This is a genomic window from Pseudomonas fragi, from assembly GCF_002269505.1.
Classification (GTDB): Bacteria; Pseudomonadota; Gammaproteobacteria; order Pseudomonadales; family Pseudomonadaceae; genus Aquipseudomonas; species Aquipseudomonas fragi_D.
This window is the reverse complement of record NZ_NQKQ01000035.1, coordinates 1-45,962: the sequence shown is the minus strand read 5'-3', so window position 1 is coordinate 45,962 and position 45,962 is coordinate 1. Positions and strand designations below refer to the sequence as shown.

The following is a 45,962-nucleotide window of genomic DNA, read 5'->3' as shown; positions in this document are numbered from 1 at the left end:
AGGCGGGAATGCCCAGTTTCGTGATTAGCATGCTCAGAAAAATTAACTGACTGTTGCACTTGTTCCTTGAGACCGCCCATCCCCCATGGCCACGAAGTACGCCTCATCGGTGGCATTCTCCAGCACCAAGGTGAGATTGATATCGTTAGTGGGCCAATAACTGGCATACAGGTCATACACACTGTATTTGGGCCAAGTGGCTTGCTCGATACTGTAATAGTTATGGGCATTCATATCGGCACCGTTGCCGCGACTGTAGCGCAAGCGAATACCCGTATCCAACCGTCGCTCCAGGAAGCGCGCACCAACTGTCAAGGAGCCCCGGTCGGCGGGCATATGCGCAGCGCTGCCCATAATGCCGCCACAGGCGACATTATTATTTCTTTTATCATCATCCAGATATTCAGACTCTCGCACCGGTCTAAAGCCCATCTTCCCATCAGGCCTTACATAACGCTCCAAGTAATTAACAAGCGTTTTTCCGCTTTTTTTTGCGCCACCCAGGTAGTAGTCATTGGCGCAAAAATCGTTGGTGCCAATCATATGGGTATAACTCAAGTTGGTATACATGCGCCCAATATCGTAATTGAGCTGATATTCAAGCCCCCTGAAGCGCGTATCATTCAAGTTATTAACGTATGCCAGATCACCAAAATTACCAATTGCAGACTCCGGCAAGCCAATACCGTATTGCATAAATGTGAAATTTTTGATGCGATTATCAAAGTAAGATACTTTCACGCCCAGCCGATCATTATTAAAAAATAACGACTCTTTGAAGATATTGAAGCCCACTTCCCAGTCTCTGGACTCTTCGGCCTTCAGGTAGGGGTTGGGGAATACCCGCTCTGGAGCATTACCGCCATGCGGTCGCCCTGTCATCAATACTTCGGTCACCGCCGGTGGGCGCCATCCCTTGCCCCAACGTGCATACAACTGAAGCCAGTCCACACCTGGCTTGATCGCAAGACCGAAGGTCGGTGAAAACTGGCCGCTCTCTTCGTCCAGGTCGTAGGTATCCTCGACACGCTTAGCCGGATTCAGATTAACCACCGGCACACCATTTTCATGGCGAATTATTTCTCTACGATAGATCGTCATTCCGGTCTTGCCCTCAAGACGATAACGGTCATAGCGCAAGCCACCATTGAGGGTCAGCCAGTCGTTGTAGTTGTACTCCAGATTACTGAACAGGCTGGCCATGGTGCGTTTGCCTGTCGGATTTGCGCCTTCAACATAGGGCGTGATTGTCTCGCTCAGGGCAGCAACTTTATCGGTCTTGGGCTTGAAGTTGTCCTGGTACATCTCCAAGCCATAATTCCAGGTTAAAAGACCGTAGGAATCGAAGTTGAAGCGTGAGGTGTTCTCGCCTTGCAGCCCCCAGGTATCGGTACGGAAGTAGTCCTTGTACGGGTCGTAGTTGTTCCTTACTTCGCTCGTCTGGTGCCCGGCGTTGGAACGCACCAGTTCCGTGGTGACGTAATACAGCTTGGCCTTGAAATCGATCAGTTCGTTGTCGGGATTAAAGCTGTAGTCCAGCCCGAAGTTGGCGGTGCCCAGATTGTTCTTGCTGTGGCGGACGTAGTCATAGTCCGTCTCGTTGTTGATCGCGTAGGTCCATGAATCATTGCTGTCGCTGTCGGTATTCAGATAGCTCAGTTGTACACGCTGATCATTGGGCAAGTTGAGGCCGAACTTGACCATCTGCGAGCGCGTCACGCTGCCTGCATCCCCCACCTCATTGTTCAGCCAGTTGTTCCAGGCTTCGCGGCGAGTTTTTTTGACGCGGATTTCATCCCCCAGGTTGTCAGCGTTTTGCCGGCCGCTACGGTAGTTGCCGAAGTGTCGTTCACTGTAGGCAAACAAGGCATCGCCAATGTCGTTTCCGATGGCGAATACTCCACCACCGTTGAAATAAGTACCGTTGCCCAATTCACCGATACCGCTACCTGCCCGGATACGTCCGCCGAACTCTTTGCCATCTTTCAAAAAATCACTGGCTTCGATGGTTTTAAAGGTGGCGATCCCCCCGAGTACTGCAGCACCGCCCATGCCCGACTGAGTGCCTTTATCGATTTCAATACTTGAGATCATCTGCGGATCGATCAGCATCACGCCGTTGCGATGCTGGTGACCATTGACGCTGAAGTCCTGGCGCATGCCATCAACGTTCATGTTGACCCGGCCATAGTCCTGAAGACCCCGGATATTGACCGACAAGCCTGGGTCGCGTTGGTCTACTGCGGTGTAGACACCGGGGGTTTCCTCCAGCATGTCGGCTGTGTGACGCGGGGCGCGCTTGTTGATTTGCTCGCTGGTAATCACGGACACCCCTTCAGGCGTCTGGTACACCCAATCCGCAGTATTACCCTCACTGGCCGTCACCGAGGTAGTGCCCAGGGCCAGGGCGCCGTTGTGTTCGCCGCTAACGCGGGTCAGGGTGATCTGCCGTTCGCCAGTAAAGCGGTACTCCACCGGATTGTTGCCCAGCAAGCGCGCCAGACCTTCCTGCACGCCAAGGTCACCGTTCAACGCTACGGAGTTCAGGCCGCGCAGCATCTGGCTGTCAAACAGCACTTGCAGGCCAGCCTGTTCGGCGAAGATCAGCACGGCCTTGTCCAGCGGCTGGGCCGGAATATGGAAGGCGATAAATTCTTGTTGAACGGCGTTGCTGACCTTGTCTGCGGCCTGCACCGGCATTTGCGCCGCCAACAGGGCGACAATCCCGACATGAACAGCAAAGGCTAACCGGCTTGCGGACTGCACCCCTTTGCGCTGAATACCCATCATTTTTATTTTCCCCAGGCTTACGAGCTGCTTTGCGAATGAATCTCAATAGCAAGACGTAACATGGGGGAAAAGTCAGTAAAGGTTTTTGCGATTAATTTGCAAAAGCGCTGGAGGGCCTTGTGGGAGCGGGCTTGCTCACGATAGCAACACTGCAGTCTGCCTGACACACCGCGCCGCCTGCATCGCAGGCAAACCAGCTCCCACAGGATGGGTGGTGGCTCAATACACCAGGCTCACGCCCGCCAGTTCGACGCGCTGCACCTGCAACTCCTGGGTTAGGGTGTGCAGGGCGCTGTCGAGCATTTCGAGGCGGAATACGCCGCTGACCTGTCGACTGGCCAGGGCCGGGTTGGCCAAGATGATCTGGCCGGGGCGATAGCGGTTGAGCTGTTCGATCACATGACCCAATGGCTGACGGTCAAATACCAGCACGCCACGGCGCCAGCTGGTGGCCGCGTTCAAATCAAAACCGGGGAGTTTTTCTACACCCTGCGCTGCGCTGTAGCGGGCGCTCTGGCCCTCCTCCAGGGTTTGCTGCGCCGCGCCTTTGGCCGGGGGCGCCTGCAGGCTGACCTCGACACTGTGTTGCAGCACGCCGACCCAAGCCCGGTCGCGGCTTTCGCGGCCCACCACAAACTGCGTGCCCAGCGCCCGGGTGCGCCCGCCCGCACTTTGCACCACAAAAGGTCGGGTTTCGGCTTCACTCATCGGGGCGACATCAAACACCGCCGAACCCGCCAGCAGGCTGATGCGCCTCTCGCCAGTGTCGTAGTCGATGCTGATGGCACTGGAAGCATCCAACTGCACCGAACTGCCGTCATCGAGCTGAACCGTGCGGATTTCTCCCGCACCTGTGCGGTAGTCGGCCTGCATCTGTATCAGCAACGTCGGGCCGCTAAACCAGCCGACAGCCAGCACCAGCGACAGCACTGCCGCACGCCCGGCCCAGCGCAACGGCCGCCGACGGCGGGTCACTGGCGCGGGTTGGGCTTCTGCTGGTCGCTGGCGATGGGCTACAGGTCGCGGCTCAAGTGCCAAATCTCCCAGCGCTGCCCAGGTCTGCTCGGCAAAGCGCAAGGCCTCTGGATGGCGCTTATCGGCCGCGAGCCACTGCTCCAGCTGCGCCTGCGCCTCCTCGCTCAATGCACCCGCGTGCAGACGCACCGCCCACTCGGCGGCCGCTTCAGTAATGCTCTGCTGTTCGGGGCCTTGGCTCATCAGGTGTGAATCTCTATTTCTCGTTATATATAAGCAGTGACGTCTCGCCGGCTAAAACTCAGTAAGCCGTTCATCTACATATTTGAAAGTTATTTCTAGGGCTCTTGTAGGCGCTGCATGACGTAAGCCAAGGCTTTCGACAGATGCTTCTGTACTGAGCTGTCGGAAATTTCAAGATGGCGGGCAACCTGGGCGTGGGTCATGCCCTCGATGCGGTTGAGACGGAAGATTTCCTGTGTGCGTTCGGGCAATTCGGACAATGCCTGCTTTAGAGCCATGCGCTGTTGTTCAGCCATCGCCTGGGCCTCCAGCCCTGCCATTTCGTCTTCGATTTCGGCCAGCGCTTCATGGGGGACCGTATCGGTCTTGCGCCGGGTTTCCTGGCGAATGTGATCGACCAGCAAGTTGCCGGCAATGCGGTACAGATAACCGGGGGTGTTGTCGATTTGCTCTTTGCGGCCACGCTCGGCCATGCGCAGAAAACTTTCCTGCACCAGGTCCGCGGCCAGCTGTGGGTCTCGCACCTTGCGTGCCAGATACCCACGCAGGGTACTGGCATGCTTGAGGAACAAGCCCTTGAGATCCATATCCAACAAACCGACTCCCTGAGCATGAAGGAAAGGGGCCGCTATCTTACTTTTTGTCGAGAATGATTTTCAATTGGTATTGTGTTTCATTAGTACAAAGTGTGTCGCCTGCTCAGGCCTGCAAATAGCGCAACACGGCATCACACATCATGTCGCGCTGACGCTGCTTGACCTGCAGATCGGAGAAGTCGACCTGGAAAATTTCACCCAGGGTGTAGCGATTCGATACGCGGTAAAAACAGAATGAGCTGACCAGCAAATGCACATCCAGCGGGTTGAGCCCGGCACGGAACACCTGTTGTTCGACGCCGCGCTGCAGGATATTTTCAAGTGCCTGCACAATCGTATCGTTCATGGCCTTGATGCCTTCCGAACGCTTGATGTATTCACCCTTGTGGATATTTTCGATGCTGACAATACGCACAAAATCCGCGTTCATGTCGTGGTGATCGAAGGTGAACTCCACCAGCCGCTGAATAGCCTCCACCGGTTCAAGCTGGTCCAGATTCAAGCAGCTTTCGATGCTGCGAATCTCGCCGTAAAGTTTCTCCAGCACCTCGACGTAGAGCTGCTCCTTGCTGGTGAAGTAGTAATAGATCATGCGCTTCGAGGTCTTGGTGCGCTCTGCTATAGCGTCCACCCGCGCACCCGACAACCCTTGCTCGACGAACTCGACAATGGCTTCTTGCAGGATGTTTTCGCGGGTTTTCTCTGGGTTGTTCTTACGGCTCTTGCGCGGTTCGACTACCGGTACCGTGGCGCCGGTGTCGACTTCTTGGGTCTTGGTCATAAAGGCTCACGGCCATTTTGGGTTGCCCGGGATTATGGGCTGCCCTGCTCTGTGAAGGAAGTCGCCTTACAGCTTTGCCTGACGCGCCGCACCACTGCGCGACTTGGCCATGGCTGCCAGACGTACGGCTACGTTGGCCGCGCCATAGCCGGCATAGCCATTTTTGCGTTGCAGCAGTTCGAAGAAGAATCGCCCTTCAAACGCTTCGGTGTACACATGAAACAGCTCGCCGCCCTGGGCATCACGGTCATACAGCACATTGAAATAGGCCAGCTTGCTCAGAAATTCATCATCGAAATCGAAGCGTGCGGCCAGATCGTCATAGTAGTTAAGCGGGATATCCAGCAGCGGCACGCCCGCGGCCTTGGCGCGGCTGACTTCGGCAAAGAGGTCATCGCACTCGAAGGCAATGTGATGCACGCCCGAGCCGCGATAACTCGACAAGGCATGTGAGATGGCGGTGTTTCTGTTTTCGGAAATATTCAGTGGCAAGCGAATCGAGCTGCAACGGCTACGCAGCGCGCGGCTCTTTACCAGGCCATAGGGGTCGGGGAGCACCACTTCGTCATCGGCTTCGAAATCCAGCAGGCTTTTATAGAACAGTACCCAGCTGTCGAGGCTGTCGGCGGGTAATGCCATCGCCATATGATCGATGCGTTTAAGGCCGCCCTGGGGTAAAGGGGCTGACGTGAGGTTGAAGTCAGACTCATACAACGGCTTGCCGGTTGCGTCTTTGTCCACCAGATAAATCAGGCTGCCATCAGGCGCACGTACTGCCGCCAGTTCCAGCTCGTTGGGGCCGACCAGCCCGCGATAGGGCTGGCCCTTGTAGGCTACGGCACGGGCCAGTGCGCTGGCGCTGTCCTGCACCCGAATCGCGGTGGCACATAACGACGGACCGTGGGCCTCAAAAAAGTTATGGGCAAAAGAATAGGGTTCGGCGTTAAGAATCAGGTTGATATCACCTTGGCGCAGCAAACTCACATTTTTTGAGCGGTGCTGCCCCGCCTTGCTGAAACCCAGGCGCTCGAGCCAGTGAGTCAGTTGCGCGCCCTGGCTTTCATCCACGGCAAATTCGAGAAACTCGATGCCGTCGTACGGGCTGGCGGCAGGCGGCGCGAACAACGGTTCCAGGGTCGCGACCGGGGCATTTTGCAGGGCAAGCCGCTCGCGGGTTTTCTCTTCCAGATACAGCAACGAACGCAAGCCATCGGCCGCATTGGCGCGGGGCGGAGCGGCGCGAAAACCGTCGTTGAAGATCTCCAGCGACAGGGGCCCGGTGTAGCCACTTTGTACGATCGGTGCCAAAAACCCTGGCAGATCAAATTCGCCCTGCCCCGGGAAACAACGAAAATGTCGACTCCACTCCAGCACATCCATGGCCAGAATCGGTGCATCGGCCATCTGTACAAAGAAGATCTTGTCCCCCGGAATCTGCGCAATGGCACTCGGGTCCCCCTTGAGCGAAAGGGTGTGGAAGCTGTCGAGCAATACGCCCAGATTCGGGTGATCGATCTCGCGCACCAGGTCCCAGACCTGTTGCCAGGTGTTTACGTGACGGCCCCATGCCAGCGCTTCGTAACCAATACGCAGGTTACGCGCCCCGGCACGCTCAGCAAGCAGGCTCAGGTCATCGAGCAGAATCTGCCGGTCACCTGTGGAGTCAGACGCGGCATTGCTGCACACCAGCACCAGATCGGTGCCCAGTTCCTGCATCAGGTCGAACTTGCGTTCGGCGCGGTCCAGGTTGCGGGCAAGGCGGTCACGACGGCAACCTTCAAAGTCACGAAACGGCTGGAACAGGCTGATTTCCAACCCCAGGTCGGTGCATATCTGACGGACTTCACGGGGGCTGCCGTCGTAATACAGCAGGTCGTTTTCAAAGATTTCGACCCCGTCAAAACCTGCCGCCGCAATGGCGTCGAGCTTCTCCGGCAGGGTGCCGCTCAAGGAAACCGTGGCGATCGAACGCTTCATTTATAACTCCCAGGATTGGCGCAGCCTGCAGGCGACGGCATTTCTTAATGGCTTGATTATTAAGGGCGCCCTATTATTGAGCAACCAATCTGTACCAACCGGTTAGTTTTGCGTGCGATTATCGAACAATATGGCCTATCTTGAATTGACGACTTTTTGTCCACTCGCCACCATCAAGCCCGTACTCCTTGCGTCACTTGTTGTGCAACACCACATAAAAATTCCAAGAAACGGGTAAACATCCATGGTCCCTTCTCCGACTGCACGCACCACTTCTGCCCACGCTCCAGGCGCAGGAATCGGTGACAAGATTCGCGGCACCCTGGCGACTGGCAAAACCCGTTGGGGCATGCTCGCACTGGTGTTCTTCGCCACCACCCTCAACTTTATCGACCGCGCGGCCCTGGGCGTGATGCAGCCGATCCTGGCCAAGGAGATGAGCTGGACGGCGATGGATTACGCCAACATCAACTTCTGGTTTCAGGTGGGCTATGCCATTGGCTTCGTGCTGCAAGGCCGCCTGATCGACCGGGTCGGGGTCAAGCGCGTGTTTTTCTGCGCCGTGTTGCTGTGGAGTCTGGCCACCGGCGCCCATGGCCTGGCCACTTCGGCGGTGGGCTTTATGATCTGCCGCTTTATCCTCGGCATCACCGAAGCTGCCAATTACCCGGCCTGCGTAAAAACCACACGCCTGTGGTTCCCGGCCAGCGAGCGGGCCGTGGCCAGCGGCATCTTCAACGCCGGCACCAACGTGGGCGCCATGTTCACGCCGATGATGTTGCCGCTGGTGCTGCATGTGTGGGGCTGGCAGGCGGCCTTTTTGTGCATGGCGGCACTGGGCGGTATCTGGCTGATCTTCTGGGGTTTGAAGTACTACAACCCGGAAGAGCACCCTACCGTTAGCAAGGCGGAGCTGGACTATATCCAGCAAGAGAAAGAGCCTGAGCAAACCACCGTCTCGTTCGGCACCATCCTCAAGATGCGCGGCACCTGGGCCTTCGCCTTGTCCTACGCCATGACGGCTCCGGTGTTCTGGTTCTACCTGTACTGGCTACCACCGTTCCTGAATCAGCAATACAACCTGGGCATCAGCGTGACGCAAATGGGCATTCCGTTGATCATCATCTACATCACTGCCGACTTTGGCAGTGTGGGCGGCGGGATCCTGTCTTCGGTACTGATCAAGCGCGGCATGGCGGCAGTCAAGGCGCGCCTGGTGTCGATGCTGTTGTGTGCCATCAGCATCATCGGCGTGGTGATGGCCGCAGGCTCCAGCGAACTGTGGGTCGCCGTGGGCGCCATTGCCCTGGCCCTGGGTGCGCACCAGGCCTGGACGGCCAACGTGTGGAGCATGGTGATGGATTACACACCCAAGCACATGATGGGCACCGTGTTCGGCTTTGGCGGCATGTGCGCCGCAATCGGCGGGATGTTTATGACCCAGTTTGTAGGTTATGTGCTGACGGTCACCAACAATAACTACACCTTGCTGTTCACCATGATTCCAGCGATGTACTTCATTGCGTTAGTGTGGATGTACTTCATGGCACCGCGAAAAATCCCGCAGGTTTAGCGCATAGAACAACGAGGTATTCGATGACATTACCCACACCCCTTTCGGGGGTGAACCACCCCTTGAAGGGCATCTTGCTGATTGTGACGGCCACAGCGCTGTTCTCCAGCCACGATGCGCTGTCCAAGTACCTCAGTGGTTTTTACCCGGTGGTGATGGTGGTGTGGGCACGTTACCTGGTGCATACCGTACTGATGGCGGGGATTTTTCTGCCACAGTCGGGTTTGCGTGTACTGCGCAGCAAGCGGCCTTTACTTCAGGTGTTGCGGGCTATCTGCCTGCTGGGCTCGGGGCTGTTTTTCACCTACGGTTTGCTGTTTATCCCGCTGGCTGAAAATACCGCGGTCAACTTCCTGGCACCGCTGCTGGTGGCAGCATTGTCCGGGCCGTTGCTGGGCGAGACGGTAACGCGCGGGCAATGGCTGGCCGTGGTATGCGGGTTTATCGGGGTGGTGATCATTATCCACCCCGGGGGCGAACTGTTTACGCCTGCGGTGCTATTGCCGATGGCGGCGGCGTTGTGTTTTAGCTGCTATCAAATCCTCACGCGCAAACTCAGCGCGTACGACAGCCCCACCACCAGCAATTTTTTTGCCGGGTTGTTCAACGTATTGGTGATGAGCGCGCTGGTGCCGTTTTTCTGGCAAACGCCAACCTTGACCCACGGCCTGCAGATGCTGGCATTGGGCACCCTGGGCATGACGGCACACCTGCTGCTGACCCAGTCGTTTCGAGTGGCAGCACCGGCATTGCTGGCGCCATTCAGCTATTGCCAGATCGTGTTTTCGGGGATATTGGGCTGGTTGCTTTTTGACCACACACCGGATCTGGCCAGCCGGGTCGGTATTGCGATCATCTGCGCCAGCGGGTTGGCGGCGGCGTGGCAACAGCGGCGCGGCCGCACACAAGTCACGTAGTCGCTGCCGAGGTACGAAGGCTGCGATCGAGCGCGAAGCGGTCGTATATCGGTGAACGCGTTATTACCTGAAAAACCGCGTTCTCTGAGTTTACGACCGCTTCGCGCTCGATCGCAGCCTCGCTGCGCTCCTCAGCGGCTACAAGGTTTGCGCTGGTGTCTCAGGCGCTTAAAAGTCGAAGAACACCGTCTCCCCTTCGCCCTGAATGCGGATATCAAACCGGTAGGCCGTTTTACCATCGACTTCGCAACGCTGGGCGATCAGGGTTTCGCGCCGCTGCGGCTGCTCGATCAGGTTGAGCACCGGGCACTTGGCATTGGCTTCTGGCTCATCGCTGAAGTACAGCCGCGTTTGCAAATGGATGTTGATACCGCGGGCAAACAGCGACACGTTGATATGCGGCGCCATCGGCACGCTAGCTGCGTTGTTCACCACGCCCGGCTTGATGGTATTGAGTGTCCACTCACCTGCATCGAAGGTGGTGGCGGTGCGGCCAAAGCTGTTGAAAGCTTTTTCCGAGTCGAAATTTTCGTCATAGACCCCTTTATGGTCGGCTTGCCAAAGCTCCAGAAAAGAGTCGCGCACCAGGTGGCCATTACCGTCATAAACGTTGCCAAACAGCACAATATGCTCGCCCTCGGCATCGGGCCTGGCCATTTCACTCCAGATTTCCTCAGGACGCGACGGGTTGCCGGCCGCAGCCAGCGCCAGGCCGATATGCACGTAGGGGCCAGCCGTTTGCGATGGGGTTTCGGGTAGCAGTTCGATAGGCATGACGAGGCTCCTCAGCAGTTTTCGAAGTGAGTCTGGCGCTGACCGCGCAGCACAATGTCAAAACGATAGGCCAGACAATCCATCGGATTGGCCGCGCCCATGTCCAACCGGGCAATCAGGCTTTGCACGGCATCGGCGTTGGTAATCGATTTGACGATCGGGCACATGGGGATCATCGGATCACCTTCGAAGTACAGCTGGGTAATCAGGCGCGTGGCAATCGAGGGGCCACTGATGGAGACGTGGATATGCGCCGGACGCCAGTCATTAGGCCCGTTACGCCAAGGGTAGGGCCCTGGCTTGACAGTGCGAAAGCTGTAATAACCTTCACTGTCGGTCAGGGTGCGGCCCACGCCGCCGAAGTTTGGGTCCAGCGGCGCCAGGTAGCGGTCGTTCTTGTGACGATAGCGGCCGCCTGCGTTGGCCTGCCAGATTTCCACCAAGGTATGTGGAATTGGCTTGCCGTATTGATCGCGCACGCGACCTGCCAGGATGATTCGCTCGCCTATCGGCAAACCGCCATTGTTGAAATTCAGCAGCAGGTCGTTGTCGAATTTGCCAAATTTCAGATGGGAAAAGTCAGGCCCGCTGGTTTCGCTGACCGATTGTGGAATGCTCACCAGCGCCTGGCGCGGGGAACGGGCAATGGAAGTCTTGTAGTCAGGGGTCAAGGCTTTCGGGTGCCAGTTGCGGTCACGGATGATAAAGCGCCGGCTGTCTGCATCAGACATGTCGATCTCCTGTTGTTTTTATAAAGGCTGGGAGCCAGTTTTAACCAACAGGGGCGCAACGACTATTGAAAAGGCCAGGCCTATCCATAACCAAATGGTTATGGATAAATTCCTTCGCCGTAAGCTTGGCCCAATTCACGCAAAACCTCGACACACCCTTGCGCTGCCACCGACATTGGCACATGGGCGTTGCTGCAAATACCGATCGAACCGCCCGGCTCACGCTGGCCCAGGTCGATCTCTTGCAGCTCGCCACTGGCCAGGTCCAGGCGCACGGCATCCAGCGGGGCGATCCACACCGCATCGTTGCGCAGCACATAACGCCGGCTGAGGGTGATCGACAGGGTTTCCAGGCGCTGGCGGGACTGGCTGATGCCGCACTGCACAAACAGGCTGTCGGCAAAGGTGCGAATGGTGGTGTTGGCCAATGGCAAAACCAGCGGGTAGTTTTCCAGTTGACTACGGTCCAGCGGTCCCCGGATCAGGGGGTGATCTGCGCGCACCACCAGGGTCATGGATTCGCTGTAGAGATGCTCAAAATTCATACCCTGAATTTCCGGGCTATCGGTCATGCGCCCCACTACCAAATCGACATCGCCTACCCGCAACTGCGATAACAGATAGGCGCTGGGCCCGGTCACCACGCTCACCACCAGCGACGAATGCCTGGCGTGCAGGCGCTGCACCAACTCGGGTATCAGCAGGCTTTCTACCGTCGACAACACCCCCAGACGCACCGTGCCGCCCACGTATTCGCCACCCCGCAGGGCGTTCACGCCTTCACGCAAGGCCTGCACCGAAGGTGTCGCATAACGCAGAAAGGCAACCCCGGCCTCAGTCAGGGTGACCCCGCTTTTACTGCGCACAAACAGGCTGACGGTCAATAACTCCTCAAGCTCCTTGAGGGTTTTTGACATCGCCGGCTGGCTTACCGCCAGCACATCCGCCGCCCGCGCCAGACTGCCCTGGCGCGCCATCTCCAGAAAGCACACGAGATGTCGGTACTTGATACGGGTATCGATATTCACAGGGTTAACAACTCCGGGGCGGGGTCACGCATCATCAACGGGAACGTTCTGCAGATAAAACTCGTGCAGCTTGGCTTGCAATAACTTCTTGTCCGGCAGCCTGGTCTGATACTCAGCGATCAAAGCGGGAGACAGCGAGCGGTTAAGCGCGTATTCAACCACTTCATCGTCTTTGCTGGCACACAGTAAAACACCGATTGCCGGGTTTTCGTGAGCCTTGCGGTGGCCCTGATCCAGGGCTTCGAGGTAGAAGTTGAGCTTGCCCAGGTGTTCGGGTTCGAAGCGACCCACTTTTAACTCAATCGCTACCAGACAGTTCAAGCCACGATGAAACAGAAGCAGGTCTATAGAAAAATCCCTGGCGCCTACCTGCAATGGAAACTCTGAGCCAACGAAGCAAAAATCATGGCCCAGCTCGGTCAGAAACTCCTTTAACCGCCCGAGCAATCCTTGATGCAGCCCCGACTCACTGTGACCTTTGGAGAGCTGCAAGAACTCAATGTAATAAGCGTCTTTGAATACGTCCGCCACGCCCGCAACACGTTCCTGCAATGCGGGTGAAAGTCTGGCCGGACGAATTACCATCCGCTCAAACAACGCGCTCTCCAATTGACGATTCAACTCGCGACTCGACCACTTTTGAGCAATCGCATTACGCATGTAAAACTCTCGTTCTGCCAGTGATTTACATTGGCTCAAGAGCATCAGATGGTGAGTCCACGGCATTTGTGTCAGCAGCGCTGACACAAAGTTTTCATCCTCTTTATACGTTTCATAAAACTGGCGCATACGGAACAAATTTCGACGAGTGAACCCCCGTAGACCCGGTTGGGTGTTGGCAATGTGATTGGCCAACTGCTCGACTACAGAATCTCCCCATTCAGCCCGCTCCATCTTTTGGCTGATATAAGCACCCACTTGCCAGTAGAGTCCGATCAACTGCGTGTTCACAGCAAGAGCTGCATTTTGTTGGGCTTTCTTGATCAATTGCACCACAGGGTCAAACCCGGTGACGAGAGGCTGCTCTGCTGCATTTGAAGAGTTTGTGCTCACTGCGACCTCGATAAAACATGAGACGTTGAGGTGCACAGACTACGTACCGCCTATTGCGCCGTCAGTCAGCCCCAGCCCACAAAAAGCCGATACGTTGTGTAGCCCTAAACAGCAAACCCTAACCCCCAGTGCCATACTCCCTCCCCCCTACCAAGAAGCGTCTGACAGCCGGTCTGGCGTAGCCTCGACTCAGCAACAACACTTGTGACCATGACTTATCAGAGGATTCCCCCATGCTTTGGAAAAAAGGCCGACGTAGCGATAACGTCGAAGACGTCCGCGATCAAAGCACCGGCGGTGGCGGCGGAATGCGGATTGGCGGCGGCAAGGGTCTGAGCCTGATGGCTGTAGTGCTGATTGTCGGCTTCGGCTTGTTAACCGGGCAGGACCCCATGCAGATCCTCGGACAGTTAAGCGGCCAGCTCACCGATCAATCCTCCCCTCAAGTCACCCAGCCCGCTGGTCGCGCACCGGCGGCCAATGACGAGCAGGCCGATTTTGTGCGGGCGATACTGGGCGACACCGAAGACACCTGGCGCCAAGTGTTTCAGCAAGCCGGGCGTAGCTATAAAGACCCGACCCTGGTGCTGTTTCGCGGCCAGATCAATTCGGCCTGCGGCTTTGCAACAGCTGCCAGCGGACCGTTTTATTGCCCGGCCGACCAGAAGGTCTATCTGGATATGAGTTTCTTCCAGGAAATGGCTCAGCGCTTCAAGGCTGCTGGCGATTTTGCCCAGGCCTATGTAATCGCCCACGAGGTTGGCCATCATGTGCAGACCTTGCTGGGTGTGTCGTCGAAAATGCAGATGGCCCGTCAACAGGGCAAACGCATGGAAGGCGATGGCGGCTTGCTGGTGCGTCAGGAGTTGCAGGCCGACTGCCTGGCCGGGGTCTGGGCCAACCTGGCGCAAAAACGTCACAATTGGCTGGAAGCGGGCGATATAGAATCGGCCTTGAACGCCGCCAATGCCATTGGCGATGATCGTTTGCAGCAACAAAGCCAAGGCCGTGTGATGCCGGACTCCTTTACCCACGGTACATCGGCACAACGTGTGAAGTGGTTCAAGACCGGCTTTGCACAGGGCAATATCAATCAGTGCGACACCTTCTCGGCAGCGAGGTTGTAAATGGCGATACGTTCACTCGCGCCCGCGCTGGGCCTGTTACTGGCGTGCTCGGCCGTTCAGGCAGCCGAACATGGTGTTAAAGAACTCAGCCCTGACCATTTGAAGATCGGCCCCGGCGAGTTGAGTGTCGGGGTCAGTCAGGACTGGCAACAACCACTGCCACAGGTGCAGCGCGCATTGATTGTGATTCATGGCCGCCTGCGCAATGCCCAGACCTATTTGCACAGCGCCGAGCAAGCCGCGACGCAGGCCGGACAGTTATCCACAACCCTGATCGTCGCGCCGCAGTTTCTCAATGACACTGATGGCACGCGCCACGCGCTGCCTGACAGCGTGTTGCGCTGGCATGCCAATGACTGGATGGCCGGTGCCCCGGCGCTGAGCCCGGCGTCGCTGAGTTCTTATGCGGCACTGGATGAAATCCTTGAGCGGCTCGATGACCGCAAACGCTTCCCGAACTTGCGCGAGGTGGTGGTCGCCGGGCACTCCGGGGGCGCCCAGGTGGTGCAGCGCTATGCCCTGACCACTCAAGCCGACAAGGCCTTGCTGGCAGATGGGATCAAGGTGCGCTATGTAATCGCCAACCCTTCGTCTTATGCCTACTTCAATGCCCAGCGGCCGATTCCGACTTTTGATGCAGCGAACTGCCCGGGCTTCAATACCTGGAAGTACGGGCTTAAGGAGCTTCCTGCCTACGCTCAAGGGAAAAAACACCGACAGTTGGAGCAGGCTTATATCGAGCGTGATATCACCTATCTATTAGGAGCCAAGGACACCGACCCCAATCACCCGGCGCTGGATAAAAGTTGTGAGGCCGAGGCACAGGGAGCGTTCAGGCTGGAGCGCGGCAAGAACTACTTCGAATACCTGACCCAGCGCCATCCGCAGGGGCTCAACCAGCGGCTGGTTGAAGTGCCCGGGGTCGGGCACAACGGCGATCAGATGTTTACTTCGCCTGAAGGGCAAAAGGCGCTGTTTGGCAGGTAGGCAGTGCTCATCGCGACCTAGAACCTGTGGGAGCCGTCCGTTAACCGAGCAACTGCCGCAGCTCGTAGCAGTCTTTGGCGTGCCAGTCGGTCAGTTCCGGCCACGGGTTTTCAGGGACATTGACCAGCACGGTTTTGCTGCCTGCCGCGCGACCACACGCCAGGTCAAAGTAGTAATCCCCCACCATCACCATGTTCGCCGCTGCTACATCCCATGCCCGCGCCAGTTGCAGCAGGCCGTCCGGGTCGGGTTTGTGCGCAGCGTTATCGCGGCCCAGTACATCCTCTGGCGCAAAGCACTCGCCCAGGCCAATGGCCTTGAGGGTGATATGCGCCAGTTCCTGGGCATTACGGGTCAGAATGCCCAGGCGACAACCACGGGCCGCCAAGTCGCGCACCAGCTCAACCGCGCCCGGCGCGGCAATTGAGGCCTGCGCCAGTTCACGTTCGTGCTCCAGCAGCCAGGCGTGCTTGGCCGCCGCCACCTCGGCAGGCAAGCCATTGAGGTGGGTGAGGATATCGGCATCTGCCGGGATCTCCAGCTCACGGCGGATCAGGGCAAAGTCATGCACGGCGACGGTCAGCGTGCCGTCCATGTCAAAAACCCAGTGTTGGACGTCTTTGAGTGTCATGCCCAGTCCTTGCGATGGCGAATCAGGCCTTCCTGCGTAACTGACGCAACCAGCTGGCCTGCGCGGTTGTAGACACTGCCACGGGAGAACCCGCGCGAATTGCCTGCCCACGGGCTGTCCATGGCATAGAGCAACCAGTCATCGGCACGCAGGTCGGCATGGAACCACAGTGCGTGATCAAGGCTGGCAACCTGCATGTCCTTTTGCCATACGCCTTTGCCGTGGGGCAGCAACGAGGTGGTCAGCAAGCCGAAGTCCGAGGCATAGGCCAGCAGGTATTTATGCAGCGCCGGGGTGTCGGGCAAGCTGCCATCGGTACGAAACCACACATATTTGATCGGGTCAGCGACCTTGGGGTTAAACGGGTCCTCACCCACCACCGGACGAAACTCGATGGGCTTGGCGCACAGCAGTTTTTCCCGCATCGACTCGGGAATCAGGTCCGCGCGCTGGCGAATCATGTCCAGTTCCGAAGGCAGATTCTCAGGGCCTACTACGTCAGGCATAGTCGTCTGATGTTCAAAACCGCCTTCATCGTACTGAAACGAAGCGCTGCTGGTAAAAATCGGCTGACCCTTCTGGATTGCGGTCACCCGGCGCGTGCTGAAGCTGCCGCCATCACGCACGCGGTCGACCTGATACACCACAGGCAAACTGGCATCGCCCGGGCGCAGGAAATAGCCGTGCATGGAATGCACATGGCGGGCGTCTTCAACCGTCTGGCTCATGGCCGACAGCGATTGGCCGAGCACCTGACCACCGAACAACTGGCGAAAGCCCAAGTCCTGACTGCTGCCGCGAAAGAGGTTCTCTTCGATCGGTTCCAGGGTCAGCAAATTGACCAGATCATCCAACACTTGGCTCATTCAGATTCTCCTCACACAGAGCATTACCGTCGTAATCTTCGTTACGCAGGTCAAAATTTGCGGCTTGCGCCGTTAAACACACGCCTAGCCGTGCAGGGTTTCCAGCCACTGTGCCCGCGTGATGCGGTACAGCACATGGGGCCTGAGCGGGTCGCCTTCGGGCAGCAAGGGGTGTTCGAAATCACCGTCCACATCGTGTTGCATGCCAATGGCCTGCATGACTTTCTGCGAAGGCAGGTTCAGTCGGCTGGTAAACGACACCACCTGATCCAGCGCCAGACGATCAAAGGCGCAGCGCAGCGCTGCCCAGGCAGCCTCACTGGCGTAACCCAGGCCCCAATGTTCGGGGGCCAGGCGCCAGGCAATTTCAACCGCCGGGGTAAACGGTGCCTCGAATGACACATTCATCAGCCCGGTAAAGCCGATAAAGGCGCCGGTGTCCTTGCGCTCCAGTGCCCACACCCCGTAGCCATATTCGGCAAAATGACCACGAATCCGGCCAATCAGCGCAGCGCTTTCGAGCCGGCTCAGGGGCGCGGGAAAATAGCGCATCACCTGGGGGTCGGCGCACATGGCAGCGAACTCGGGCAAGTCTGTGTCACGCCAGGGGCGCAAGTGCAAACGGGCACTTTCGAGCTCTTTGATCTGCTCCATCGGTTCTCTCCGATTTGTTTCCGGGCTTTGCGTATGTCGCCAGTGTACAGCGCTGTTAATATCCAGCGCTCGTTACGACGCGAAAATCCCTATGCCTGTACCGCTGATTTACCACGATGACTACAGCCCAGAGTTCCCGGCAGATCACCGATTTCCGATGGACAAGTTCCGCCTGTTGCGCGATCACCTGGTCGAATCCGGGCTGACCCTGGATGCCCAGTTACTGCGTCCCGAGCTGTGCCCTGTGGATATCCTCGCTCTGGCTCATGACCCGGACTATATCGAGCGCTATATGGCTGGCGAACTGGCCCGCGAAGATCAGCGCCGGCTGGGCCTGCCCTGGAGCGAGGCGCTGGCACGACGCACCGTGCGGGCCGTAGGCGGCTCGCTGCTGGCCGCCGAGAAGGCGCTGGAACATGGCCTGGCCTGTCATTTGGCGGGCGGTACCCATCACGCGCACTACGATCACCCGGCGGGTTTTTGCATCTTCAACGATCTGGCGATTATCAGTCGCTATATGCTGGAAAGCGGCCGGGTCAACCGGGTGCTTATTTTTGACTGCGATGTGCATCAGGGCGATGGTACTGCACGAATTCTTGAACACACACCGGATGCCATTACCGTTTCCCTGCACTGCGAAAAGAACTTTCCGGCGCGCAAAGCACAAAGTGACTGGGATATCGGCCTGCCTATGGGTATGGGCGATGGCGAATATTTGCAAGTGGTGGACGAGGCGCTCAATTACCTGCTGCCGTTGTATCAGCCGGATCTGGTGTTGTACGACGCCGGAGTGGATGTGCACAAAGACGATGCGCTGGGTTATTTGAAGCTCACCGACGCTGGCGTGGCCGCCCGTGACGAGAGCGTGATGCGCCACTGCCTGGGTCGCGACATACCGGTGGTCGGGGTGATTGGCGGCGGATACAGCAAGGATCGCAAGGCCCTGGCGCGCCGCCACGGGATATTGCATCACAGTGCACAGAAGGTCTGGCTGTCATCGGGTTGTTACTAAGGTGTGATTTTTACCCACAATGCCTGTGGAACTGCCTGTGGATAACCTGAGTGAAAGCGCCTGCAGGCCACAGAGCATATGGCCTTCAGAAGGCTGTATGTTTTTCGTACAAACGCAATATCTGTAGTCGCTGACGAGGTACGAGGCTGCGAGAAGGACCCCGGGGGCTTCAGAATTATGGTCCAGCTTCACAGTCCATCGCAGCCTCGTACCTCGTCAGCGACTACAGGGTTTGGGGTAGAATGCCCGGCCTATTTCGCCGATTTGCAGCCCTGCCATGACTGAACCCTCCACGCTCCCTTCCCGTCACGTCGCCATTATTGGCGGTGGCCCCGCCGGATTGATGGCCGCCGAAGTGTTGAGTCAGGCTGGGGTGAAGGTCGATCTGTACGATGGCATGCCGTCGGTGGGCCGCAAGTTTTTGCTGGCCGGGGTCGGCGGCATGAATATCACCCATTCCGAAGCCTACCCCGCCTTCCTGTCGCGCTACGCCGAACGCGCACCGCAGATGGCACCGTTACTGCGCGCCTTCGATGCCGATGCGTTGTGCCAGTGGATTCATGAGTTGGGTATCGAAACCTTTGTCGGCAGCTCTGGCCGGGTGTTCCCCACCGATATGAAAGCCGCGCCGCTGCTGCGCGCCTGGCTCAAGCGCCTGCGCGAGTCGGGTGTAGTTATCCACACCCGCCACCGCTGGCTGGGTTGGCAAGCCGATGGCCAGTTGCTCGTGGACAGCCCCGAAGGCCAAAAGCAGCTCAAGCCCGACGCGGTGCTGCTGGCCCTGGGCGGTGGCAGTTGGGCGCGTCTGGGCTCGGATGGCGCCTGGATGCCATTGCTGGCCGAGCGCGGCGTCGACCTGGCGCCCTTGCAGCCGAGCAATTGCGGGTTTGATGTAGCCGGTTGGAGTGAGGTGCTGCGCAGCAAATTCGCTGGCGCCCCGCTGAAAAACATCGCCATCGCCCTGGAGCACAGCTCACCGCGCTTGGGCGAATGCGTCATTACCGCCAGCGGGATTGAAGGCAGTTTGATTTACGCCTGGTCGGCACCGATTCGCGAGGCAATCAACCAACATGGCGAAGCGACCATCCTGATCGACCTGTTGCCGGGCAAGCCTGTGGATAAAGTCGCGGCCGCCCTGGCCAAGCCTCGCGGCTCACGCTCGATGAGCAAGCACTTGCACAGCCAGTTGGGGATTGATGGCGTGAAAGCCGCATTGTTGCGCGAGTTAGCGCCAGCGGAACATTTCAACGACCCGGCGCTATTGGCCAAGGCCATCAAGGCGTTGCCCCTGGAACTGATCAAGGCCCGCCCGCTGGACGAAGCCATCAGCAGCGCCGGTGGGGTGAAGTTTGAGGCGGTGGATGAAAACCTGATGCTTAAAGCGTTGCCGGGAGTGTTTTGTGCGGGCGAGATGCTTGATTGGGAAGCCCCCACCGGTGGCTACCTGCTCACAGGCTGTTTTGCCAGTGGCCGGGCTGCCGGGCTGGGGGTTTTGAGCTGGCTGAAGGCTAAACGTTGACTGTCCCTGTAGGAGCGAGCCTGCTCGCGAAGGCTCGCTCCAACAGTTGAAGTTTTTTAGTCTCGACCGGGCTTAAGGCTTGCGCTTGCGCGGGCCAGTGTTGAATACCGGCACTTTGCGTACAGGCTTGACCGACGGTTCGGCTGGGGCCGCTTCGCCGCTATCCACCCACTTGCCCAGGTTACGCTTGCCGCCACCGCCCGAGGTTTTCGGTTTTTTCGGCTTCTTCGGCTTTTTGATCACCTGACCCGACGCATCGGTCTCGGGCACGCGATGCTCAGGCTCGAAATCCTGCTCTTCATGACGCGGCAAAGTCTGACGGGTCAACATCTCGATCGCCGACAGCATGTTCACTTCATCAGCACAGACCAGCGAAATGGCTTCGCCCTTCTGACCGGCACGGCCGGTGCGACCGATACGGTGAATGTAGTCTTCAGCCACGATTGGCAGGTCGAAGTTGACCACCAGCGGCAGGTCTTCGATGTCCAGACCACGGGCAGCCACATCGGTAGCCACCAGGATCTGCACTTCGCTGGCCTTGAAGCGGTCCAGCGCCCGTTGGCGCGTGGCCTGTGGCTTGTCGCCATGAATGCCGTCAGCGTTGATCCCCAGACCTTGCAGCTTGCCTACCAGTTCATCGACACCATTGCGGGTCTTGGCGAACACCAGGACCTGCTTCCAGTGCTGGGTGCGCAACAAGTGCAAAAACAGCTCGGCCTTGCGCTTTTTGTCGACCGGGATGACCCACTGCTTGACGCTGCTGGCCGCCACGTTTCGAGGGCTGACTTCGATGCTCAGCGGGTTGTCGAGCATCTGCTCGGCCAACAGGCGGATCGCGTCAGAAAAGGTCGCCGAGAACAGCAGGGTCTGGCGCTTTTTCGGCAGGGCGCGGTAGATATCACGCAGCTCTTCGGAGAAGCCCAGGTCGAGCATGCGGTCGGCTTCGTCGAGGATCAGGGTTTGCAGCTGGTTGAACTTGATCGCCTTCTGGCGATACAGGTCCAGCAGACGGCCCGGCGTTGCCACCAGCACATCAACGCCTTTGCGCATTTTCATCATTTGCGGGTTGATGCTGACACCGCCATACACCGCATAGGTGCTCAACGGCAGGTGTTCAGCGTACTGGCGGATGCTCTCGTGAACCTGTTCGGCCAGTTCGCGGGTCGGTACCAGCACCAGTGCACGCACCGAGTTGCTGGCCACTTTCGGGCCTTCCATGGTCAGCGACTGCAACAACGGCAGGGCGAAACCGCCGGTTTTGCCGGTACCGGTCTGGGCCGCAGCCATCAGGTCGCGACCAGCCAGTACTGCGGGAATCGCTTGGGCCTGAACCGGGGTTGGGGTCTTGTAGCCGAGCGTCTCAAGGGCGCGCAGCAAGGGTTCGATCAGGCCAAGGGTGGCGAATGTCATGGGGATACCGTCGAAATAGGTCAGCGCGTGGGTGCATAAGTTGCAATGGAGCGCAGTTTACCCTAATTCAGGCCGGTTTCTGCTTGCGCCACTGCGGCAAACCGATCAACACCACGGCGCTGATGATGACCGCCATGGCCAGGCACTCCTCAAAACCGATGCTCTCACCCGCAAAGGCAATCCCCAGCATGACCGCCACGGCCGGGTTGACGTAGGCATAGCTGGTGGCCGCTGCAGGACGCACGTTTTTAAGCAGGTACATATAGGCGCTGAAGGCGATGATCGAGCCGAAGAACACCAGATACAGCAAGGCGCCCCAGCCTGCGGCGGTGGGCATTTGGGTCATGCGTTCGCCACTGAGCAGGCTGCCCGCCAGCAACACGGCGCCCGCAGTGAGCATTTCCGCAGCACTGGCCATTGGCCCAGCAGGCAGTGGCAGGTGACGACTCCATACCGAGCCGAAAGCCCAGGCCGCAGCGGCAAAAATCACCATCGCCGCGCCTGCCGGGCTGGCCTGCAGGTTGGACCCCAGGTTGAGCATACCGATGCCGATCAGCCCCAGGACAATCCCGGCCCATTCCAGGCGGGTGTTTCGGTTGCCCCAAAAGTAGCCGAACAGCAAGGTGAACAGGGGCACGGTGGCTACGGCCAGGGCGGCGACGCCGGAGGCAACGCCCGAGTGTTCGGCCAGGGTCACGCCGCCGTTGCCGCACGCCAGCAACAGAAAGCCAATCATGGCCGCCGAACGCCATTGCACGGCGGTGGGGGCCGGAGCTCCGCGCCAGCGCATGAAGCCGTACATCAAACTGCCCGCTATCAGGAAGCGCACGCCGGCCATCATCAACGGAGGCCAGGACTCAATACCGATGCGGATGGCCAGATAGGTCGAGCCCCAAATGATGTACAAGGCAAAAAAAGCACCGATCAGTTGTAGCGGAAAACGACGTGCGGCAGGCATGTAGGCAGCTCAAGGGCAGAGGCAGGGGACTCGGGAGTTTAGACAGGGCGTCGGGAAATAATAAGTAACAGAATGCACCAAAAGGGGCCGTACACTTTTATAAAAAAATCAAAAGCCCCTCACCCTAGCCCTCTCCCAAAGGGAGAGGGGACTGACTGGTGGTGTTCTTGAGGTCGCGTGCGGTCAAGCCCCCTCTCCCTCTGGGAGAGGGTTGGGGTGAGGGTAGCGCTTAAAACCCGCGATAACGCTTGAGATGCTCATTGATCTTCGCCGCCGGGACTTTCTGCAAGCTGCACAGCAGGTCATGGTTCAACTCACGCAACCCGTGCTGGCGGCGCAACTGCTCAGCCAGATACGCCGTCAGGTTGGCCGCCATTTCAGCATCGGCCATGGCCCGGTGAGCTTTACCTGTGTTGGGCAAGTCAGCAAACGTGGTCAGGGTGCCTAGCTTGTGGTTGGGCGCTGCCGGCATCAGGCGTCGCGCCAGCAGCAAGGAACAGGCGAAATTCTGCAAACGGGTGCGCTTGATACGACCCATTTCGAAATCCCAGAATTTTTGGTCAAACGCGGCATTGTGCGCCAGCAACGGGGTGATACCGACGAATTCGTTGACCTCGTTCATCACCTGTTCAGCCGAGGGCGCAGTGCGCAACATGGCGTTGCTGATGCCGGTCAACTGCTCGATAAACCCCGGTACACGCACACCGGCATTCATCAGGCTCTGGTAACGCTCGACAATGCGCCCCTGCTCAAGAATCACCACGGCAATTTCGGTGGCCCGGCAAGTGCTGCTCGGGGAGATGCCGGTGGTTTCAAAGTCAATTACCGCGATGCGTTCCAAACCTGGTCAATCCTGTAAAAAATGAGGGTTACTTAAGCAGCAAATTGCCTTCAATCGGCACATAGCGGCTGGCAGCGCGAATCAATGAGTTGGCCGTCAGGCCGGGCACGCCGTAGGCCACGGTTTCAACCCCATGCTTGCTGGCTATGCGCTCCAGCAGCAGGTCGAAATCACCGTCTCCCGAGGCCAGCACCACCTCGTCGACATTGGCTGCCGAGTCCATGATATCGATGGTGATGCCCACGTCCCAGTCGCCCTTGGCCGAACCATCACTGCGCTGGATATAGGGTTTGAGTTTTACGATAAAACCGAGGTTGCGCAGGATCTGCTGAAACTGCTGCTGCTTGCTGTCACCCCGGTCAATCGCATAGGCGTAGGCCTCAACGATTTCGCCGCGCTTGCTGATATCAGCCCACAGGGCGGCGTAATTGAAATGGCAGCCATAGGCCTGGCGAACCGTGTAATAAAGGTTCTGCACATCCGCGAAGACCGCAATTTTTTTCACCGGCAAACCTCATGACGCCCGGCAAGCGGGCACGCGACTGAAAACAAGGTCGCAGTATGCCAGCCTGTCGGGGGTTTGCGCGGATAAACCGCCCGGCGTGCAATCAGGCGCCGGGCGACGGGATCAAACGTAGGAGTCGTCGTCAGAAAAGAAGCCATCATCGTCCAGACCGACGTCTTCAATGCCCGAGCCGCTGTTGGCGTATTGCTGGTTGCCGCTGCCCCAGCCACTGTCGCTGACAGGAACCGGTTGTTCGATGATTTCTTCGACCACCTGCGGCGGCTGATTGTGATGGAACAGGCTGCTGATGCCCTGCGCCAGCATCACCCCACCCGCCACGCCCGCAACCGTTTTGAGGGCGCCACCCAGAAAGCCGCCACCCAGCGCCGGAGCTGGCGCCGGTTGCGGGGCTGGTGCCGCTTGCGCAGGCGCTGCCACCGGGCCATCACGCCAGCCGCCGGTGCTCGGAGGGGGGCTGGCGGCCGGCGCGGCAGCAGGAGCACTGCCACCAAAAAGCCCTGACAAAAAGCTGCTGCCCGTTGGCGCAGCGGCCGGGGTAGCCCTGGCCTGCGCCAACTCGGCCTGCAGTTGCTTGTTTTGCTGGTCGAGTTGCTTGAGTGCAGCCTCTTGCACCAGTAGCGCCTGGGTCATGTAATACGACGCCGCGGGCTGACGGGCCATATGCTCATTGATCCGCGCCTGCGCCTGGGCATCGCGTGGGGCAGATCCTGCTTCGGCTTGCTGCAACCGTGTAAACAACCCGTCAATCAGCGTTTGCTCTTCGTTGTTCATGACAACCTCTTTCGATTGCAGATAAAAACCTGCCCCTTGCATAACGCAGAAGCTCAAACGCGTTATTGGGGCAATACAACCCGTTTCAACAGCAACAGGCCTGCGTGAACTTTTGTTCATCTTGGCGTTTCATCGGTTAAAGTGGCGCACCGCTTTTAACTGCTGACAACTGCCAATGAATCCGCTGACTGTTATTCGCGACTCCCTGTACTTCTTCCAGCGCAACCTGAGCCAGATCGTGACGTTGTGCCTGCCACTGGTCATCCTGGAGGCGGTGTTACAGCACATCGTTGACGATGCAGTAGGCCCGGATGCTTCGCCCGGTTATGGCCTGGTTGTCGGGCTACTGCTGTACCCGCTGTACACCGCCGCCCTGATCCTGTTTCTGGATGCCCGCAGCCGTGGAGAAAGCCCGCGCAACCGCGAGCTGCTGGCGCTGGCAATCAGCCTGTGGCCCAAATTCGCACTGCTCTCGGCAATCAGTACGTTGCTGATCGTGTTGGGGCTGTCGATGTTTTTTATCCCGGGCATTTTCCTGACCGTGGTGCTCGCCTTCTCCGAGTACCGTCTGGTATTGCGTGGTGATGCGCCGCTGGCGGCGATGAAGTCGAGTTTCACCCTGACCCGCGGGCATTTCTGGCGAATTTTTGTTTGCATCCTGGCCGTGCTGGGACCGTTGATGCTGCTCAAGGAGTTCAGTTACTCGCTGTTCTCCAAAGACGACAACACCCTGCTCTCACTGGCGCTCGACAGTGCCAACAGCTTCTTGCAGTTATTTGTCTCTGTAGTCCTGTTCCGTCTATTCATGTTAATCAGCGATAAGTCCGATCAATAAAAACGAAGCGCTCCTACAACAAGAATCTTGGGGTGTCGCGCTGCCGTCAGGTATGTTCGACCACTCCCTGTAACATCATAAGCCGAGCCCATGCCACGTTTCTTGCGCCGCACCCTGTCTGGTTTGCTGCTGATCTCAGCATTGCTGGCTTGCCTGATTTATAGCGTCACATGGCGACCTGATGCCAGAGAGGTGCTGGCCTTCAGTTGCCCGATCACGGCCCCGGTACTGATGCCCGGTCAGGCGCTAAAGGTGATGACGTGGAACATCCAGTACCTGGCCGGCAAGCGCTATGTGTTCTGGTACAACCTGGCCGACGGCAGCGGCCCTGATATCCGCCCCACCCTTGAAGACATGGCCTTCAGCCTTGATGAGGTAGCGCGGGTCATCCGCGACGAGCGCCCTGACCTTGTGCTGCTGCAGGAAGTCGACGACAACGCCAAGGCAAGTGGGTATCAAGACCAGCTCGCCCTGCTCCAGGAACGCCTGATAGACCTCTACCCCTGCAGCACCCAGGCCTTTACCTGGAAAGCCGACTTTGTGCCCGACTGGCATATTTTCGGCAGCGTCGGGCGCTCTCTCGTCACCCTTAGCCGCTTCCAGATCGAACACGCAGAACGCCTGCAATTGCCCCAGGCCGATGCCAACTTTATCAGCCGCCAGTTCCAGCCCAGGCCTGCACTGCTGGTCAACTACCTGCCGCTGAACGACGGCGGGCAACTGGCGGCAATCAATACACAACTGGATGCGCCCTCCGCCAACAACAGCAACCTGAGCCTGCAAATGCAGACCGTCGCCGCACTGGCCGACAAACTCGAAAGCCAGGGCACGCCGTGGTTGATCGGCGGGGACTTCAACCTGCTGCCCATCGGCCAGTATTTGCGCCTGCCCGTGCCATTGCGCCAGGGCTACTCGGAAGACAGCGAGCTGCACCTGCTCTGGGAAAAGTACCCCATGATCCCCAGCAACCCTGAAGCCACCGGCATCGACCGCGAGCTGTGGCTGACCCACTTCCCCAACCACCCCGACGCCAACGAGCCCGACCGCACGCTCGACTACCTGTTCCACAGCCCCAAGCTGCAACGCATTGAAGGCTATGTGCGCCAGGAAGACACCCAGACCATTTCGGACCACCTGCCGGTGCTGGGGCGATTGCTGCTGCCTGCTGACTGACCCGCTTCTGCCCTGCCCCGGCGGGCCTGAAGTTGCAACCTTGCCCGCCCCCATATAGGGCATACGGTTACAAAACCGGGCACAAAGGTAACAAGTAACATCCAGACAACCGCCCACGCCGCTTCTGCCTAATTGTGCACAACCCTTGCCAGCCATGGCTCTGCGCCAGCTTCCCGGGAAATGGCATAGGCTTTGCTTTGATCTGAAAAGCATCTGATATATCAGATGCTTTTCAGGAGTGAGCATGTCCGAAACTATCGATCTTTCCAGCCTTCGCCAGCCTGTGAGTACACCGACAAAAAGCGCGGCCCAACTGCGCGAGCTGGCCTATGCGCAAATCAAGCAGCGCATCATCAGTTGCGAGTACCGTCCTGGCGATGCCATCAACGAGGCGCAACTGACAGCAGCACTGGGCATTGGCCGCACACCGATCCACCAGGCTCTGCACCGTCTTGAAGTCGAGGGAATGGTCACGATCATGCCGCGCAAGGGCGTGATGGTGACGGCCCTGTCGCTTAACGATGTACTCGACATGATCGAAGTACGCGTGAGTAACGAACAACTGTGCGTAAAACTCGCCGTCGAGCGGGCCAATGACGCCGATATCCAGGCCATGCGCGACATTCTGGATCAGACCCCCGCCCTGCTGGCCAGGCACGATGTCACCGGGCTGATGTCGCTGGACCTGCAATTTCACATGTCGATATCTGCTGCCGCACACAACCGGGTATTGGCCGAGTTGCTGCGTAACCTTCACGAAAAACAGGCGCGATTCTGGTACCTGACCTTGTCGGAAAACCACCACAGCGAACGCATTTACCACGAGCACCTAAAAATCCTCGAAGCACTGGAGCAGCGCGACGGCTCTGCCGCCATTGCTGCCATCCATCACCATATCGACGATTTCCGCCGCGCCATCATGCGCACGCTTTAATCACTGACTGCGAGAACTTTTCATGACGCAATTGACCTTCCAAGTCGTCGGCCAGGGCGAACACCACGCCAGTATCAAGCATCTGATTATCGCGGGCTGGGCCGGACGCAACAGCGAAGCGGTGGAGCATCACATCGCTGAGCTGGAAGCACTGGGCGTACGCCGTCCGACTCAGATTCCATGCTTCTACCGGGTATCTGCCAGCCTGCTGAACACCGCCGGCAGCATCCAGGTGCCGGGCAAGGACTCATCCGGCGAGACCGAGTTCGTGCTGATCCCGAGCGAGCAAGGCTTGTTAATCGGCTTGGGCTCAGATCACACCGACCGCAAGGTAGAGAGCTATGACGTCACCGTGTCCAAGCAGATGTGTGACAAGCCCATTGCCCAGCAAGTCTGGCGCTACTCGGAGGTTGAGCAACATTGGGACCAACTGGTCATGCGCACCTGGCGCATGCGTGACGGTGTGCGCGAGCTCTACCAGCAGGGCCCAGTAACCAATCTGTTGGCACCGGATACCCTGCTGGCAAAACTCAACAGCGACGGCTCGCTGCCTGCGGACACCGCAATGTTTTGTGGCACACAATCGGTGATCGGCGAGCTGGGCTACGGTGAAGCCTTTGAGATGGAGCTTTTCGACCCTGTCCTCAACCGCAGCCTGCGCCACCAATACGGTGTCGAGGCGCTGCCTGTCGCCGAGTGAGCCTTCGATGAACACTATTGCAGAGTTAGCCCAGGCACTTGCCGAGGGCCGTACCACCAGCCAGGCGCTGGTCGACCAGGCGCTCAAGCGTATTGACGCCCACCGTGCAGCGGGCGGGGTGGCCTACATCAGCGTTGATGCAGACAACGCCCGGCAGGCCGCGCGGGCCAGCGATCTGGCACGCGTCAGCGGCTATGTACCATCACCTCTGGCCGGGTTGCCGGTGTCCATCAAGGACCTGTTCGACGTGAGCGGGCAGGTCACTGCGTCAGGTTCAAGCCTGTTGGCCGATGCACCGCCAGCCACCGGCGATGCGTTAGTGGTCGCGCGATTGAGGGCGGCCGGCGCGATTTTGCTGGGCCGAACCAACATGAGTGAGTTCGCCTTTTCCGGGCTGGGCCTGAACCCCCACTACGGCACACCACTGACACCCTGTGCGGTCGGTCGAATCGCTGGCGGCTCCAGTTCCGGAGCGGCCGTGAGTGTGGCACTGGGCATGGCAGTCGCAGGGCTGGGCACCGATACCGGCGGCTCGATCCGGATTCCGGCGGCGTTCTGCAATCTGACCGGTTTCAAACCCAGCGCCAACCGTGTTCCCATGAGCGGCACCTTCCCTCTGGCTGTAAGCCTGGATTCGGTTGGTGCACTGACTCGCAGCGTCGCCGACTGCATCCTGCTGGACGGGGTGCTCAGCGGTGAGCAACTGGATACCCGCGCAGCATCCTTGGCCGGACTACGCTTGGCAGTAACCCGGGACTTTGTACTCGATCAGATCGATGCCGATGTGGCAGCAGCTTTCGAACGCACCCTGGATCTGCTCGCGAAAGCGGGTGCCTGCATACGCTGGTTCGACTTCCCGGAGCTGCACGAACTGCCTCGCATCAATGCCACCGGCGGGCTCACCGCCGCCGAAGCCTGGCAGGGCCATCGTCAGTGGCTCGAAGGTGATAACAGCCACCGCTATGACGGGCGGGTCGCGCAACGCATTCGACGCGGCGCGTCCATCAGCGCAGCCGATTACCTGGATATTCAACACGCACGCCATCGCCTGATCGGCGTGGCGCACGAGCGTCTGGGCGATGCGGACGCCTGGTTGCTACCAAGTGTTGCAACCGTGCCGCCCAAGCTGGCGGATCTGGCTGATGACGCGGCTTTTTTCGCCACCAATGGCCTCGTATTGCGTAACACCAGCGTGCTCAACTTTCTCGACGGCTGTGCCCTGAGCCTGCCTTGCCAGCGCGGCGACGAACTGCCGGTCGGACTGTCGATTGCCGGCCTGAACGGGCAGGACGCTCGCGTGCTGCAAGTGTCCCGCGCGATCGAGACGCTGTTGCAGGAAAACACCTGATCTGAACCGGGGGCAGGCCGCACCTGCCCTGCTTTAACTCAATCAACAAAAATGACACGGCGCACCCTCGTGCGTACCCACTCGCCTGCCAATCGGCTTGCGCACCCTTTTGCGCAACGCATTGACGAGAAAACTTATGAACCAAAGCAACGCAAGTTCAACCCTGGAACTGGACCAGGCGCCAATAGCAGACGAAGTGGCCATGGTCTATCGCAAGATCGCGTGGCGCTTGCTGCCATTCCTGGTGTTTCTCTTCGTGCTGGCCTGGATTGACCGGGTCAACGTGGGCTTTGCCAAGCTTTCGATGCTCCATGACCTGGGCTTCAGCGAAGCCGTTTACGGGCTGGGCGCCGGGATATTTTTTATTGGTTACTTCATCTTCGAAGTGCCCAGCAACCTGATCCTGGAGAAAATCGGTGCCCGCCGCACTCTGGCGCGAATCACCATCATGTGGGGCCTCACATCCATCGCCATGGCTTACGTCGAAAGTGCCTGGTCGTTCTATGTGCTGCGGTTTCTGCTCGGAGCTTTTGAAGCCGGATTCTTCCCGGGTGTGGTGCTGTATCTCACCTTTTGGTTCCCGGCGGCGCAGCGCGCAAAGATCAATGGCATGTTCATGACGTCCTTCGCCATTGCCGGTGTCGTCGGCGGCCCGCTTGCCGGGTTCATCATGAGCCGCATGGTCGGGGTCGGTAGCCTGGCCAACTGGCAATGGCTGTTTATCCTCGAAGGCATTCCCTCGGTAATCGCAGGTTTTCTGGTACTGCGCTATTTGCCCGAGAAACCGGCCAATGCCAAGTGGCTGACCCCTGCACAGCGCAACATGGTCAGCAACACCATTGCCCTCGAGGACAAGTTACCGGGCAAACACAGCGACCTTCGCTCTCTGATCCGCTACCCCAAGCTGTGGTTGTGTGCACTGGTTTACTTCTGCCTGGTCAGTGGCAACGCGACCATTGCTTTCTGGACTCCGTCCGTGATCCAGGCACTCGGCGTCACAGACACCATGAATATCGGCCTGCTTGCCTCAATCCCCTTCATCCTGGGCACTGTCGCGATGCTGTGGAACGGCTTTCACTCGGACAAGACCGCCGAGCGCCGCATTCATTGCGCGATGGCCGCTCTGCTCGCGGGCCTTGGGCTGATCTGCACGGGGCTGTTTATCGGTAATGCCGTGCTGGCGCTGATCGCACTGACGATTGCAGCCATGGGCATCCTTGCGGCATTTCCGGTGTTCTGGTCGATTCCCGGGGCATTTCTGGCAGGCACTGCCGCAGCCGGGGGTATTGCCCTGATCAATTGCATCGGCAACCTCGCCGGGTTTGTGGCGCCGTACATGATCGGCTGGCTAAAAACCTTGACCGGAAGCCTTGCAGCAGGCCTGTATCTGGTCGCAGCCTTTGAAATACTCGCCGGGGTGTTGCTGCTGTTGTGTTTCAAAGGAATCAAGGTCAGTAAGTAACAGCGATTGCCCGGAGTAAAAAAATGTCAAACCCACCACTAGTGCCCCTGCATACGCTTTGGTTTTTCGAAGCTGTGGCCCGTCAAAAAAGCTTTACCAAGGCTAGCCGGGTGCTGTCTGTGACTCAAAGTGCGGTCAGCAAGCAAGTCAAAAACCTGGAGAGCAACCTGGGTCTTGAGCTCTTTGAGCGACGCGGCCCGGAAGTGGCGCTCACCGAAGCCGGGGCGATGTTGCTGGAGTGTGTGCAACCGATGCTGCTGGCCTTGAACCAGACCGTACAGAGCCTTAAACGGCGCTGAACGGTTCGCTGTGCGGGTCGCAGCTGCCAAGGCACTTTTTGATCGGGTCGAAAACTTTTGGCGTAGCGAAGGCGTGACCGGCGTGGCGCTGTACGACTCCGCCGCCGCGCAAGCACAGGCGATGGGCTGGAAGCTCAATCTGGATATCAAGGGCCACCGCGTCAGTGATTTCCCCCATGCGATTTATCGCGGTGGCAACCTCGGTGATTTCGCCGCGCATGCGAACCCCGGCCTGTGGATTTTGGAAATCCAGATCGCTCATCCCGAGCTGCCGTTCGGCGCTTTTTACGAAGACCTGCTTATCTGACGCCATAAGCCCTGGCACTTTTCCTGTCGGAAATTTTGCAGCACTGACATTTTTTTGCTCGCAGTCGTACGATGACGTATAACTATAAGCGATCGGCGCTTATCCCCCAGTGGAGACATTGCATGACTGATTCAAAACAATTCGACAATTACATCGGTGGCGAGTGGGTAGCCGCCACTGAATACAGCACCAATATCAACCCTTCCGACCTGAGCGATGTGATTGGCGAATATGCCAAGGCTGACGTCGCTCAGGTTCAGACCGCTATTGATGCGGCACGGGCAGCATTCCCGTCCTGGTCGACGTCCGGTATCCAGGCGCGCAGCGATGCGCTGGACAAGGTCGGCAGCGAGATCCTCGCTCGCAAGGAAGAGCTGGGCCAACTGCTGGCACGCGAAGAAGGCAAGACCCTGCCCGAAGCGATCGGTGAAGTCAGCCGCGCCGGTAATATCTTCAAGTTTTTTGCCGGTGAATGCCTGCGCCTGTCGGGTGATTATCTGCCTTCGGTGCGCCCGGGCGTTCACGTTGAAGTTACCCGGGAAGCCTTGGGCGTTGTTGGTCTGATCACCCCCTGGAACTTTCCCATTGCCATACCGGCGTGGAAAATCGCCCCGGCCCTGGCCTACGGCAACTGCGTGGTGTTCAAGCCGGCCGACCTGGTGCCGGGTTGCGCCTGGGCACTGGCCGAGATCATCTCCCGCGCCGGGTTCCCGGCTGGCGTGTTCAACCTGGTGATGGGCAGCGGTCGCGTGGTTGGCGACGCTATCGTCAACAGCCCGAAAGTGGACGGCGTAAGCTTTACCGGCTCAGTGGGCGTTGGTCGCCAGATCGCCATCAGTTGCGTGTCGCGTCAGGCCAAGGTGCAGCTGGAGATGGGCGGCAAAAACCCGCAAGTGATTCTCGACGATGCCGACCTCAAGCAGGCGGTCGAACTGGCGGTGCAGAGCGCCTTTTACTCCACCGGCCAGCGTTGCACTGCCTCCAGCCGTCTGATTGTCACGGCAGGCATCCACGACAGATTCGTCGAGGCGATGGCCGAGCGCATGCGTTCGATCAAGGTCGGACATGCCTTGCAGGCCGGGATTGATATCGGTCCGGTGGTGTCCCGCGCCCAGCTCGACCAGGATTTGGGTTACATCGACATCGCCCGCAACGAAGGCGCCCGCCTGGTCGCGGGTGGCAGCCTGGTGACGTGTGACACCGAGGGCTACTTTCTGGCCCCGGCCCTGTTTGCCGACAGCACGGCCAACATGCGCATCAGCCGCGAAGAAGTCTTCGGCCCGGTAGCCAACATCATCAAGGTTGCGGACTACGAAGCAGCGTTGGCGATGGCCAATGACACCGAATTCGGCTTGTCGGCGGGTATTGCCACGACCTCGCTCAAATATGCCAACCACTTCAAGCGTCATTCCCAGGCCGGGATGGTGATGGTCAACCTGCCCACGGCGGGGGTGGATTACCATGTGCCGTTTGGCGGGCGCAAAGGCTCGTCCTATGGCTCACGCGAGCAGGGCCGCTATGCGCAGGAGTTCTACACCGTGGTCAAGACCAGCTATATCGGGTCGTGAAGCGCGGCTCCCTTTCCCTTTGTAGTCGCTGAGGAGCGTAGCGAGGCTGCGAAGGGGGAAAGCACCCGGGGGTTTTGAAGGTCCTTCGGCCCTTATCGCAGCCTCGTTCTACTCGTCAGCGACTACAAATCTGAGCACAGGGCTCTAGGCTTTTCGAGGCTTGATCCGCGCCGTGGCTTCGGCCACCAGCGGGTCATCGGGCCAGTAATGCTTGGGGTAGCGCCCTTTCAGGTCTTTCTTCACTTCGGCATAGGTGCTGCGCCAGAAGTTGGCCAGGTCCTGGGTGACTTGCACCGGTCGCCGCGCAGGCGACAACAGGTGCAGTTTGACCACTTGCCGCCCGCCCGCAATGCGCGGGGTATCCGCCAGCCCGAACAACTCTTGCAGGCGCACCGCCAGAATCGGCGGATGCTCACTGTAGTCCAGCCGCACCGAAGATCCCGACGGAACCTTGATGTGATGGGGTGCCAATTCTTCAAGTCGTTGCGGCAACGGCCACTTAAGCAGGTTATGCACAATGCTCGACAGGTCGAGACTGGCAAAATGGCTCAGCCGCGAGACCCGACCCAGATATGGCGCCAGCCAGTCTTCAAGGCTGCCCAGCAAGGCCGTGTCGCTGACATCGGGCCACTCACTGTCGCCCTGAACCTGTAAATCCAGCTGACGCAGCAGCCCGACCCGCGCTTGCCACTGGCGTAGCTCGGGTGTCCACGGCAACAGCTCCAGGCCCTTGCGCCGCACCAGATTGACCAACGCCCCGGTTCGGGCGGCTTCGTCGAGCCCGGTCAATGGCTCACGGCTGAGTACCAACTCGCCAACCTTGCGCTGGCGCTCGGCACGCAGCACGCCCTCGCGCTCATCCCAGTCCAGCTGATCGACAACGCTGACCTGCTCGCTCAGCACACCCTCCAGCAACGCGGGGTCAAATTCTGCCGCCAGGTAAATGCGCTCTTCACGCTGCCCCTGACGGCTGCCCAAGTCGGCAATCACCAGCCAGGGTTGTTTCATCAGGCCATCCACTTCGCTGAACAACGCCGCACGGCCATTGGCCAGTCGATATTCCGCGCCACCGGGTTTACGCTGTTGGGCGACCCGATCGGGGTAGGCCAGCGCCAGCAAGGCACCCAGCCAGCGCGGGTGGTCGGGGTCGGCGACCGGCTGCGTGGCCTTACCACGCAAATACCCACGATATTGCCGGGCCAGTTGTTTGGCCCGCTGCACACCACCCTGCCCGCCACGTGAAGCGCGGCTTTCGCCCGACAACAGGGCCAACCGGCTGTGTACGTCCGCGCCGACGCCGCGCAGGATATCGCGCTCCCCCAACAACGCCGCGACATCACAGGCCATATCGGCCAGCCCCAGGTCCTGGCCGCGCAGCAGCAGATGGGCGATCCGCGGGTGCGCGGGCAGTTCGGCCATCGCTTCGCCGTGAGGGGTGAGTTTTGCTCCGTGCAAGGCCCCCAGGCGCTCCAGCAGTTGCCGGGCCTGTGCATAACTTGCCGAGGGCGGCATATCGAGCCAGATCAGTTGCTCGGGGGTGACACCCCAGCGTGCCAGTTGCAGCGCCAACCCGGCCAGATCGGCCTGGAGAATTTCTGCACTGCCATAGGCGGCCATTTGTGCGTGCTGGTCTTCAGACCACAGGCGATAGCACACACCGGGCTCCAGTCGCCCGGCACGGCCAGCGCGCTGGGTAGCACTGGCGCGGGAGATGCGTTGGGTATCAAGGCGGGTCATGCCGCTGCCCGGGTCAAACCGCGGCAGCCGCGCCAGCCCGGCGTCGATCACTACACGCACGCCGTCGATGGTCAGGCTGGTCTCGGCAATATTGGTGGCCAGCACCACCTTGCGCTGGCCCTTGGGCGCAGGCTCGATGGCAGCCCGTTGGGCCGCCAGATCCAGTTCGCCATGCAAGGGGCACAGCAGAATATCGCTGCGTGAACCCAACGCGTCGGCCAGTTGCTGATTGACCCGGCGAATCTCCGCCTGCCCGGGAAGGAACACCAGCAGGCTGCCGCTTTCATCGTTGATGGCATCGAGCACGGTCTGTACCACCCGTGGCTCGATAAACTCTCCCGGCACAAACGGTCGCCCCCAGCGCATCGCCACCGGGTACATGCGGCCCTCACTGCGCAGGATCGGAGCATCGTCGAGGATGCCGGACAGACGCTCGCCTTCAAGGGTCGCGGACATCAGCAGAATTTTCAGCGGCTGTTCGTCACGAAACAGCTCACGCCCGTTGAGGCTCAAGGCTAACGCCAGATCGGCATCCAGACTACGCTCTGCAAGTTTGCTGATTTGACACATTGTCAAATACTTAAAATCCGCTACATTTTAAGGACAAATCCAGCCTTCAAGGGTAAATAAAACCGTGACAATCATCAAAAGTAAAGGCTACGTCACCCACTACCCGCTGCAGGCCATTGATGAAGAGCTGGCATACAAGCTGCTGATGTCTCCGACCACACTTGATAGACACAATAGTAATGCTCTGCAGCTTTTCGACTGTCACTGTCACTGCTTGGGCGAGTACCTCAGCCTGACCAACCTTGATGGTGAAAAACTCACGTGGCTGGTCGAAAGCTTTCTTGGAAGCCTTCACGTTGGCGACATAGCTGTGCTTGAAGAGTACATAGTTCGTCAACGATCAATTGCTGTTACTGAGATGATTTCTGGTCTGGTCGACCTTGTTCCAGGCCTGCAGCCAGTGATCTGGTCTCGTGCCCGGCTGCCTCACTTTGAACAGACATGGCAAGAGAGCAAGCACAAGCTAGACCCGGAGATCGTCTCCTTCTGGAGTGGGTGGAAGGTCAAGGCCAAGAAAGGAAAATCGGTTTATCTCAAGCTAGTTGCGATGTATCACTCGCACGGCCCTGAGTTCACCAAAGCTTTCCATGAAGCGATCAGACGCGACTCTTTGAAGCGCGCCAAAGTGGCGAGCGGGATGATCAATAAGCTCGCCAAATACATATCTGAGCAAAGCTTTCGTTTCCCTCCGGCAGCTTTCCAGTCACCGGAGATGATGGAAGACTTTTTCGAGCACTATTTCTGGCACTACCAGAACATTGAGTACGAGCGCAACGAAGACCCAGAACTCAATGCTCGCACTTTCAGAACTATGCGAAACCTGATCATAAGATGCTTCCTCAAAACCGATGTTTGGTCGGCTGACGAAGACGCAATAGTTTTGCCTGCAGGGAAGAGTAAGGCTGGCTCCGAGCTCAACATCAAGAAGAACAAGCATGGCATTGAGATCAAAGACAAACTTCTGACAGAAGTACCCGTGCATGTCACGGACATCCAGGCAATCGACCTCCTTTATGGAGAGATTACCAGTGATCTGTCGTGCATCGAAAAATGGGGGCTATCAGAGGCGTTGGCAATTCGCAAAGCGCAACGAATTCGAGTCAGAGAAGCTGGGGACGGCATGCTTCTGGAGCGTGTTGTCCGCAACCCCCAAAATCGCCTTAACTTCGAAAAGCTAGGCTTCGCAAATATTTGTCGCACCTTCGAAGACGAAGGCATGTGCACAACGAATGATGCGCGTCGTCGTTACGGAATAAGGCTTCCGGCGCTAGCACTAAAACTTGGCCTACCCACAACCTACAGCTTACTGCCGTTTCAGTGCTTACTCACTCTATACCACCCGGAAATTACCACTACCTTCATGGACGACTTGGTGATTTGGGACGGCCCAAAAAGGGTTTCGTTCTTGAAGACTGACAAGGGCTATGAACTTATTGGATTTAAGGATAGGCGCGGGAGTAAGAACTCCGAACAGAAAATCCTGCTGCACCCCAAGGCTGCTGCGCTCGTTCGTATGGTAGAAGAGATCACGGAGCCACTTCGCCAATACCTTAAAAAGCAAGGCGATCCGACTTGGCAAAAACTTTTTTTAACGTGCGGAAGAAGCTTCAACTATCCGAAAACTGCTGACAGCAACATTCTAAATCGAACGGCAGTCGATAAGAACGCTTTTAGGCGCGAAGTTTTCATTGCGCGGCTATCGCCCCACACCGTGAAAAGAGGCGACGACTTGGTGGACTTTATCAAGAAGCTCTCGATAACCAGGGTTCGCGCTCAGTCAGCCGTGGCTGATTACATTCAAAATCATAGCCTGCCAAGACTTGCCAGAAAGCTTGGTCACGCCCACATGAACAGAGACCTGTTGGATTCCTACCTGCCCACCGCGATCTATGACTTCTTCGCGACCAGGTATGTGCGTATTTTCCAGAAGGGAATCATCTGCGAAGCCATGAAAGACAGTAAATACCTACTTCGTGCTTCCAAGTTTGACGATTTCGACCAAATGCACGAGTTTTTGAGCCGGTACACACTCAAGGAGGTTCCGGAGAACCTCAAAACCAGGGAAGAAAATCGCTTGGCCAATGGTGAGATTGTAGAGGTGGGTGTCTCCGTGTCTGCTGAAAGCATGACCGCGCTGATGTCCATCAGAAAAGCCATCAATCTCAGCAAGACGCCACACGCTGTTCGAGGGCTGGCCAAATACTGGGCTGCGGTTTGCGATACGGTCGAGAAGTACATCCTCAAAAGTCGCGACAAACTCCTGCACGCTCATTTGGAAATCGCCTCCAAAAATTGCAACCCCAGCGCCTACGAGAGCATGATCCATGCAGTATCCTGAACACCTCGCTCATTTCGCCAGCCTGTTCAAGAAACGCGACATATCACACTTCATGTCGGCTCCGTGGCTTGTCTCAAGCTTCAGGGATCCTGTGTGGAAATACAATTTTGGTTTCAAGACCGACCAAGACCTGGATTGGAGTGTTCACCTGTATGACGGTTCGTTATTAACGGATCCACAGCACGTCAAATTACTCAACTCGTTGCAATGCTGGCTGATAGCAGCGACTCAAAATTCAGCTGGGCCAGGCTTCACCAATAGCTGGGCCTCACAGGCGGCATCTTTTCGACGAACGCTCACGCTCATTGACCATATCCTTCAAGGCGCCGAAGCCTTGGAGCTGGTCGAGCATGGCCTGAGCGCGCTTACCTATGACGTGATGTGTGACATCATCGAGCAGGTCGGGACTAGTAGCTACGTCGCTGTGAGTACCTACGATTGGAACAATCGTCTCGCGAACTACTGCATTTCGCTTCTGGAGGAAACTAGCCCAGCGGCCATTGATAAATGCCTGGAGGATTACCCTTCCATCTCCGACATAACACCTCTTCAGCTCGAAGAGAACGTGCTTGATATCCCTCTGGAGCTGATCCCGCGTGTAAGAGCCGCGCTTTATATCAACAAGATGTACCACACCCATCCAAATGGTGGAGTGAACGTCAACTCAGTATGGGTCAGTGCACAACTATACAACGATACTTTAGCTGGAAAAAGGCGACTCAAGCCCCTGCATAGCATATTAGGTTTCATTTGGCGTAATGATCGCTTTATTCGTGAGGTCGATGGCGCCCCGGTCACCAACGGCAACCCAGACCGCATGACCAAGCGAGACTTGGTCTTGTACCGCACCGCCTTTACCATCTTACAAAAGATCTCTGCCCTAGATTTTCCACTCCCTACCCCAGAAGATCTTAGAGAGATTGCAACCTATAAAGTAACAGGGGCGGCGATGGGCCGTTTTAAAAATGTCCCAACCCCAATCATTTTCAAGGCGATCAAAGATGGCATTGAGTTCCACTTTGAATACGGCCCGCAGCTTCTTGAAAGCTATGTGAACATCGCCAAATATTCCGTGAAACACAAGGTCAACATCACAGGCATCCCAGACACAACTATCCTCTCGCTACTCGAACCCTCCATCGCTAAACTTGGCGTCCAGTACCTAGGAATTTCTACTCGCTCCAACGGAAGGGATCCTGGTACTGAACTAAAAGAAAGCAAGGAACTGTATTTCAGCAAGCTACGGGGCAATGTAGGGCTACTGGAACTCATCGCGGTCTATTACGGATCTATCCAGTTGTTGGTAGGAGCAACGATGGCGAAACGGGGTTGTGAACTACGCGGCCTCGATCCTGCCAACTGTCTCAGCGCGGACAAAAAGTGGCTGATCGCCCCTATCGCCAAGTCTAGTCGGGGTCTAAAAGGTCGCAGGGCTCGAAACGCCCGCCCCATTGATCCCCTAGCGGCGGAAATGGTTCAGACGCTCATTGACTTCCAGACAGAGCTGATCAGCATCGGCTTCATCGATCAGCACCTTCCCTTGTTTTCGTCCCCAGGCATCATAGGCACAAGTTCTTTGACGCCTTGCGACGTTTACCTCTACTACAAAAATATTGATCTGTTTTGTGATTACTTTGAGGTCGAGCGCGACAGTTTGGGGCGTCGCTACTACATCCGCCAACACCAACTGAGGCGGTTCTTTGCCTTAATCTTCCTCCATTGTGGGTACGGGGCAAGCGTAGGCATCCTGCAGTGGATGTTCGGGCACACTGACCCGGCGCACATCTGGAATTACATTACGGAGGAGCTGCCAGGCAAGGAGCTTCAAAACACCTTGTCGCAAGCCCTCAGCGAGCGTATCGCCTCTGGCGGCGCCACGTACTATACTGATGTGGTTGATCTGATTGAGGCTAAATTCGGCACCCGAAACGTGTCATTAATGGATGCAGAACAGCTCGCAGAATACTTTGACTTTCTTATGGAAAGCGACCAAATGACCATGGAGCCAGTTTTCCTGGAGAGTGATAACGGTTTACGGGTTGACATACTTGTTGTTGTGAGGAAACAAGATGAAATGGGATGAGGGAAAAACCATTCAAGCCGCCTCGATTGAGAACACGAGAAAGTTATTACTAGCGATAATCGCGACGCCTTACAAGTACCTCAAAAGTGTCGTTATAAGGGACTCCCTTATTAGCCAGGCATCTCTGGCGAAGCTCGCTTTGGAAACGATCGTTGAGGGAGAGACGCTACATATATCACCCATAAGTTTAAACACATTTAAGCAAAGAAGCGAAGAGCGAATACCGGGTGGATTCCTTGCAATAGATCGCCTACGTAAAAATGCTGCGTCGGTTATCAACAAGGAGGAAAAAAAAACACCCACGAAAAACAATAGAACTAGAGAGGCGATACTGGCGCAATTGGCGGAGCTTAATCTCAGCCTTGATGTACAGAAGCGCTCAAACTTGATACTCCTGCAAACCTTATCGGATGTCCGCAGTAAGCTGGATGGCGTAGTCAGCGCACAAGATGAAGTGACGCGCAAGATTCGCGCTGCGGAAATATTAAAGCGTATCACTGCAATAACCAGTCTAAACCCTGAAATGTATCAAATCCCGCCTATACAGAAGGCATCGGTCGTATCTATCACGGCCAAGGGTAAGAAAAATGAATGAAGAATTTCTGGTGGAAACGCTAGATCATGTAGATCTGTTCCAGAGATTTTCCGGAGGTAAGACGCGCAAGCATGCCTTCTACAAATTCCCATACATAAAGTGGCCAAATAACGAGCCATGCCATATCGCCAATCTCTATTTGCTAAAACTATCCAAGAAGCATGAGCAAATTTCTGCTGATGGTCGAAGGCAGGACAGCAAGGGTGGAACGATTGGCCAGTACGCGAGCAACATTAGCCAGCTGATAAGACGCTGCTGGCATTACAGGGTCGACCCTTATCACATAACCGACAAGTTTTTTGAAGATTTCATCATTGAGCTAATTGAAGAGCCCAACCCTAGAAAACCTGATAAACCAAAAAGAGCAGACAGAACCACCATCAACATAGGTAGAGAGTGCTTAAAGTTCCTAGCTTGGATTGGCGAATTTTATGGCGACCTCAACTTCGTATCACCAAAAGGCACCATCAAGTTAACCACCGAAGAAGTAATTCGCACCTTCAACAATCAACACAAAGTAACAACTACGATCTCGCACCACTCTTTCCCCCTACCTTTCCGCGAGCACACACGAAGCCCAATTTCTGAGCATAACATTGACAAGATGGTGCAGGCGGTAAATGATAGCGGCAAGTCCGAGTTCCTCAAAGCGCGACACCTTGCACTGCTCACACTTCTTCAGCATACAGGCGCTCGGCGATCGGAAATCGCATCCCTGACAACATCGTCACTGCGTGATGCCCTGCTGATGAAGTATCCAATGCTAAAGCTGGTAACGCTTAAGCGCGGCGAAGCATTTGTCCGTGAAGTTCCGGTGAATGCGATTGCATTGAATGAGGTCAAAAAATACTTAGCCGCAAGACAGAAGTTGATCAAAGCACACCCAGAAAACCAAAACGACTACTTGCTCATATCTGAAATAACAGCAAAACCGATCGCACCTGAGACTATAACGTCGATAGTCTCGAAGATCAGAGAATCGGCTGGAATTGAAGAGCAAGCATGCGCGCATATGTTCCGCCATGCCTTTATCACGAACTTGTTCAGATTGCTCGTCGAACGACACAAGTATGAAAGCAAGGATGAGTTCCAAGCAGCACTTATCAGCGACAAGGAATTCTTACGCAAAGTTAGGGAGTGGACAGGCCACAAGAGCATTGAGTCTCTCAGAGACTATCTAACAAAGGTATTCGAAGGAGATAAGAGCATAGGTGATGCGGCTGAAAGCGTGCACAAGACTAATACGTTAACGCTTTATCAGAAGAACTCCGATGCTCTTTACAACGAATTCAAGCTCAAAAAAATAACTCCAGATGAGTTTATGCGACGGAGTGACGAGTTGATGGCGCTGCGGGATCTCGAGCTTTCTAGGTATGACGGCCAGCCTAAGTCTCTTTAACGCCTGGCGGTGATGACGACCGTCCACTGCTACACGCAGGACAGTGCCCCCCGTAGTGCCCCCCATCTGGGTACATAACGGGGCAAAAGGAACTTAATGTTCCGTATCGGGGGCATTACGCCATACGCTTCGGGCTTCCATTCTCAAGCCTCTGGCCCATCGTGGGCCGGCGCGCTCCGCTTGCGCTTTTGGCCACAAGTTGCAGGATGGTATCGGGAACAATTATGTCGAGGTGCTCATCGGTTGCGCCAACTGATAATCCCTGTCCTGTCCACACGGATGCCGCTCTACCTAAAGTGCATTGCCACCTATGAGTTTTTATTAGGGTGTGCGATAAATGCGGCACAGCGCCTGGGCACTATATCGATAGCAATTGCAATCAGCGAGCTTGGAGAGTGTCTAGAAAAGCCGGGGCGATTCAATATACCTTCGAGACCTTCGCGTTATTCGGTTTCGATGGCATCTTGCTTCCCCCACGCTTCTTGATTCGCCTAGGAGCAGCAACCGGAGCGCGTCCCAGCAGCGGGTTCGAACAAGGACTCTACAATCGTGCAATCTGGGGAGTTTGAACCCAAGCAAATTGACTCACACGTGCCTGCCATTGAGAGCAGCTCTATCCGGATTTGCTGGAGCTTAGCTACCTTCGACTCTACTTCTGCTAGGTGCTTCTTGACCACCGACAGCGCGTCAGCGCACGGACGATCAGCATCTGCTGCGAGCGCGATGAGTTCTCGGATATCGTCGAGGGGAAAGCCTAACTCACGATTCTGACGGATGAAGACGAGTCTTGAACGATGCTTCTCTGTGTAGATTCGGTGCCTGCCGGTCGACCGCAGCGCCGGAGGTAAAAGGCCTATTTTCTCGTAATAGCGAATAGTTTCAATGTGGCAACCCGTTGATTTAGACAACGCCCCGATTCCTGACATGCGAATTCCCCAAGCATTTTCTTGAACCTGTAGTAGCTACAGATATTACCCTGCTCAATCGAAAATTGATTTCACGCGTTTTAAGGGCATTTTGTGGACAGAGAACAGCTAGAGAAGAACCAGATTCCCGTCTACTTCGTCGCGGTCATTGTCGCTGCTATCGGAGGTCTGCTCGCACCTAATGCTTCTCAAGCGTTAGGTGCGTTGGTGACGCCAGCCATCGCTGTGCTGATGTACACCATGTTTCTACAGATCCCATTCCTGGATCTCCGTGAAGGGCTTGCAAACAAGCGTTTCATGACGGCGCTGCTGACAGCCAACTTCGTCGCCATCCCCCTGTTGGTTTGGGCGTTGACCATGGGCCTAACGGGTCACCCAGCGATTTTGGTGGGTGCACTGTTGGTCTTGCTGACGCCTTGTATCGACTATGTGGTGGTGTTTACCCATATCGGTAAGGGCGACTCCAAACTGACTCTGGCGGCAACGCCGTTACTACTCTTGCTTCAGCTTGTGCTACTGCCCCTGTATCTGGCCTTCATGCTGGGTAATGACTCGGGGGTGGTTATATCGGTGGGCCCATTTGTTGAGGCTTTCGTAGTGCTGATTGCTTTGCCCTTGGTATTGGCGGTAGCAACAGCTGCCGGTACAAAAAGGTCACGCGTCGTTGAGGGTTGGAACAACGCTTGGGCTTGGATGCCTGTACCGGCTATGGCAGCGGTATTGGTCGCAGTGATCGGATCTCAGATTTCAGCGGTGGTCAGAGACATGGACAAGCTGCTGCCCGTCATTCCTGTCTACATTGGTTTCATGCTCTTGGCACCATTGGTTGGTGCGCTGGTTGCGCGAGCATTCAAATTGCCGGCCATCACTGCAAGATCAGTAGCTTTCAGTAGCTCGACACGCAATTCATTGGTGGTTCTGCCACTGGCATTGGCCTTGCCAGAGGAAATCAGAGGGCTCGCTGCGGCAGCAGTCATTACTCAAACGCTGATTGAGTTGGTCAGCGAACTAATTTACATCCGAGCAATTCCTGCTTTGGTGTGGCGCAAAATGTAGATGCCAGCGAAGACATAAGCCCAAAACACCCTGCGCGATTAAGCGGGCGCCCACCTATGCGGTAGCAGCTCGTTAATCTTACTCGCGCGCTGCGTCGGCAGGCTTATAAGAACATCTTTCAGGTAAGCATATGGATCGTGCCCGTTTAGGCAGCCCCGCAAGGTTTGATGCTTTCAGGGATCAGTCCGAAATAAAGCAGGTTGTGATAGAGAGCGATGAGCCAGCCCACAACTGCTAATGGCAGTGCATAGCGCCAAACACCGGCGTCCGATAAAAAGCAGGCGACGCCCAATACAAGGACGAGTGGAAACATGAAGGCTCGTTGAAACCAACAGAGCACACAGGGCAGTTGCCCCATGACTTCACCAACGAATAGCACGGCGATTGTTGATACCAGAGCGAGCAACCAAGCACAGAGCAGTAGTGCCCAAGCTCCGGATTGATGCTGTTTTAACGGTGCTTCCATAGGATTCAGTCCGCTTTCTTTTGAGCGCGCGCAGATTTGCTTATCACCTAAGGCGCGTAGAATGAAGGTTCTAGCAACTATAAGGTCAAGCGAAATGAGTCCGACCACATATACAGTCGGAGCCTTGGCGAAGGCGACCGATACCAAAGCGATAGCCATCCGCCATTACGAGCAGGTCGTCCTCCTGCCCTCCGCAGGTCGTTCAGCATCGGGCTATCGCTTCTACACCGACGAGGAGCGCGACCGTCTACTGTTTATACTCCGTAGCCGCGCACTGGGCTTCAGTCTTGACGATGTTCGAGAGTTACTAGGCTTTGCTGATACACGCGACGCTTCCTGCGCTGGGGTGGACGCAAAAGTCGAAGGGCAGTTAGAGCAGGTTCGAGTGCGCATCCGAGACCTGCAAGGTTTGGAGTCGGAATTGGAGCGCTTGATAGCTTGTTGCGAGGGTGGCGTGATCGAGCAATGCCGCATTATCGAGTCAATGTCCAATCGTCGTTAGGCGTGCTAGGCGTGCGGCTTGAAGCTCTCTCGCTATGCCTGCAAGATGCGCGTAATTTCCTTAGACTTACTAGGGCAGGTTTAAATCACCAACCGCAGTGCTTGCAGAGCTGCAACGTGCCCCCGGATAAAACAATGGGCACCGCTGCCGGCGTCAGCAACTTCTGAGGCTTGTATGCCAACCAACTTGGAGAGCTGAAGCGGGTTACCCATAGCATTACCTCACGCCGCTGGATCGCATCGATGAGATTCGATGGCTTATAGAACCCCACCTTATTTTCGGGAAAGTTTGGGCGTAGCAGTTCGATACTGTCGCTTACAAAATTGCAGCCGATGTACTCCTTCTCACCAATGGTGTGAAGTTTCCTTCCATGCCCTGGCTGACGCAGTAACGCTGTCCTACAAGGGTCAGGCCGCCCCCCTCGTTCTTGAGACCAAATCTGATCGTCGTGCTGTGTGAGGTAAGCTGCTCATTGATGATTCAGGCGACGGCGAGATGGCTGCGTGGGCAGGGGCGCATGTCCTGACCGACAATCCCGGAGCGATGATGTATCCGTCCACCATGTTCCGCATAAACAATGTCACTGAACAACTGAATCAAAACCGAGGATAGGACAAGCTCTCCGCGCTCATGGTCGCGGAGGAAGAGCGGACTGACAAGCGCTTCCTGCGCAAAAGCCCAATCATCCGACTTAAAATTCATGGCATCTAGTGGTTGCCGATTTTGGTTTCGACGACTTCGTATGTGTTCGGATTTTTTTTGGATCTTCACTTGACGCGGCTTACAGCTGGGCCAGCCGTAAGGAAAAACTACGATAAGTTTCAGGTAAATCATTCATCCGACACTTGGCGGTCTCAAGGAACAAGTGCAACACCTGATGTAAGGTGTTGCCATGTCTACCCAATACAAACACTTGAGTACCGA

Annotated in this window: 38 protein-coding genes and 4 pseudogenes; 21 read left to right on the top strand and 21 right to left on the bottom strand. The window is 57.0% G+C overall.

The window, feature by feature from the left end; all coding sequences use genetic code 11:
* Positions 1–42 precede the first annotated feature (42 nt).
* The 5 genes from CJU81_RS22150 to quiC form a co-directional block, all read right to left on the bottom strand.
* On the bottom strand, positions 43–2,790 hold the full coding sequence (locus tag CJU81_RS22150; protein WP_095038260.1) for a TonB-dependent receptor: 2,748 nt from the start codon (positions 2,788–2,790) through the stop codon (positions 43–45).
* A 219-nt stretch (positions 2,791–3,009) separates the two neighbouring features.
* Positions 3,010–4,008, bottom strand: a complete 999-nt coding sequence (locus tag CJU81_RS22145; protein ID WP_095038259.1) for a FecR family protein — start codon at positions 4,006–4,008, stop codon at positions 3,010–3,012.
* A 95-nt stretch (positions 4,009–4,103) separates the two neighbouring features.
* A complete protein-coding gene (locus tag CJU81_RS22140; protein WP_095038258.1) occupies positions 4,104–4,604 on the bottom strand; it encodes an RNA polymerase sigma factor in 501 nt (166 codons plus the stop codon).
* 103 nt (positions 4,605–4,707) lie between these two features.
* Positions 4,708–5,385, bottom strand: a complete 678-nt coding sequence (locus CJU81_RS22135) for a TetR/AcrR family transcriptional regulator (RefSeq protein ID WP_095038257.1) — start codon at positions 5,383–5,385, stop codon at positions 4,708–4,710.
* A 66-nt stretch (positions 5,386–5,451) separates the two neighbouring features.
* On the bottom strand, positions 5,452–7,362 hold the full coding sequence (gene quiC / locus CJU81_RS22130; RefSeq protein ID WP_095038256.1) for a 3-dehydroshikimate dehydratase QuiC: 1,911 nt from the start codon (positions 7,360–7,362) through the stop codon (positions 5,452–5,454).
* 244 nt (positions 7,363–7,606) lie between these two features.
* Between quiC and CJU81_RS22125 the strand changes: the two genes are divergently transcribed.
* Together CJU81_RS22125 and CJU81_RS22120 are read left to right on the top strand one after the other, a co-directional pair.
* Positions 7,607–8,935, top strand: coding sequence for an MFS transporter (locus CJU81_RS22125; RefSeq protein ID WP_095038255.1), 1,329 nt, complete (start codon positions 7,607–7,609; stop codon positions 8,933–8,935).
* 23 nt (positions 8,936–8,958) lie between these two features.
* Positions 8,959–9,852, top strand: a complete 894-nt coding sequence (locus tag CJU81_RS22120) for a DMT family transporter (RefSeq protein WP_095038254.1) — start codon at positions 8,959–8,961, stop codon at positions 9,850–9,852.
* Positions 9,853–10,020: 168 nt separating this feature from the next.
* On the opposite strand, the gene pcaG is transcribed toward CJU81_RS22120, so the two are convergent.
* The 4 genes from pcaG to CJU81_RS22100 all read right to left on the bottom strand — a co-directional run bounded on the left by pcaG (position 10,021) and on the right by CJU81_RS22100 (position 13,438).
* Positions 10,021–10,626 (bottom strand): protocatechuate 3,4-dioxygenase subunit alpha, encoded by a 606-nt coding sequence (gene pcaG / locus CJU81_RS22115; RefSeq protein ID WP_095038253.1) that lies wholly within the window; start codon positions 10,624–10,626, stop codon positions 10,021–10,023.
* 11 nt (positions 10,627–10,637) lie between these two features.
* Positions 10,638–11,357: a protocatechuate 3,4-dioxygenase subunit beta gene (gene pcaH / locus CJU81_RS22110; RefSeq protein WP_016779340.1), complete on the bottom strand. Its 720-nt coding sequence runs from the start codon at positions 11,355–11,357 to the stop codon at positions 10,638–10,640.
* Positions 11,358–11,455: 98 nt separating this feature from the next.
* Positions 11,456–12,385 (bottom strand): pca operon transcription factor PcaQ, encoded by a 930-nt coding sequence (gene pcaQ, locus CJU81_RS22105; RefSeq protein WP_094999389.1) that lies wholly within the window; start codon positions 12,383–12,385, stop codon positions 11,456–11,458.
* Positions 12,386–12,409: 24 nt separating this feature from the next.
* On the bottom strand, positions 12,410–13,438 hold the full coding sequence (locus CJU81_RS22100) for a PDDEXK nuclease domain-containing protein (protein WP_254924912.1): 1,029 nt from the start codon (positions 13,436–13,438) through the stop codon (positions 12,410–12,412).
* Positions 13,439–13,671: 233 nt separating this feature from the next.
* Between CJU81_RS22100 and ypfJ the strand changes: the two genes are divergently transcribed.
* Positions 13,672–14,565, top strand: coding sequence for a KPN_02809 family neutral zinc metallopeptidase (ypfJ, locus tag CJU81_RS22095; RefSeq protein ID WP_095038252.1), 894 nt, complete (start codon positions 13,672–13,674; stop codon positions 14,563–14,565).
* The gene (locus CJU81_RS22090; protein WP_095038251.1) at positions 14,566–15,552 is read left to right on the top strand and encodes an alpha/beta hydrolase; all 987 of its coding nucleotides are present in this window, start codon (positions 14,566–14,568) and stop codon (positions 15,550–15,552) included.
* A gap of 40 nt (positions 15,553–15,592) precedes the next feature.
* On the opposite strand, the gene CJU81_RS22085 is transcribed toward CJU81_RS22090, so the two are convergent.
* The 3 genes from CJU81_RS22085 to CJU81_RS22075 all read right to left on the bottom strand — a co-directional run bounded on the left by CJU81_RS22085 (position 15,593) and on the right by CJU81_RS22075 (position 17,703).
* Complete coding sequence (locus tag CJU81_RS22085; protein ID WP_095038250.1) at positions 15,593–16,183, bottom strand: HAD family hydrolase; 591 nt, start codon at positions 16,181–16,183, stop codon at positions 15,593–15,595.
* Positions 16,180–17,049: an acyl-CoA thioesterase II gene (gene tesB / locus CJU81_RS22080; RefSeq protein ID WP_095038249.1), complete on the bottom strand. Its 870-nt coding sequence runs from the start codon at positions 17,047–17,049 to the stop codon at positions 16,180–16,182. Before tesB ends, CJU81_RS22085 begins: the two co-directional genes overlap by 4 nt.
* An 84-nt stretch (positions 17,050–17,133) precedes the next feature.
* Entirely contained in the window at positions 17,134–17,703 is a 570-nt protein-coding gene (locus CJU81_RS22075) for a GNAT family N-acetyltransferase (protein WP_095038248.1), read from the bottom strand.
* Between the two features lie 91 nt (positions 17,704–17,794).
* On the opposite strand from CJU81_RS22075, the gene CJU81_RS22070 reads away from it, so the two are divergent.
* Positions 17,795–18,715: a histone deacetylase family protein gene (locus CJU81_RS22070; protein WP_095038247.1), complete on the top strand. Its 921-nt coding sequence runs from the start codon at positions 17,795–17,797 to the stop codon at positions 18,713–18,715.
* 277 nt (positions 18,716–18,992) lie between these two features.
* Entirely contained in the window at positions 18,993–20,234 is a 1,242-nt protein-coding gene (locus CJU81_RS22065; RefSeq protein ID WP_095038246.1) for a TIGR03862 family flavoprotein, read from the top strand.
* A gap of 72 nt (positions 20,235–20,306) precedes the next feature.
* Here CJU81_RS22065 and CJU81_RS22060 read toward each other — a convergent pair whose 3' ends face one another.
* From CJU81_RS22060 to CJU81_RS22040, 5 genes are all read right to left on the bottom strand, one after another.
* Positions 20,307–21,644, bottom strand: coding sequence for a DEAD/DEAH box helicase (locus CJU81_RS22060; protein WP_094999397.1), 1,338 nt, complete (start codon positions 21,642–21,644; stop codon positions 20,307–20,309).
* A 67-nt stretch (positions 21,645–21,711) separates the two neighbouring features.
* A complete protein-coding gene (gene yedA / locus CJU81_RS22055) occupies positions 21,712–22,602 on the bottom strand; it encodes a drug/metabolite exporter YedA (RefSeq protein ID WP_016779330.1) in 891 nt (296 codons plus the stop codon).
* A 229-nt stretch (positions 22,603–22,831) separates the two neighbouring features.
* A complete protein-coding gene (locus CJU81_RS22050; protein WP_095038245.1) occupies positions 22,832–23,443 on the bottom strand; it encodes a 3'-5' exonuclease in 612 nt (203 codons plus the stop codon).
* 28 nt (positions 23,444–23,471) lie between these two features.
* Positions 23,472–23,948, bottom strand: a complete 477-nt coding sequence (locus tag CJU81_RS22045) for an NYN domain-containing protein (protein WP_094999400.1) — start codon at positions 23,946–23,948, stop codon at positions 23,472–23,474.
* Positions 23,949–24,071: 123 nt separating this feature from the next.
* Positions 24,072–24,740: a DUF2076 domain-containing protein gene (locus CJU81_RS22040; RefSeq protein ID WP_095038244.1), complete on the bottom strand. Its 669-nt coding sequence runs from the start codon at positions 24,738–24,740 to the stop codon at positions 24,072–24,074.
* Between the two features lie 175 nt (positions 24,741–24,915).
* Here CJU81_RS22040 and CJU81_RS22035 point away from each other — a divergent pair, with 175 nt between their 5' ends.
* The 9 genes and pseudogenes from CJU81_RS22035 (at position 24,916) to CJU81_RS21995 (ending at position 33,366) form a co-directional block, all read left to right on the top strand.
* The gene (locus tag CJU81_RS22035) at positions 24,916–25,575 is read left to right on the top strand and encodes a YciC family protein (RefSeq protein ID WP_095038243.1); all 660 of its coding nucleotides are present in this window, start codon (positions 24,916–24,918) and stop codon (positions 25,573–25,575) included.
* A 90-nt stretch (positions 25,576–25,665) separates the two neighbouring features.
* Complete coding sequence (locus CJU81_RS22030; RefSeq protein ID WP_095038242.1) at positions 25,666–26,748, top strand: endonuclease/exonuclease/phosphatase family protein; 1,083 nt, start codon at positions 25,666–25,668, stop codon at positions 26,746–26,748.
* Between the two features lie 244 nt (positions 26,749–26,992).
* A complete protein-coding gene (locus CJU81_RS22025; RefSeq protein WP_095038241.1) occupies positions 26,993–27,682 on the top strand; it encodes a GntR family transcriptional regulator in 690 nt (229 codons plus the stop codon).
* 22 nt (positions 27,683–27,704) lie between these two features.
* The gene (locus CJU81_RS22020; protein WP_095038240.1) at positions 27,705–28,382 is read left to right on the top strand and encodes a DUF2848 domain-containing protein; all 678 of its coding nucleotides are present in this window, start codon (positions 27,705–27,707) and stop codon (positions 28,380–28,382) included.
* 7 nt (positions 28,383–28,389) lie between these two features.
* Positions 28,390–29,730, top strand: coding sequence for an amidase (locus CJU81_RS22015; RefSeq protein WP_095038239.1), 1,341 nt, complete (start codon positions 28,390–28,392; stop codon positions 29,728–29,730).
* A gap of 136 nt (positions 29,731–29,866) precedes the next feature.
* On the top strand, positions 29,867–31,192 hold the full coding sequence (locus CJU81_RS22010) for an MFS transporter (RefSeq protein WP_095038238.1): 1,326 nt from the start codon (positions 29,867–29,869) through the stop codon (positions 31,190–31,192).
* Between the two features lie 23 nt (positions 31,193–31,215).
* Entirely contained in the window at positions 31,216–31,491 is a 276-nt protein-coding gene (locus CJU81_RS22005) for a LysR family transcriptional regulator (RefSeq protein WP_095038237.1), read from the top strand.
* A gap of 19 nt (positions 31,492–31,510) precedes the next feature.
* Positions 31,511–31,798, top strand: a pseudogene (locus tag CJU81_RS22000) (M24 family metallopeptidase); the annotation flags it as partial.
* A 122-nt stretch (positions 31,799–31,920) separates the two neighbouring features.
* Positions 31,921–33,366: an aldehyde dehydrogenase family protein gene (locus CJU81_RS21995; RefSeq protein ID WP_095038236.1), complete on the top strand. Its 1,446-nt coding sequence runs from the start codon at positions 31,921–31,923 to the stop codon at positions 33,364–33,366.
* A gap of 144 nt (positions 33,367–33,510) precedes the next feature.
* Here CJU81_RS21995 and hrpB read toward each other — a convergent pair.
* Positions 33,511–35,649, bottom strand: a pseudogene (hrpB, locus tag CJU81_RS21990) (ATP-dependent helicase HrpB); the annotation flags it as partial.
* 88 nt (positions 35,650–35,737) lie between these two features.
* On the opposite strand from hrpB, the gene CJU81_RS21985 reads away from it, so the two are divergent.
* From CJU81_RS21985 to CJU81_RS21970, 4 genes are read left to right on the top strand one after another with little or no spacing between them, the layout of a single operon-like run.
* Entirely contained in the window at positions 35,738–38,011 is a 2,274-nt protein-coding gene (locus CJU81_RS21985) for a hypothetical protein (protein ID WP_016779321.1), read from the top strand.
* Entirely contained in the window at positions 37,998–40,094 is a 2,097-nt protein-coding gene (locus CJU81_RS21980) for a hypothetical protein (protein WP_016779320.1), read from the top strand. The genes CJU81_RS21985 and CJU81_RS21980 overlap by 14 nt, the downstream gene beginning before the upstream one ends.
* A complete protein-coding gene (locus CJU81_RS21975; RefSeq protein WP_095023445.1) occupies positions 40,081–40,689 on the top strand; it encodes a hypothetical protein in 609 nt (202 codons plus the stop codon). The genes CJU81_RS21980 and CJU81_RS21975 overlap by 14 nt, the downstream gene beginning before the upstream one ends.
* Positions 40,682–42,088 (top strand): tyrosine-type recombinase/integrase, encoded by a 1,407-nt coding sequence (locus CJU81_RS21970; protein WP_095018412.1) that lies wholly within the window; start codon positions 40,682–40,684, stop codon positions 42,086–42,088. The genes CJU81_RS21975 and CJU81_RS21970 overlap by 8 nt, the downstream gene beginning before the upstream one ends.
* Positions 42,089–42,579: 491 nt before the next feature.
* Here the strand turns inward: CJU81_RS21970 and CJU81_RS21965 are convergent, their stop codons facing one another.
* Positions 42,580–43,014, bottom strand: a complete 435-nt coding sequence (locus CJU81_RS21965) for a MerR family transcriptional regulator (RefSeq protein WP_016779317.1) — start codon at positions 43,012–43,014, stop codon at positions 42,580–42,582.
* 93 nt (positions 43,015–43,107) lie between these two features.
* On the opposite strand from CJU81_RS21965, the gene CJU81_RS21960 reads away from it, so the two are divergent.
* Entirely contained in the window at positions 43,108–44,070 is a 963-nt protein-coding gene (locus CJU81_RS21960) for an arsenic resistance protein (RefSeq protein WP_016779316.1), read from the top strand.
* Positions 44,071–44,108: 38 nt separating this feature from the next.
* Here CJU81_RS21960 and CJU81_RS21955 read toward each other — a convergent pair.
* Positions 44,109–44,219: pseudogene (locus CJU81_RS21955) on the bottom strand (transposase domain-containing protein); the annotation flags it as partial.
* 2 nt (positions 44,220–44,221) lie between these two features.
* Positions 44,222–44,536, bottom strand: a pseudogene (locus CJU81_RS21950) (disulfide bond formation protein B); the annotation flags it as partial.
* 61 nt (positions 44,537–44,597) lie between these two features.
* On the opposite strand from CJU81_RS21950, the gene CJU81_RS21945 reads away from it, so the two are divergent.
* A complete protein-coding gene (locus tag CJU81_RS21945; RefSeq protein WP_016779314.1) occupies positions 44,598–45,038 on the top strand; it encodes a MerR family transcriptional regulator in 441 nt (146 codons plus the stop codon).
* Positions 45,039–45,962 lie beyond the last annotated feature (924 nt).

Coding starts and splice junctions, on each gene's coding strand:
- CJU81_RS22060 (WP_094999397.1), bottom strand. CDS start 21,644: ATGACATTCGCCACCCTTGGCCTGATCGAACCCTTGCTGCGCGCCCTT.
- CJU81_RS22065 (WP_095038246.1), top strand. CDS start 18,993: ATGACTGAACCCTCCACGCTCCCTTCCCGTCACGTCGCCATTATTGGC.
- CJU81_RS22025 (WP_095038241.1), top strand. CDS start 26,993: ATGTCCGAAACTATCGATCTTTCCAGCCTTCGCCAGCCTGTGAGTACA.
- CJU81_RS22150 (WP_095038260.1), bottom strand. CDS start 2,790: ATGATGGGTATTCAGCGCAAAGGGGTGCAGTCCGCAAGCCGGTTAGCC.
- pcaG (WP_095038253.1), bottom strand. CDS start 10,626: ATGCCTATCGAACTGCTACCCGAAACCCCATCGCAAACGGCTGGCCCC.
- CJU81_RS22035 (WP_095038243.1), top strand. CDS start 24,916: ATGAATCCGCTGACTGTTATTCGCGACTCCCTGTACTTCTTCCAGCGC.
- CJU81_RS22090 (WP_095038251.1), top strand. CDS start 14,566: ATGGCGATACGTTCACTCGCGCCCGCGCTGGGCCTGTTACTGGCGTGC.
- CJU81_RS22010 (WP_095038238.1), top strand. CDS start 29,867: ATGAACCAAAGCAACGCAAGTTCAACCCTGGAACTGGACCAGGCGCCA.
- CJU81_RS22015 (WP_095038239.1), top strand. CDS start 28,390: ATGAACACTATTGCAGAGTTAGCCCAGGCACTTGCCGAGGGCCGTACC.
- CJU81_RS22075 (WP_095038248.1), bottom strand. CDS start 17,703: ATGGAGCAGATCAAAGAGCTCGAAAGTGCCCGTTTGCACTTGCGCCCC.
- CJU81_RS22005 (WP_095038237.1), top strand. CDS start 31,216: ATGTCAAACCCACCACTAGTGCCCCTGCATACGCTTTGGTTTTTCGAA.
- CJU81_RS21965 (WP_016779317.1), bottom strand. CDS start 43,014: ATGTCAGGAATCGGGGCGTTGTCTAAATCAACGGGTTGCCACATTGAA.
- CJU81_RS21970 (WP_095018412.1), top strand. CDS start 40,682: ATGAATGAAGAATTTCTGGTGGAAACGCTAGATCATGTAGATCTGTTC.
- CJU81_RS22070 (WP_095038247.1), top strand. CDS start 17,795: ATGCCTGTACCGCTGATTTACCACGATGACTACAGCCCAGAGTTCCCG.
- CJU81_RS21945 (WP_016779314.1), top strand. CDS start 44,598: ATGAAGGTTCTAGCAACTATAAGGTCAAGCGAAATGAGTCCGACCACA.
- CJU81_RS22145 (WP_095038259.1), bottom strand. CDS start 4,008: ATGAGCCAAGGCCCCGAACAGCAGAGCATTACTGAAGCGGCCGCCGAG.
- CJU81_RS22125 (WP_095038255.1), top strand. CDS start 7,607: ATGGTCCCTTCTCCGACTGCACGCACCACTTCTGCCCACGCTCCAGGC.
- CJU81_RS22020 (WP_095038240.1), top strand. CDS start 27,705: ATGACGCAATTGACCTTCCAAGTCGTCGGCCAGGGCGAACACCACGCC.
- CJU81_RS21995 (WP_095038236.1), top strand. CDS start 31,921: ATGACTGATTCAAAACAATTCGACAATTACATCGGTGGCGAGTGGGTA.
- CJU81_RS22120 (WP_095038254.1), top strand. CDS start 8,959: ATGACATTACCCACACCCCTTTCGGGGGTGAACCACCCCTTGAAGGGC.
- CJU81_RS21980 (WP_016779320.1), top strand. CDS start 37,998: ATGCAGTATCCTGAACACCTCGCTCATTTCGCCAGCCTGTTCAAGAAA.
- tesB (WP_095038249.1), bottom strand. CDS start 17,049: ATGAGCCAAGTGTTGGATGATCTGGTCAATTTGCTGACCCTGGAACCG.
- CJU81_RS22135 (WP_095038257.1), bottom strand. CDS start 5,385: ATGACCAAGACCCAAGAAGTCGACACCGGCGCCACGGTACCGGTAGTC.
- yedA (WP_016779330.1), bottom strand. CDS start 22,602: ATGCCTGCCGCACGTCGTTTTCCGCTACAACTGATCGGTGCTTTTTTT.
- CJU81_RS21975 (WP_095023445.1), top strand. CDS start 40,081: ATGAAATGGGATGAGGGAAAAACCATTCAAGCCGCCTCGATTGAGAAC.
- quiC (WP_095038256.1), bottom strand. CDS start 7,362: ATGAAGCGTTCGATCGCCACGGTTTCCTTGAGCGGCACCCTGCCGGAG.
- pcaH (WP_016779340.1), bottom strand. CDS start 11,357: ATGTCTGATGCAGACAGCCGGCGCTTTATCATCCGTGACCGCAACTGG.
- CJU81_RS22085 (WP_095038250.1), bottom strand. CDS start 16,183: ATGACACTCAAAGACGTCCAACACTGGGTTTTTGACATGGACGGCACG.
- CJU81_RS22040 (WP_095038244.1), bottom strand. CDS start 24,740: ATGAACAACGAAGAGCAAACGCTGATTGACGGGTTGTTTACACGGTTG.
- CJU81_RS22030 (WP_095038242.1), top strand. CDS start 25,666: ATGCCACGTTTCTTGCGCCGCACCCTGTCTGGTTTGCTGCTGATCTCA.
- ypfJ (WP_095038252.1), top strand. CDS start 13,672: ATGCTTTGGAAAAAAGGCCGACGTAGCGATAACGTCGAAGACGTCCGC.